This is a genomic window from Actinospineispora spinosispora DSM 44797 (genome assembly GCF_000429025.1).
In the GTDB taxonomy this organism is placed as follows: domain Bacteria; phylum Actinomycetota; class Actinomycetes; order Mycobacteriales; family Pseudonocardiaceae; genus Pseudonocardia; species Pseudonocardia spinosispora.
The window spans coordinates 57,672-115,342 of the sequence record NZ_AUBB01000020.1 but is presented as its reverse complement, the minus strand read 5'-3'; the positions used below and the strand labels follow the sequence as shown (position 1 = coordinate 115,342).

Genomic DNA, 57,671 nt, shown 5'->3' with positions numbered 1-57,671 from the left:
GTGCGTTGTCCGGGATCGTTCCCGGTCCGGCCAGCGTGCCGATGGTGTCGGCGATGACCGGTGAGCACCTGGCTGGCCCGGAGGCTGACGCCGAGTACTGGTACGCGAGCCTGCGCAACTCCGTCCAGTTCGACCGCGCCGTCAGGGGCCTGCGCCAGGGCGGGTACGGACTCTTCGTCGAGGTGTCGCCCCACCCGGTCCTGACCGCGGCCGTCGAAACCACCCTGGAGGGCATGGTCGGCACCGCGGGCGAAGCCCGAGCTGGTTCGGCACCCATCGTGGTCGGCACGCTGCGCCGTGACGACGGCGGCGTCCCTCGGCTGCTGGAATCCCTGGCCGAACTCCACGTACGCGGGGTGGTCGTCGACTGGCCAGGGGTGTTGGTCGGTGGTTCGCGGGTTGAGTTGCCGACGTATGCGTTCGAGCGTCAGCGGTTCTGGCCGGTGTCGTTGTCGGGCGGGGCGGGGGATGTGCGGTCGGCTGGTTTGGATTCGATCGGGCATCCGCTTCTGGGTGCGGCGGTGGAGTTGGCCGATGGTGATGCCCGGGTGGTGACGGGTCGGTTGTCGGTGCGGGCTCAGCCGTGGCTGGGTGAGCACGTGGTGGGTGGTTTTCCGTTCTTTCCGGGTACCGGGTATGTCGAGTTGGCGGTGGTGGCGGGGCATCTGGTGGGGTGCACCCGTGTCGAGGAGCTGACCCTGGCCGCTCCGCTGGTCCTGCCCCCGGACGCCGAGGTTCAGGTCCAGATCACCGTCGGCGGCCCGGGCCAGGACGGCCTGCGCGAGGTGGAGATCTACGCTCGCCCGCAGGATGCCGGCGCGGGCTGGGTGCGCTACGCGAGCGGGCAGATCGGTCCGTGCGGGTCCCCGGCCGAGCAGGACACGACCGACTTCACGGTGTGGCCACCGTCCGACGCGACCGCGACCGACATCGGCGGGCTGTACGAGGCGCTGGCGGAGGCCGGCCAGGACTACGGTCCGGCCTTCCAAGGGCTCAGCGCCGTCTGGGAACGGGGCGAGGACATCTTCGTCGAGGTGGCGTCCCCCGAGGACGTCGACACAGGCGCGGCCGCCTTCGGGATCCATCCGACCGTGCTGGACGCCACGTTGCACGCGGTGTGGATGAAGCTGCTGGACGAGGGCGCGCAGATGCCGTTCGTCTGGTCCGAGGTGTCGCTGTTCGCCTCGGGCGCCACATCCCTGCGAGCCCGGCTGCGGCGCGGACCCAACGGTGCGGTGTCGCTGCTCGCGGTCGACGGGGCGGGCGCACCGGTGATCTCGGTGGGTCGGCTGGCATTGCGGCCGGTGCCCTCGGCCGCACCGGCATCGGCCGATCAGCCGGCCGAAGAGGCCCTCTTCGGCGTGGAGTGGTCTGCCATCCCCGACACCGACTCGACAACCGCTCCGGTCGCCGAGACCGGGCCTTGGGTCGTGGTGGGCGCGGACTCCCTCGGCGTGGTCGAGGGCCTGGTCGCCGGGGGAGTGGAGCCGGAGGTCCATCCGGACCTGTCGGTGCTGGCCGATGCGGCCACTCCGGTGCCCGGGGTGCTGCTGACCGCCGTGGGTACCGGTGATGTGGACCGGACGGAAGACGGTGATCAAGGTCGGGCCGCACGCCGGCTGACCAACGAGATGGTCGCCCTGCTGCAGCAGTGGCTGAGCCTTGACTCGCTGGCCGACACCCGGCTGGTGGTGGTGACTCGGGGCGCGGTCGCGGTCCGGCCAGGGGAAGGCGTCGCCGACCTGGCCGCTGCGGGGGTCTGGGGCCTGGTGCGGTCGGCCCAGACCGAGAACCCCGGCCGCCTGTTGTTGGTGGACCTGCCCACCGACCCGGGCGCCGACCTGGTCGGTCTGCTCACCGAAGCGCTCTCGTCACCGGAGCCGGAGCTCGCCGTCCGCGACGGCCAGGCCTACGGACGCCGCCTGGTCCGCCCGACGGGCCTGGTGACCGACCCGGAGACCACCGACACCTCCGTCCCGGCCGAGGAATCCGGCGCCGCCGAGGAACCCGGTGCGGTGTTGGTGACCGGTGGTACGGGCACGTTGGGTGGGTTGACCGCGCGGCATCTGGCGGCGACGGGTCGGGCTCGGCATCTGTTGTTGGTCAGTCGTTCCGGTCCGATGGCGGCGAGTACGGGGGCTGGTCCGGCCGAGGTTGCCTCGGCGGTGGCCGAGGCCGGCGCCGATGTTCACATCGTGGCGGCGGACACCGGGGACCGTGTGGCGCTGAGCGGCGTGGTGGCTGGTCTGCCGGTCGGCTGTCCGTTGACCGGTGTCATTCACACCGCAGGGATCGTGGATGACGGTGTGGTGGGTTCGCTGACGCCTGAGCGGGTTGATGCGGTGATGCGGCCGAAGACCGATACGGCGTGGAACCTGCATGAGCTGACGGCGGGCCATCCGGTCGAACACTTCGTGATGTTCTCCTCGACGGCGGCTGTTTTCGGTGGTGGTGGTCAGGGCAACTACGCCGCGGGTAATGCGTTTCTCGACGGGTTGGCCGCGCATCGGCGTGCGGTGGGGTTGCCGGGGTTGTCGTTGGCGTGGGGTGCGTGGGTCGCCGAGATCGGGATCGGCCGCAACCTGAGTGCCAGCCAGTTGGCTCAGGTCAACTCCGGTGGCAACTTCGGCGCCGACGAGGGCCTTGCCGTGCTCGACCTGGCCCTGACCCGCGACGAAGCCCTGCTCGTACCCAGCCGGATCGACGTCGCGACGCTGCGTGTGGCCGCCTCTCGAGGACAGGCGCTGCCTCGGTTGCTGCACACACTGTCCGGTCCGATCCGCCCGGTCATCAGCTCGGCCGCCAACGCCGCCCCCGACACCTCCATCCTGCATCAGCAGCTGGCCGGGGCTCCCGAGTCCGAGCGCGACCGGATCCTGACCCAGCTCGTGCGGGCCCAGGCCGCCGCGGTGCTCGGGCACTCGTCGCCGGAGGCGATCGAGCCGGCACGGGCGTTCACCGAGCTCGGGTTTGACTCGCTCACTGCCGTGGACCTTCGGAACCGGCTCAACCAGGCCACCGGGCTGCGACTGCCCGCGACGCTGGTGTTCGACTACCCCAGCCCCGCCGCGCTGAGCCAGCACATCGGCAAGCAACTCAGCGGCGTCCTCGACGACGTCGTCCCCATCCCGGTAACCCCCATCGCGGCCACCACCGACGACCCCATCGTCATCGTCGGCATGGGCTGCCGGTTCCCCGGTGGCGTCAACAGCCCGGACGAGATGTGGCACCTGCTCAACTCGGGCACGGACGCGATCTCGGGATTTCCCGACAACCGGGGCTGGGACCTCTCCGGCAGCTACGACCCGGATCCCGGCAGCCCCGGCAGTTCCACGAGGGGAGGCGGATTCGTCGACGACGCCGCGGCGTTCGACCCCGGCTTCTTCCGGATCAGCCCGCGTGAGGCGCTGGCCATGGATCCACAGCAGCGGCTGCTCCTGGAAATCTGCTGGGAGGCGTTCGAGCACGCCGGCATCGACCCGACCTCGCTGCGCGAGTCGACGACCGGCGTCTTCGTCGGCGCCACCGCGTCCGGGTACTCGGATCTGGGAGTGACGGGCGACGGCGCCGCCGGGCACCTGCTCACCGGCAACATCGCCAGCGTGATCTCCGGACGGGTCTCCTACACGCTGGGGTTGGAGGGCCCGGCGGTCACGGTGGACACCGCCTGCTCCTCCTCACTGGTCGCGATGCACCTGGCCGCCTCGGCGCTGCGGGCAGGCGAATGCTCGCTGGCACTGGCCGGCGGTGTGATGCTCATGATCGATCAGGGCGGGTTCCTGAGCTTCGCCCAACAGGGAGCACTTGCCGCCGACGGCCGGTCCAAGCCGTTCTCGGCCGACGCCGACGGGATGGGGCTGGCCGAGGGCGCCGGAGTGGTCGTCCTGGAGCGGTTGTCGGATGCGCGGCGCAACGGTCATCCGGTGTTGGCGGTGGTTCGGGGTAGTGCGGTCAATCAGGATGGTGCGTCGAATGGTTTGACCGCGCCGAATGGTCCGTCGCAGCAGCGGGTGATTCGGGCGGCGTTGGCGAGTGCGGGGTTGGCCGCTGCTGATGTGGATGTGGTGGAGGCGCACGGGACCGGTACGTCGCTGGGCGATCCGATCGAGGCGCAGGCGGTGTTGGCGACCTACGGTCGTGACCGTCCCGCCGACCGGCCGCTGTGGCTCGGCTCGGTCAAGACCAACCTCGGCCACACGCAGAGCGCGGCCGGTGCGGCAGGCGTGATGAAGATGGTCCTCGCCCTGCAGCACCAGGAGCTGCCGGTGAGCCTGCACGCGGACGAGCCGGCGCACAACATCGACTGGTCGGCAGGCCATGTCGAGCTACTGGCCGAGGCCAGGCCGTGGCCGGTGAACGGGAGGCCTCGGCGGGCCGGCGTGTCGTCCTTCGGTATCAGTGGCACCAACGCACACCTCATCCTCGAGGAGCCGCCGCCTGTAGGTGCTCCGGAGCCGGAGGGTGCGAACGGTGCCGAGGGCCGACCGGCGGTGCTGCTCGACGCCCCACCGGCGTGGCCGCTCTCCGGCCGGACCGCGGGTGTGCTGGCCGCGCAGGCGGGTCGGCTGGTGGCGTGGGTGCGCGGCCGTGACGGTGTGGCCCCGGCCGACGTGGGCTGGTCGCTGGCCACGGCACGGTCGGCGTTCGAGCACCGCGCGGTGGTGCTGGGGTCCGACCTGACCGAGCTGCTGTCAGGAGCGACCGCGGTGGCCGAGGGCGAGTCGACGGCCACCGTGCTCACCGGGACGGTGCCGGCCGGCCGGCCGGCACGGGTCGGGTTCCTGTTCGCCGGCCAGGGGGCCCAACGGGCCGGAATGGGACGGCAGCTCTACACGGCCAGTCCGGTGTTCGCGGCGGCGTTCGATCGCGCCGCCGACCTGCTGGAGGCCGAGCTCGGGTTGCCCATCCGCGAGGTCGTGCTCGGTGCGCCCGAGGACGACCCGGGTGCGGTGCCGGACCACGGTGACGACCGGGAGGCAGGTCGGGCCGATCAGACGGTGTTCGCCCAGACCGGCCTGTTCGCGTTGGAGGTCGGGCTGGTCGCGGTGCTGGCCGAGGCCGGGATCGTGCCCGACGTGGTCGCCGGGCACTCGGTGGGCGAGATCGCGGCGGCGCACGCGGCCGGAGTGCTGAGCCTCGAGGACGCCTGTGCGCTCGTGGCGGCTCGGGCCCGGCTGATGCAGGATCTGCCGCCGGGTGGGGCGATGGCGGCCGTCGCGGCGAGCGAGGCCGAGGTCCTCGCCGAGCTCGAGGGCGTGCCCGGGGTGTCGCTCGCGGCCGTGAACGGGCCGCTCTCCGTCGTCGTCTCGGGTGAGGAGGTCGCGGTCGACGAGCTGGTTCGTCGGTGGCGGGAGCAGGGCCGGCGCGTGCGCCGGCTGCGCGTCAGCCATGCCTTCCACTCGGCCCTGATGGACCCGGCGCTGGCCGAGCTGGGAACGGCGGCCGCCGGTCTGGAACACCGCATGCCGGCGACGTCCTGGGTGGGTGCGCTGTCGGGTGCGCCCGTCGAGGCTCCCGACGCGGGGTACTGGACGGCCCAGGCCCGTCAGCCCGTGCGGTTCGCGGACGCGGTGAAGGCGATGGCCGAGCTGAGTGTGTCCGTCTTCATCGAGATCGGCCCGGACGGGACGCTCTCCGGGATGGCCTCCACGGCGCTCGGCGACGCCGATCCCGACGCCGGCGAGAGTGCGGAGGACTGTGCGGAGTTCATTCCACTGCTGCGCCCGAACACCCCGGCCGCGACCTCCGTGTACGCCGCGCTCGGCCGCGCGCATGTCCACGGAGTGAGCGTGGACTGGACCGCCCTGCTGCCGGTCGGACGGCGGGTCGATCTCCCGACCTATGCCTTCAGCAGGAGGCGTTTCTGGATCGGGACGGGGATGCCGGCCGAGCTGCCCACCGGGTCCCGGACCGGCACAACGGGGGAGGCACGGTTCTGGGCCGCTGTCGAGGGCGGCGACGTCCGGGCACTGGCCGACGAGCTGGCGGTGGAGGATCGGGAGCGGCTCGACGGGGTCCTGCCGATGCTGGCCTCCTGGCGACGCAGGGAGCGGGAGGACTCGGTCAGCGCCGCCTGGCGGTACGCGATCTCCTGGGCCCGGGTGCCCGATCCGGTGGCGGCGGTGCTGTCCGGTGTGTGGCTCGTGGTCGTCTACCGGGCCGAGCAGGCCGAGGACCACGTGCGTGCGCTGACCGTGCACGGAGCTGAGCCGGTGGTCGTGGAGGTGGCCCGCGGGCAGCTGGACCGGGCGTCGATCGCCGCCAGGGTCGGCCAGGCTCTCGACGACCTGCCCACCGTCACCGGGGTCGTCTCGCTGCTGGCGCTGGAGCCGGAGCCGCTGGAGCGCCACCCGGTGGTGGCCGCCGGCCTGGCCGCGACAGTGGGGCTGGTCCAGGCGCTGGGCGACCTGGGGGTCGCGGCACCGCTGTGGGTGCTGACCCGTGGAGCGGTGGCGGCCGTCGAGGGCGAGGTGCTGACCGCGCCGATGCTGGCTCAGGTGTGGGGCTTCGGCCGGGTGGTCGGTCTCGAACACCCGAACCGTTGGGGCGGTCTCATCGACCTGCCGGACGTACTCGACGGGCGGGCGGCGCAGCGCCTGTGCGCCGTGCTGGCCGGCGCCGGCCCGGGTTTCGAGGATCAGGTGGCCATCCGGGGCACCGGCATACTGGGACGCCGGCTGGTCCGAGCGGAACCCGCCAGGGGGCGCGATGCCCGGTGGACCCCGCGCGGCACGGTCCTGGTGACCGGCGGCAGCGGCGCTCTCGGCGGGCACGCGGCTCGCTGGGCCGCCGGCCGTGGCGCCGACCGGATCGCGGTGACCAGCCGATCGGGGGCGAACGCGCCCGGGGTGGCACGGCTGGCGGCGGACCTGGCCGAGTCCGGAGCCTCCGTGGCGGTGCTGGCCGGTGACGTCGGTGTTCGCGACGACGTCGCCGGACTGCTGAGGTGGGTCGCGGACAGCGGTCCCGGGTTGACTGCGGTGCTGCACGCCGCCGGTGTCGCCGAGACCACGCTGGTCGACCAGGCCGACCTGGCCGGACTGGCCGAGGTGATGGCGGCGAAGGTCGGTGGGGCGGTGTGGCTCGACCAGCTGACGGTCGAGCTGGATCTGGCGCAGTTCGTGGTGTTCTCATCGATCTCGTCGACCTGGGGCAGCGGAGCGCAGCCGGGCTACGCGGCCGGGAACGCCTTCCTCGACGCGTTGATCGAGAACCGGCGGGCTCGGGGCCTGGCCGGGGCGTCGGTGGCGTGGGGCCCGTGGGGCGGTGCCGGCATGGCCGGCAGCGAGGAGACGAGGACCGGGCTCAGCTCGCGAGGGTTGCGCTTCCTCGACGGCGACCGGGGGATCGGGGCACTGGCCTCGGTCGTGGACGGCGGTGGCGGGGCGGTCACGGTCGCCGACGTCGACTGGGCCCGGTTCGCCGAGGTGTTCACCCTGCTGCGGCCGAGCCCACTGATCGCGGACCTCCCGGAGGTCCGGGAGGTGTTCTCCCGCGCGGAGCCGGAACCGAACGCGCACGAGACCACCGCGCTGACCCACCAGCTGGCCGGCCGGTCGCCTGCCGAGCGGGACCGGATCGTCACCGGCCTGGTCCGGGCCGAGGTCGCGGCGGTGCTCGGACACGAATCGGCCGACGAGGTGGACCTGGTGCGCCCGTTCAGCGAGCTCGGGTTCGACTCGTTGACCGCGGTGGAGCTGCGCAACCGGCTCGGTTCCGCGAGCGGGCTGCGCCTGGCGAGCACGGTGGTGTTCGACTGCCCGACCGTCAGCGCGCTGGCCCAGCACCTGCTCCACCAGCTCGAACCGGCGAGCACCAGGGCGCCCGACACACATCGGTACGTTCTGTCGGCCCGCGTCGACCGTGACGCGGTGTCGACGCTCGCGCTCGGCGTCCTGTACCAGCAGGCCGCCGGAGCGGGCCGAGCCGACGAGGCCATGGCGCTGATGACCGGGCTGGCAGCGTTCCGGCCGAAGTTCTCCGCCATCGACGAGCTGGACAACATCCCGGCGCCGATGACGGTCGCGCGGGGACCGGCGACCTTCGGGATGGTCTGCCTGCCGTCGTTCTTCGGCCGTTCCGGTCCGCAGGAGTACGCCCGGCTGGCCGGGCGGTTCCAGGGCGTCCGCTCGATGTCGGTGCTCTCCGAGCCCGGCTTCCGCGAGGACGAGCCGCTGCCCGCGAGCCTGGCCGACCTCGTCCAGGTGCAGGTCGAGGCGCTGACCAGATCGCTCGGCGACGTGTCCGTGGTGCTGCTCGGCCATTCCAGCGGCGGGATGGTCGCCCACGCGGTCGCCAGGCACCTGGAGGACATCGGCCGGGCTCCGGCCGGGCTGGTGCTCCTCGACACCATGTCACCGCCGAAGAACGGGCTGACCGGGGTCAACTGGTCCGGCCTCCTCGACGGCGCGCTGGAGCACAACTCCCACGACGTCGAGGACACCGCCTGGTTGACCGCGATGGCGCACTACTACCGGTTCGACTGGCAGGAGGTCGGCACGTCGACCGTGCCGACGCTTCAGGTCTGGGCCAGCGACCCCATCCCGGGGGCGATGCAGATCACCACCCACCGGTCGACGTGGGCCTACTCCCGTCGCGCCGCGGCCGTCGAGGTGCCCGGTGACCACTTCTCGATGTTGGGCGAACACGTGGCGACAACCGCAGCCGCGATCGAGGAATGGCTGACCCAGCTGTGAACCGACACCGTCAAGGAGCAGAGACATGAGTACCGATCCACGCGATCACCGCCTGGCGGTCGTCGGCGGCGGGGTGATGGGTACGAACATCGCCGTGCTGGCCCTCGGCCACGGGGTTCCCGTTGTGCTCGTCGACGTCGGCGAACAGGAGCTGACGCAGGCGAAGGAGACGATCGCACTCAAGCTGCGGCACGCCCAGCTGATGGGCAAGCTGCCGGCCGACCGCGCACCTGCCGCGCTGACCACGAGTGTGTCGCTGGCCGACGCGGCCGACGCCACGACCGTGATCGAGGCCGTCACCGAGGTTCCGGAGACCAAGGCGAAGGTACTCGGCGAGGTCTCCCAGATCGTCCGGCCGGGCACCCTGCTGATCTCGAACACCTCGTGCATCCCGATCGACGAGATGGCGTCCTCGGTGGCCAGGGCCGAGGAGCTGGTCGGCGTCCACTTCATGAACCCCGCCTACCTGATCGCCATGGTCGAGGTGATCCGGGGCCCACGCACCAGCGACGCCAGCCTGACGGCGGTCACCGACCTGCTGGGGACGCTCGGGCGCACCGGTCTGGTCGTCGACGACGGCCCAGGGTTCGTGATCAACCGCGTCCTGCACCCGCTGATCAACAGCGCGGCACGGCTGGTCCAGGACGGCATCGCACCGGTCGAGGTGGTCGACGGCCTGCTCGAAGGCTGCCTCGGACATGCGACCGGGCCGCTGCGCACGGCCGACCTCATCGGCCTCGACAACCTCGTCGACTCGCTCAACGTGCTCTACACGCGCACCGGTGACACCAGTTGCCAGCCCTGTGAGTTCCTGCTCGACCTGGTACGGGCGGGCAAGTTCGGCCGGAAGACCGGCGAAGGCTTCTACGACTACGGAAAGGTGGCGTCGTGACCGACGGGACCGCCGCGGCGAACCCGCTGACGGCTGAGGCGATCGAAAGCACACTGACCAGCTATCTCATCGAGAAGACGAAGACCGAGCTCGGGCCGGACGACGACATTTTCGCCTCCGGCCTGGTCTCGTCGATGTTCGCCATGCAACTGGTCGTTCATCTCGAATCGACCTACGACATCGCCATCATCGGGTCCGAGCTGAAACTCGACAATTTTCGTACCGCCAAGGTGATGGCCGCACTGGTGCTGCGCCTCTCCGAGGGCGGCGTCACGGCCGATGTCTGAGCAGACCCAGCAACTGGACGACGGGCGAGCCCTGATCGGTGAGCTCATCGCCGATCACGCCGAGGACTGGGACCTCTCCGGTGAGCTGCCGATCGACCTGCTGCGCAAGCTCGGAGCATGGGGTCTGCTCTGCGCCGAGGTGCCCTCGGCCGCCGGCGGGCTCGGCCTCGACAGTGGCACGAGCGGCGAGCTCACCGCCTACGTCGGCAGCCTGTGCGGCTCAACCCGCAGCATCATGACCTCGCACGGGATGGCCGCCTGGATGGTGTCCCGCTTCGGTGACCGGACCCAGCGCCGGGACTATCTCGCCCAGCTGACCAGCGGACAGCTGGCCGCCGTCGGCTTCAGCGAACCCGAAGCCGGAAGTGACCTGGCCGCGATGCGGACCCGGATCCGCTTCGAGGGCGATACCGTCGTCGTCTCCGGTGAGAAGAAGTGGGTGACCGGCGCCCGGTACGCCGACCACCTGATGATTCTCGGCCGCCAGGACGACGGGGGCGCGGTCGTGGTCGTGCCGACATCGGCCCCCGGGGTCGCGCTGATCCCGATCCCCACACCCGCGCTCGGGTGCCGCGCGGCCGGGCACTGGCATGTCCGTCTCGACGACGTGCGGCTCCCGGCCGGCCATGTGCTGGGCGGTGGCGGTCAGGACCTGTCCATGCTCTTCACCACCGCCCTGTCGTACGGCCGGATCTCGATCGCCTGGGGCTGTGCCGGAATCGTCAGGGCCTGCCTGCGAGCGGCCACCGAGCACGCCAAGAACCGCGAGCAGTTCGGCAAGCCGATCGGTGAGCACCAGCTCGTCGGCCGGCACCTCGCGGAGCTCGTCGTCGCGGAACAGATCACGACCCGGGTCTGCGAGCACGCCAGCGCGGCCTGGCAGGCGTTCGCGCCGGACATGGCGGTCTCGACCGTGCTGGCCAAGCACGTCAGCGCCGGGCAGGCCGCCCACAGCGCCGCGACCGCCGTGCAGGTCCTCGGCTCGGCAGGAGCTATGGACGGACACGTCGTCGCCCGCGCCTATCGCGACGCCAAGCTGATGGAAATCATCGAGGGCAGCAACGAGATCTGCCAGCTGATCCTGGCCGACCACGCCCTTTCCCAAGCGTTCTGACCACATCCCGATTGCACCGACCACACAGAATCCGGTCTGTACGGAGGGCCCTTCCATGTCCGAAAACACCACGCTCGTCAAGTGCCTGGTCTGGGATCTCGACAACACCCTGTGGCAGGGCACCCTGTTGGAGGACACCGAGGTCCGCCTGTCCGACGAGGTGCGCGCCGTCATCGTCGAGCTCGACTCCCGAGGAATCCTGCAGTCGATCGCCAGCAAGAACGACCACGACCTGGCCTGGCGACGGCTGGAGGAGCTCGGCGTCGCCGAGTACTTCCTGGTGCCCCAGATCAGCTGGGGCCGCAAGTCCGACGCGGTGACCACCATCGCGAAGGAGCTGCAGTTCGCCCTCACCACGATCGCGTTCATCGACGACACACCGACCGAGCGGGCCGAGGTCACCTACCACGTCCCGGAGGTGCGCTGTTACACCGAGCAGGACGTCCTCTCGCTGGTCGACCGGCCCGAGTTCAGCCCGGCCGTCGTGACCGTCGATGCCAGCCGCCGTCGCGAGATGTACCAGGCCAACACCCGGCGCACGGTGGAGAAGGAGTCCTTCGACGGCCCTGACGAGGACTTCCTGCGTTCCCTGGACCTGGTGATGGCGATCAAGCGCGCCGACCAGGAGGACCTGTCCCGGGTCGAGGAACTCACGCTGCGGACCAGCCAGATGAACGCCACCGGGGTGCACTACTCCGACCCGGTCCTGCGCGGCCTGCTGGTCGACCCCGACCACGAGGTCCTCACGATCACCCTCACCGACAGGTTCGGCCCGCACGGTGCCGTCGGTGTCCTGCTGCTGGCCCGCCACCCCGGCGTCTGGCACCTCAAGCTGCTCGCCACGTCGTGCCGGGTCGTGACCTTCGGTGCCGGCACGGTGCTGCTGAACTGGCTGGTCGACCAGGCCGCCCAGGCCGGCGTGCACCTGGCCGCCGACTTCCGGCCGACCGACCGCAACCGCATGATGGAGATCGCCTACCGCTTCGCGGGTTTCACCCAGGACTCGGGTGAGTGCCTGAGCGGAGTCCAGCGCACCGCCGCCGACGCCGACATCCAGTGTCTGCACCTGGTCCCCGCCCGTCGGGAGGGCCCGACGACCATGCGGCTCGTCGCGCCCGACCTGACCGTGGCCATTCCCTCGCCGCGCTCGGTTCGCTCGGGCGACCGGTCGGTAGCTGCACCGGCCTGATCGGGGTGACCGGGTGAGCGGCCGGTCACCCGCCGCCACCGTCTCGGCTACGGAATGTGGAGCACACCATGAGCGAGTCCGAGCACCTGCCGCTGGCCGTCGTCGGCATGAGCTGCCGCTACCCGGGCGGAGTCCGGTCGCCGGAGGACCTGTGGCAGGTGGCGGTCACCGGACGGGAGGTCCTCTCGGCGTTCCCCCGGGACCGGGGGTGGGACCTCGACGCCCTGCTCGGCAACGACGAAGGCGGGCCAGGGACGGTCTTCGTCGACCGGGGCGGTTTCCTGGCCGACGCCGCCGGGTTCGACCCGGGCTTCTTCGGCATCTCGGTGCGCGAGGCCACCGCGATGGACCCGCAACAGCGGCTGCTGCTCGAGGTCGCCTGGGAGGCACTGGAACGGTCCGGACTCGACCCGGCGAGTGTGCGGGGCAGCCGCACCGGCGTCTTCGTCGGGGGTGAGCCGAGGGAGTACGGCCCCCGGCTGTACGAGGCACCCGACGGCATCGAGGCGCACCTGCTGACCGGTACCACGACCAGCGTGATGTCCGGGCGGATCGCCTACTCCCTCGGGCTGCGGGGCCCGGCACTGACCGTGGACACCTCCGCCTCCAGCTCACTGGTCGCCCTGCATCTCGCCGCCCAGGCCCTCCGCAACGACGAGTGCTCACTGGCGCTGGCCGGTGGGGTGTCCGTGATGGCCACCCCGGGCAACTTCGTGGCCTTCAGCCGGCTGCGGGGCCTGGCTCCGGACGGGCGCTGCAAGGTCTTCTCCGCCGACGCCGACGGAACCGTCTGGTCCGAGGGCGTCGGCCTGCTGGTGCTCGAACGGCTGTCGGACGCGGTACGTCGCGGTCACCGCGTCCTCGCCGTCGTCCGCGGTACCGCGATCAACTCCGACGGGGCCAGCGACGGCCTCACCGCCCCGAACGGTCAGGCCCAGGAGGCCGTCATCACGCAGGCCCTGGCCAACGCCGGGCTGACCACCGACGACATCGACGCGGTCGAGGCACACGGCACCGGCACCCCACTCGGGGACCGGACCGAGGCCGGCGCGTTGGCGGCCACCTACGGCCGGGGACGGGACGGGCGACGTCCGCTGCTGATCGGGTCGCTGAAGTCGAACATCGGGCACACGCAGGCCGCCGCGGGGGTGGCCGGTGTCATCAAGACGGTCATGGCCCTGCGGCACGGCGTGCTGCCCGCGTCGCTCAACATCGGGGCACCCAACCCGCATGTCGACTGGCCCTCTTCCGGCCTGCGGCTGCTCACCGAAGCCCAGCCGTGGCCCGACGGCGACCGCGTCCGCCGGGCCGGAGTGTCGTCGTTCGGGCTCAGCGGCACCAATGCCCACGCCATCCTCGAGCAGGCTCCGCGCCCCGCCGAAGGTACCGGCGACGGGGACACCGGGGCGGTACCGCCCGTCCGTGCGAGTGGCCCCACGGCGTGGCTGGTCTCCGCACGGTCCGAGACGGCGCTGAGCGGCCAGGCCGGGCGCCTCGCCGAGCTCGTCGCCTCCGCCTCACCTGGCGGAGACACCGAGACCCCCTCCCGGCCCGACCCGGCGGACGTCGCGTGGTCGCTGGCGACCAGCCGGGCGGCGTTCGACCACCGGGCGGTGATCATCGGTAACGACGCCGACCAGCTGGTGGCCGGCCTGGACGCACTCTCCGCCGACCGCCCGGCACCCGCGCTGGTCACCGGTGTGGCAGAAGCCGGCGAGAAGCGCCGGGTGGTGTTCGTGTTGCCCGGCCAGGGGCCGCAGTGGCTGGGCATGGGGCGCGAGCTGGTGGAGACCTCGCCCGTCTTCGCCGCTCGGTTCGCCGAGTGCGAGCGGGCGCTGGCCCCGTACCTGGACTGGAACCTGTACGACGTGCTTGCCGGCGCCGGGGGTGCCCCCTCCCTCGACCGCGACGACGTCGTGCAGCCCGCGTCGTTCGCGGTGATGATCGCACTGGCCGCCGTGTGGCAGGCCGCGGGCGTGACCCCGGACGCGGTGCTCGGCCACAGCCAGGGCGAGATCACGGCCGCGTGTGTGGCCGGCATCCTCTCGCTGAAGGATGCGGCGAAGGTGACCGCGCTGCGCAGCCGGCTCGTCCGACCCCTGGTCGGACGGGGCGGCATGCTGGCGATCGCCGAACCCCTCGGGGCGGTCACGACCCGGCTGGAGCCGTACTCCGGTCGGGCCTCGGTCGGTGTCGTGAACAGCCCGGAATCGACCGTCATCACGGGCGACCTCGACGTGCTGGGCGAGATTGCCGCCGGCTGCGAGCGGGACGGCGTCCGGACCCGAGCCGTCCCGATCGGCTACGCCTCGCACAGCCGGCACATCGACGAGATCGGCGACGAGTTCCTCGCCGCACTCGACGGGGTCGTTCCCCGGCACGGGACGGCCGCCATGGTCTCGGCGGTCACCGGGGAGTTCCTGAACCCCGCGACGGCCGGAGCCCCGTACTGGCACGCGAACCTGCGCCGGCCGGTGCTGTTCTCGACGGCTGTCGAGACCCTGGACCGGGCCGGGTACGACGTGTTCATCGAGGTGTCCCCGCATCCGGTACTGACCGGCGCGATCAGCGCGACCCTCGAACAGCTCCGGCGGCGGGCCGAGGCCGAGCCCGAGGTCGGCGACTCCATCGCCGAGGCGGGGGCCCTGCTGCGCCCGGCCCCGGTCATCGGCGGGACCCTGCGCCGTGACGACGGCGGCCAGGACCGGATTCTGGCCGCGCTTGCCGAGGTCTACGTGCGCGGCATCCCGGTCGACTGGCCGGCGGTGCTGCCCAGGGCCCGGCAGATCGACCTGCCCACGTACGCATTCGACCACCGGCGCTTCTGGCTCGACGCAGGTGGGGCCCCGGGCAGCACGACCGCGTCGCCGCCACCGGAGGCAACCGTCGCCACCACCGGTGGCGGACTGCTCGGCAAGATCGCCGGGCGCCCGGCTGGCGAGCAGGTACAGGTCCTGCTCGAGCTGATCCAGGCGCACGCCGCCGCCGTGCTCGCGGCGCCGACGCCGGAGGCGGTCCAACCCGGCCGCACCTTCAAGGAGATCGGGTTCGACTCGCTGGCCGGGGTCGAACTGCGCACCAGGCTGAACGCCGCCACCGGGCTGCAGCTACCGACCACGCTGATCTTCGACTACCCGACCCCGGCCGCCCTGACCGGGTTCGTCCGGGCCCAGCTGCTCGGCGGAACCGTCACCCGGGCGACCGCGCCCCCGGCCGCCGCGGCGGCCTCCGACGATCAGCCGATCGCGATCGTGGCCATGAGCTGCCGGTTCCCCGGCGGTGTGCAGGACCCGGAGAGCCTGTGGGAGCTGCTCGTCGCCGGCGGCGACGCGATCGGGAACGCACCCACCGACCGGGGCTGGCAGCTCGACGAGCTGCGCGACCCCGATCTCGGGCCGGCAATGCGCGGCGGCTACCTGCCCGACGCGGCCGGCTTCGATCCGGCCTTCTTCGGGATCAGCCCCCGCGAGGCACTGGCCATGGACCCGCAGCAGCGGCTGATGCTCGAGACGTCGTGGGAGGCACTGGAACGCGCCGGCATCGACATCCCGGGGCTGCGTGGATCGAACACCGGCGTCTTCGTCGGCGCCGCTTCCTCCGGTTACGGCGAGGACGGCCCCTCCGAGCTGGAGGGACACCTGCGGACCGGCAGCGCGACCAGCGTGCTGTCCGGCCGGGTCGCCTACACCTTCGGTCTGGAAGGGCCGGCACTGACGGTGGACACGGCGTGCTCGTCGTCGCTGGTGGCCCTGCATCTGGCGGTGCGGGCGCTGCGGTCGGGGGAGTGCACCCTGGCACTGGCCGGCGGCGTGACCGTGCACGCCACCCCGTCCTGGCTCACCTGGTTCACCCGTCAGCACGGGCTGGCCTCGGACGGCCGGTGCAAGGCGTTCTCCGCCGCGGCCGACGGCATGGGCATGGCCGAAGGCGCCGGCGTGGTGCTGCTGGAACGGCTGTCCGACGCCCGCCGCCACGGCCACCGGGTGCTGGCCGTGGTGGCCGGCACGGCGGTGAACTCCGATGGCGCGTCCAACGGGCTGACCGCTCCGAACGGCCCGTCCCAGCAACGTGTCATCCGGGCCGCACTGACCAACGCCCGGCTGACCGCGGACGACGTCGACGCCGTCGAGGCCCACGGGACGGGCACCATGCTCGGCGACCCCATCGAGGCACAGGCCCTGCTGGCCACGTACGGACAGGACCGGGACGCCGGGCGGCCACTGCGGCTGGGCACGGTGAAGTCGAACATCGGCCACACCCAGTGGGCGGCCGGCGCGGCCGGGATCCTCAAGATGGTGCTGGCGCTGCAACACGCTCAGCTCCCGCGCACCCTGCACGCCGATGCCCCGTCCCCGCACGTGGACTGGACGTCCGGAGCAGTGCGGCTGCTGACCGAGCCGGAGGACTGGCCGGACCTGGGGCGGCCGAGGCGCGCCGGTGTGTCGGCGTTCGGCATCAGCGGCACCAACGCGCACGTCATCCTCGAGCAGGCCCCCGCCGATGCCACCGGCGCCGAACCCGAGCGCCGCCGGAGCGGGCTGCCGGCGATCCCGTGGGTGCTCTCCGCACACGGACGCGCCGGTCTGGCCGCTCAGGCCGCGCGGCTGCGGGAGTACGTGCTGGCCCGGCCAGAGCTCGATTCCGTCGACGTCGGTTGGTCGCTGGCGACGAGCCGGACCGGGCTCCCGGAGCGGGCCGTCGTGGTCGGCGCGGACCGGGACGAGCTGCTCTCCCGGCTGGCCGAGGTGGCCGCGACCTCGGCCGGTGAGCCGATGGGCGGATCCGGACCGGTCGGCTTCGTGTTCACCGGGCAGGGCGCGCAGCGGGTCGGGATGGGGCGCCGGTTGGCCGCGGCGTATCCGGTGTTCGCCGATGCGTTCGACACGGTGTGCGCGGGCTTGGACGAGCACCTGGACCAGGCAGGGCTCTCGGTCGACGCCGTGATCGGCGGGGCCGGTCGGGTGGACGACACGGTGTGGGCGCAGGCCGGCCTGTTCGCGGTCGAGGTGGCCCTGTTCCGGCTGTTGGAGTCGTGGGGTGTTGCTCCCTCGGCGCTGGCCGGACATTCGATCGGCGAGCTGGCCGCCGCGCACGTGGCCGGGGTGTGGTCGCTCGCCGATGCGTGCGCGGTCGTGGCGGCACGGGGTCGGTTGATGCAGGCATTGCCCCCGGGTGGGGCGATGCTGTCGGTCCGGGCGGCGGAGGACGACGTTCGCGCGGTGGTCGCCGCGTTCGACGGGGTGGGCATCGCGGCGGTCAACGGCCCGGACGCGGTGGTGGTCTCCGGTCCGGAACGGTCGGTTGCGGCGGCGGAGGCCGAGTTCTCCTCCCGAGGGATCCGGGCGCGGCGGTTGCGGGTGTCGCACGCATTCCATTCGTCGTTGATGGAGCCGATGCTGGCGGAGTTCGCCACCGTGGTGGCTTCGGTGTCCTCCGCGCGCCCCCGCATCCCGCTGGTCTCGACGTTGACCGGCCGGCCGGTGGTCGACGAGGTGCTGGACCCGGGGTACTGGGTGCGGCAGGTCCGGGAACCGGTCCGGTTCGCCGATGCACTCACCGCGATGCGGGACAGCGGGGTCCGCACGTTCGTCGAGATCGGCCCGGACGCGGTGCTCACCGCCCTGGGGGCACAGACCACACCCGGGGAGAGCGGCGAGGCCTGGCTGCCGACGGTGCGCCGCGACCGCGACGAGGCGCACACCCTGGTCTCGGCGGTCGGGCAGCTCGGTGGTGCTGTCGACTGGTCGCGGTTCTTCGCCGGCACCGGCGCCCGGCTGGTGGACCTGCCCACCTACGCCTTCTCCCGGCAGCGGTACTGGCTGACCTCACCGGTGGGCGGGCGGCCCCGAGACCTCGGGCTGACCGCGTCCGGGCACCCGTTGCTCGGCACGGTGGTGGAGCTGCCGGCGAGCGACGGCCTGGTGCTGACCGGGCGGCTGGCACTGGCCGCGCAGCCGTGGCTGGCCGATCACGTCGTCGCCGGCCAAGTCGTGGTGCCAGGGGCCGCGCTGGTCGAGATGGCCATTCGGGCCGGTGACGAGACCGGGTCCGCCCGGCTGGCCGAACTGGTCATCCACCTGCCGCTGGTACTGCCCGACCGGGGCGGGATCCAGGTGCGGATCACGCTCGGCGAGCCCGACGAGCGGGGAGCGCGGGCGCTGGAAATCCACTCCCGGCCCGAGGACGAGTCCGGCACCTGGACCAGCCACGCCACCGGAGTCCTCGCCCCGGCCGACGATCAGCCCGGCGCCGAGGCCGCCCGGTCCCTCCTGGCCTGGCCACCGCCGGGCTCGGTCGCGGAGGACCTGACCGGTCTCTACCCGGCATTGGCCGGCAACGGCCTGCCCTACGGTCCCGCGTTCCAGGGCGTCCGCCGGGCCTGGCGGCGTGGCGAGGAGATCTTCGTCGAGGTGGCGGTCGGTGAGGGCACCGACGTCGCCGGGTTCGGCCTCCACCCGGTACTGCTCGATGCGGCGCTGCACCTTCTCGCCCGGCCGTCCGAGGACGGCGAGGCGGGGCCGCTGCTGCCCTTCGCCTGGACCGACACCGTCGTGCACGCCACCGGCGCCACCACCGCGAGGGTCCGGATCGCTCCCTCCGCCACCGGCGAGGGCGTTGCGTTGACGCTCGCCGACGAGAGCGGTGGCCTCGTCGCGACCGTCGGAGGGCTGGTCCTGCGCCCACTGCCGGCGTCGACCGGCACCGTGGCCGCGCAGGCCCTGTTCGAACTGGACTGGCTCCCGGCCGAGACGACAGCGGTGGCCCTGGACCCGGATCGTTGGGCGGTGCTCGGCCCCCGCCGCGACCCCGCCCTGCCCGGGGCGGCCGTCTATCACGACGTGGCCGACCTGCTCGCCGCCGTCGATGCGGGCGCGGCCGTGCCCGATCTCGTCCTCTGCCGTGCCCACGGCCCGCTCGAACAAGGTACGCCGTCCGATGCCGGTGATCGGGTGTCCGACGTGGCCACGCTCGCGCGGCGAGTGACCATCGACGCGCTGCCGGTCATCCAGCGGTTCCTGCTCGCCGACTCGCTGAGCGCCTCGCGGCTGCTGGTCCTCACCGAGAGGGCGGTGGATGCGGGGGAGGCCGACGTCGACGCGACCGGTGCCGGTCTGTGGGGCCTGGTCCGGGTGGCCCAGTCCGAGCATCCGAACCGGATCGTCCTCGTCGACCTCGACGGCGCCGCGACCACGGAGTCGCTGGTCGCGGCCCTGTCCGCGGGCGAACCACAGGTCGCGGTGCGGGCCGGCCGCCCGCTCGTACCCCGGCTCGCCCGGGTGGGCGCCGGCCTGCCGCTCCCGGCCGGGCACCGGTCACGGGACGGCGGCTGGCGACTGGCGTGCACCGAGCGCGGCACGGTGGAGAACCTCGTCCTGATCGCTGACGGGTCCGGCGAACGACCGCTCGGGCGGGGCGAGGTACGGGTCGGGCTGCGCGCGGCCGGCGTGAACTTCCGCGACGTGCTGAACGTGCTCGGCATGTATCCGGGTGACCCGGGACTGCTCGGCCTCGAGGGCGCCGGTGTGGTGCTCGACGTCGGCCCGGATGTCGCCGACCTGCGCCAGGGCGACCTGGTGATGGGCCTGTTCTCCGGGGCGTTCGGCCCGCTGGCGATCACGGATGCCCGGTTGCTCGCGCGGGTGCCACCCGGCTGGACACTGGCCGAGGCCGCCGCCGCCCCGATCGTCTACCTCACCGCATGGCATGCCCTGGTCGAGCTGGCCGGGCTGCGCGCCGGTGAGTCCGTGCTCATCCACGCCGCCGCCGGTGGTGTGGGTACGGCCGCAGTGCGGGTGGCCCAGCACCTGGGGGCCGAGGTGTTCGGCACCGCCAGCCCGGCCAAGTGGGACCAGCTGCGCCAGGCCGGGCTGGACGACGCGCACCTGGCCTCGTCGCGCACGGTCGAGTTCGAGACCCACTTCGCCGAGGCCCGCCGAGGGGCCGGGATCGACGTCGTACTGGACTCGCTGGCGGGGGAGTTCGTGGACGCGTCGCTGCGGCTGGCGGCAGGCGGGCGGTTCGTCGAGATCGGCAAGACCGACATCCGGGACGCCGAGCAGGTCGCCCGCGACCACGCAGACCTTGCCTATCACGCGTTCGACCTGCTCGAACTGGCACCGGAGCGGATCGCGCGGATGTTCGCCGACCTCTCCGACCTGTTCGCCCGGCGCGTACTCGGGCCGCTTCCGGTTACCGGCTGGGACATCCGTCGGGCTCCGGCGGCGTTCCGCTACCTGAGCCAGGCCCGCAACGTCGGCAAGGTCGTGCTGACCATGCCGGGTCCCTCGGCGGCCGGCGCGGGAACCACACTGGTGACCGGGATCTCCGGCGCCCTCGGCGGCCTGGTCGCGCGTCACCTGGCCACAGGTCCCGGGCATCGGGGCGCGGAGAACCTGCTGCTGCTGTCCCGGCGCGGCCCTCGCGCCCCTGGCGCGGCCGCGCTGGCCGCCGACCTGGCCGGACTCGGCGCCGGCGTACGACTGCTCGCCGCCGACGTGGCCGACCACGACCAGCTGGCCGCCGTTCTGGCGGCCGTGCCTGCCGGAGCCCCGCTGCGTGCCGTCGTGCACGCCGCCGGGGTGCTCGACGACGGCGTACTCGAGGCCTTGACCCCGGCCAGGGTCGACGCCGTGTTGCGGCCCAAGGTCGATGGCGCCTGGCACCTCCACCGGCTCACCCGGAATCTCGACCTGGACCGGTTCGTGCTGTTCTCCTCGGTGTCGGGGCTCTGGGGCAATCCCGGACAGGCCGGGTACGCCGCCGCGAACACCTTCCTGGACGCACTGGCCGCGTCGCGCCGCCGTGCCGGCCTTCCGGCGACCTCCTTGGCCTGGGGGCCGTGGCAGGTCGGCCCGATGACGACCGAGGATGCGGCGGGGAACGGGGGAATGGCCTCGACCCTCACCGAGGGCGACTGGCAGCGGATGGCCCGCCAGGGTCTGGCCCCGCACACCGGTGCCGACGGCCTGAGCCTGCTGGACGCCACCGCCACCCTCGGCCATGCCCTGCTCGTCGCGGCCCGGCTGGACCTGCGTGCCGGCGGCGACCGGCCCGCGCTGATGTCCGGGCTGACCGCCGCGGCCACGGGCGGACGGGTCCGTCGGGCCGTCGGCTCGGCCCCGTCGGGCGGCTGGGCCGAGCGTCTGGCCGGGCTGTCCGAGGCCGACCGTGACGAGGTCGTGCGCGACCTGGTCCGGGCACAGTCCGCGCTGGTGCTGGGTATGCCCGGCCCTGAGGCGGTCGAGACGACCCGATCCTTCCGCGAGCTCGGGATCGACTCGCTGACCGCGGTCGAGCTGCGCAACCGACTGAACACGGTCACCGGCCTTCGACTGCCTGCCGGTGTCGTCTTCGACTACCCGACCCCGGCCCTGCTCGCGGGGTTCCTCGGCCCGAACCTGCTGGGGGAGCCGAGCGGCGGGGTCCCGGCGAAGGCCGGGTCGGCGGCGCGCCCGGTGGACACCGACCAGGTGGTGATCGTCGGTATCGGATGCCGGTTCGCGGGCGGGATCGGCTCCGCCGAGCAGTTCTGGGACCTGGTGTCCGCCGGGACGGATGCCGTCTCGGCGTTCCCCGGCGACCGCGGCGCGCTGTGGGACGACGTCTTCGACCGGGAGCCGGCCGCGCGACCGCAGGCGAGTGCGGGTGCGTTCCTCCACGACGCCGGTGATTTCGACGCCCAGTTCTTCGGGATCTCGCCGCGCGAGGCACTGGCGATGGACCCCCAGCAGCGGCTGCTGCTGGAGACCTCGTGGGAGGCGTTGGAGGACGCCGGAATCGACCCGGGCTCACTGCAGGGCAGCTCGACGGGCGTGTTCGCGGGGCTGATCTACCACGACTACGGTGCCGGCGCGGTGCTGCCAGAGGAGGTCCACGGATACCTGAGCACGGGCGGTTCCGGTGGGGTCGCGTCCGGCCGCGTGGCCTACGCGCTCGGCCTGGAGGGGCCCGCGGTCACGGTGGACACGGCCTGCTCGTCGTCACTGGTCGCCCTGCATCTCGCCGCCTCGGCGCTGAGATCGGGCGAGTGCGACCTCGCGCTGGCCGGCGGCGTGACGGTGATGGCGACGCCCAGCACGTTCCTGGAGTTCGCCCGCCAGCGCGGGCTGGCGGCGGACGGCCGGTGCAAGGCGTACGCACGGTCGGCCGACGGCACCGGCTGGGGTGAGGGCGTCGGGGTCCTGGTCGTCGAGCGGCTCTCCGACGCCCGCCGCAACGGCCACCGGGTGCTCGCGGTGCTGGCCGGCACGGCGGTGAACCAGGACGGCGCATCCAACGGCCTGACCGCGCCCAACGGGCCCGCACAGCAGCGGGTGATCCGTACCGCATTGGAGACCGCGGGGCTGACCCCGGCCGATGTGGACGTGATCGAGGGCCACGGAACGGGCACCCGGCTCGGTGACCCGATCGAGGCCGAGGCGCTCATCGCGACCTACGGTCAGGGACGGGACGCCGACAACCCCGTGCTGCTGGGCTCGGTGAAGTCGAACCTCGGCCACACCCAGGCGGCGGCCGGCGTTGCCGGGGTCATCAAGATGGTCACGGCGATGGCCCACGGTCTCGTCCCGGCCACGTTGCACGTGGACGAGCCGTCGGCGCACGTGGACTGGGCCGAGGGCTCGGTCCGGCTGGTGACCGAGCCGACGGCGTGGCCGGAGACGGACCACCCCCGTCGGGCCGCGGTGTCCTCGTTCGGCTTCTCCGGCACCAACGCGCACGTCATCCTCGAGCAGCCGTCGATCACCTCGACACCGCGGGAAGGACGCGACCGGCCGCCGGTACTCGCGTGGCCGATCTCGGCGCGGCACACCGAAGGACTGGTTGCCCAGGCGGATCGGTTGCGGGAGTTCGTGCTGGGCCGCCCCGAGCTGGACCCGGTCGACGTCGGCTGGTCGCTGGCGACCACCAGGGCGCACCTGGGGGCCAGAGCGGTGGTGCTGGGCTCGGACCGGGACGAGCTGCTCACGCGGCTCGCCGGGCTGGCGGCGGACCCGGCCGGTGAGCCGCCGGGCGCGGTGACCGGCGGCGCGCAGTCCGTCGGCAAGGTCGGCTTCGTGTTCACCGGGCAGGGTGCCCAGCGGATCGGCATGGGCCGGCTGCTGTACGCGGCCTACCCGGTGTTCGAGCAGGCGTTCGACGCGGTCTGTGCCGGGCTGGAGGAGCACCTGGACGGATCGGTGCGCGCGGTCGTACACGGTTCGGATGCCGATGCCCTCGACCGGACGATGTGGACACAGGCCGGTCTGTTCGCGGTCGAGGTCGCGCTGTTCCGCCTGCTCGAGTCGTGGGGGGTGACCCCGGCGGTGGTGGCCGGGCACTCGATCGGTGAGCTGGCCGCCGCGCACGTCGCCGGGGTCTGGTCGCTGACCGACGCCTGTGCGGTGGTGGCCGCCAGGGGCCGGCTGATGCAGGCGCTGCCCGCCGGCGGGGCGATGCTCTCGGTCCGGGCGAGCGAGGCCGAGACCGGTGAGGTGCTGGCCGCGGTCGGGGGCGTGGACATCGCGGCCGTGAACGGCCCGCACACGGTGGTGGTCTCCGGCCCGGTGGATGCGGTGTCGGCGATGGAGCGAGAGTTCGCGGCGCGTGGGGTACGGACCCGGCGGCTGCGGGTGTCGCACGCGTTCCACTCGTCTCTGATGGAGCCCATGCTGGCCGAGTTCGCCTCGGTGACGGAATCGGCGTCGTATGCGCGGCCCCGGATTCCGATCGTCTCGACGTTGACCGGTCAGCCGGTCGGCGACGAGGTGCTGGAACCGTCCTACTGGGTGCGCCAGGTACGCCGGCCGGTTCGGTTCGCCTATGCGGTCACCGCGCTGCGGGACGCCGGTGTGCGCACGTTCATCGAGGTCGGCCCGGACCCGGTCCTGACCGCACTCGGTAGCGCGACGAAGGACGACGCCGTCGACGAGGTGTGGGTCCCGACGCTGCGCCGCACCCAGGAGGAGCCGCTCACCGTGGCGTCGGTGGTGGCACAGGTCCACGCCCGAGGTGGGGCCGTGGACTGGTCGCGCTACTACGAGGGCGCACGGCGTGTGGACCTGCCGACCTATGCATTCGCCCGGCAGCGGTACTGGCTCGACGCCGCCGCCGGTTCGGTTGATCCGGCAACCCTCGGCCAGGCCGGCGCCGCGCACCCCCTGCTCGGCGCGAGCATGACCGTGGCCGGCGGCGGCCAGCTGCTGACCGGCCGGCTCTCGGTGCGGTCGCAGCCGTGGCTGGGCGACCACGTGGTGGCCGGTCGGGTCGTGGTGCCCGGTACCGCGCTGGTCGAGATGGCCATCCGGGCCGGCGACGAGACGGGCCGCACCCGGCTCGCGGAGCTGGTGATCGAGACGCCGTTGACGCTGCCGGCCGACGGCGGCACCCGGATCCAGGTCAGCCTCGACCCGGCCGACGAGGACGGCCGCGCCGCCGTCAGCATCTACTCCCAGGCCGAAGGGCCCGCACCGGCCGGCCCGACGGCGTGGACGCGCCACGCCACGGGTGCCCTCGCGGCCGAGGAGGACCACTCGGCGGACAGCCGTGACCCGAGTGTCGACCTGGCCCAGTGGCCGCCGGCCGGGGCGGTCGAGCAGGATCTGCACGGCCTGTACCCGGCGCTCGACCGGTCCGGGCTCAGCTACGGGCCGGTGTTCCGCGCGGTCCGCCGGGGATGGCGGCGCGGTGCCGAGACCTTCGCCGAGGTCGCGCTCGACGAGGGAACGCCGGTGGCCGGGTTCGGCATCCATCCGGCGCTCCTCGACGCCTGCCTGCACCTCATCGGCCTGCCCGCACACGATGGCCCGCACAGCGGTGCCGAGGAGTCAGGAACCGGCCCGCTGCTCCCGTTCGTCTGGACCGACGTCGTGGTGCACGCCACCCACGCCGACACGGTCCGGGTCCGGCTGGCGCCGGTCGAGCACGGTGACGGCTTCTCGGTGACCCTGACCGACGAGACCGGCGGCCTGGTCGCCTCGGCGCGCTCGATCGTCCTGCGGCCGCTGCCGGCCGCCGGGCTCGGTGACGGCGGCACCGATAGCCAGGAGGCGATGTTCGAGGTCGCCTGGGTGCCGGCACGCCTCGACACGGGCCCCGGCGAGGCGCACGACACCCCGCCGGCCGGCTGGGCAGTGCTGGCTCCCGGTGCCCGGGACGACACTGCCCTCGATCTCGATCTCGATCTCGATCTCGATCTCGACCTGGCCGGGGTGGCCCGCTACGCCGGGGTCGCCGAGCTGGTGGCGGCTCTCGCGGCCGGCGCACGGGTCCCCGAGATCGTCGTACTGCCCTGCCTGATCGACAGCGGCGGCACCGACCCCGCACACCACCGGCCAGGTGCCGATCCGGCGGCCACCGCGCGCACGCTGGTCACCACCGTGCTCGGCTCGATCCAGGCCTGGCTGGCGGCCGAGCGCCTCGCCGGGGGGCGGTTGCTGGTCGTCACCCGGCGGGCCGTGGACGCCGGCACCGGTGTGGCGCCGGACCCTGCCTCGGCCACGGTGCAGGGTCTGCTCCGCGTGGCGATGGCGGAGAACCCGGATCGCTTCGTTCTGGCCGACATCCACGACGCGACCGGGCTCCGGCCGCTCCTGGCCGCCGGGGTGAGCCTCGGGGAGCCGGAGTTCGCCGTCCGGCAGCGAGAGGTGCGCCTGCCTCGACTCGGCCGCCCGGCCGCCGCTCTGGCGGTGCCCGACGACACCGAGGCGTGGCGGCTCGACTTCACCGAGCGCGGCACCTTGGACAACCTGGTGCTGACCCCCACCGACGGCGAGAAGCCGGTCGGGCCCGGCCAGGTCCGGGTCGGGTTGCGCGCCGCCGGCGTGAACTTCCGGGACGTCCTGAACGTACTCGGCATGTACCCGGGCGAGGCGGGCCAGCTGGGCCTGGAGGGCGCCGGCATCGTGCTGGAGACCGGGCCCGGAGTGACCGGCCTGAACCCGGGGGACCAGGTGATGGGCCTGTTCACCGCCGCTTTCGGACCGGTGGCGGTCACGGATGCGCGGTTGCTGGTCCCGGTGCCGGCCGGGTGGACCATGACCGAGGCGGCGGCGGCTCCGGTGGTCTTCCTCACCGCCTACCACGCACTGGTGGACCTGGCCGGGCTCGACAGCGGCGAGACCATCCTGATCCATGCCGCCGCCGGTGGCGTAGGGATCGCCGCGGTCCAGCTGGCCCGCTGCCTCGGCGCCGAGGTGTTCGGCACCGCGAGCCCCTCGAAATGGTCGGTGCTGCGGGAGCTCGGACTGCCGGAGACCCACCTGGCCTCGTCCCGCACGCTCGACTTCGAGGACGCCTTCCGGGCAGTGACCGGAGGCGCGGGGATCGACGTCGTCCTGGACTCACTGGCCGGGGACTTCGTCGACGCCTCGGCCCGGCTGGCAGCAGGCCCCGGCGGTCGCTTCATCGAGATGGGCAAGACCGACGTGCGCGACCCGAGCAGGATCGCCGCCGACCACGACGGCCTCGTCTACCGCGCATTCGACCTGCTGGACACGAGCCCGGACCGGATCGCGGAGATGTTCGCGGCCCTGTCCGAGCTGTTCGCCAGCGGCGTGCTCACCCCGCCGCCGGTGGCCTGCTGGGACGTGCGCAGGGCGCCGGAGGCGTTCCGCCACCTCAGTCAGGCCCGCAACGTCGGCAAGGTCGTCCTGACCATCCCCGCTCGCCCCGAGCCGACCGGGACCGTGCTGGTCACCGGCGCGTCCGGGTCACTCGGCGCACTGGTCGCCCGACACCTGGCCGATCGCCGGGGCACCAGGTCGCTCGCGCTGCTCTCCCGGCGGGGACCGCACGCGCCCGGCGCGGCCACCCTGGCCGCCGACCTTGCCGATCGGGGAGCGACGGTCCGGATCCTCGCCGGTGACGTCGCCGACCGGGATCAGTTGGGCACGATACTGGCGAGGCTGCCGGAGTCGGCGCCGCTGCGCGGAGTGGTGCATGCGGCCGGACTCCTGGACGACGGTGTGGTCGGTGCGCTCACCCCGGCGAGGGTCGACGCGGTGCTGCGACCCAAGGTGGACGGCGCATGGTGGCTGCACGAGCTGACCCGGCACCTGGACCTGGACCTGTTCGTGCTGTTCTCCTCGATCGCCGGAGTCTGGGGCAACCCGGGGCAGGCCAACTACGCGGCGGCGAACACCTTCCTTGACGCGCTGGCCGCCCACCGGCGGGCCCAGGGATTGGCGGCGGTCTCGCTCGCCTGGGGTCCCTGGCGGCAGCGGGACGGGATGACCTCGGCGCTCGGCCGGGCCGACTGGGAACGGCTGAGCCGGTCCGGCACGCTGGCGCTGACCGAGAGCGAGGGCCTCGCCCTGTTCGACGCCGCCGGTGCGACCGGCGGGTCCATGCTGGTTCCGGTCCGCCTCGACCAGGCGGCACTGGCGGCGGCCGGCGACGTCGCTCCGCTGCTGTCGGCCCTGGTCCGCCGCACGTCCCGACGTCGGGTCGGCACGGCCGAGCAGCACACCGACAACGCTCTGGCCGAGCTGCTCGAGACGATGCCGGAGGCCGAGCAGGACGCGGCGCTGCTGGACCTGATCTACGCCCAGACGGCGGCGGTACTCGGCCTGCCCGGCTCCGGGTCGATCACCGAGCGGGACACGTTCAAGGACCTGGGCATCGACTCGCTCACCGCGTTGGAGCTGCGCAACCGGCTCACCAAGGTCAGCGGGCTGCCCCTGCCGGCCACGGTCGTCTTCGACTACCCGACGCCGACCACGCTGGCCGAGCACATGCGGGCCGAGCTGGTCGGCGTCGGCACCGGTGCGGCCGCACCACAGACGTTCTCCAAGGTCGCCTCGACCGAGGACGAGCTGGTGATCGTCGGCATGGGCTGCCGCTTCCCCGGCGACGTCGGGTCGGCCTCGCAGTTCTGGCAGCTGCTCGTCGACGGCACCGACACGGTGGCCGGGTTCCCGCACGACCGAGGCCCTCGGTGGACGAACGTCGTCGACCCCGACCCCGAGGCCACCGGGAAGAGCTACGCGTCCGAGGGTGCCTTCCTGCGTGGCGCCGCAGACTTCGACGCCCAGTTCTTCGGGATCTCGCCGCGCGAGGCGCTGGCGATGGACCCGCAGCAGCGGCTGCTCCTCGAGACGTCCTGGGAGGCGCTGGAGGACGCCGGTATCGACCCGCTCTCACTGCACGGCAGCGAGACCGGCGTGTTCGCCGGGCTGATCTATCACGACTACGGGGTCGGTGGCGGGACGCCCGGCGAGGTGGAGGGGTACGTCAGCACCGGGACCTCCGGGGGTGTGGCCTCCGGCCGGGTGGCGTACGCGCTCGGTCTGGCCGGGCCCGCGGTGACCGTCGACACCGCGTGCTCGTCCTCCCTGGTGGCGCTGCACCTGGCCGCGCAGGCGCTGCGGTCCGGCGAGTGCACCCTGGCACTGGCCAGCGGTGTCACGGTGATGGCGACCCCTGGCACGTTCGTCGAGTTCTCCCGGCAGCGCGGGCTGGCCGCCGACGGCCGGTGCAAGGCGTACGCCGAGGCGGCCGACGGAACCGGCTGGGGTGAGGGCGTCGGTGTCCTGGTTCTGGAGAAGCTCACCGACGCGCGCCGCAACGGGCACCGTGTCCTCGCCGTGGTCCGGGGCAGCGCGATGAACCAGGACGGCGCGTCGAACGGGCTGACGGCGCCCAACGGACCTTCGCAGCAACGCGTGATCCGGGCCGCGCTGGCCAACGCCGGTCTGCGGCCCGGCGACATCGACGTCGTCGAGGGCCACGGCACAGGCACGCGCCTCGGCGACCCCATCGAGGCGCAGGCACTGCTGGCCACCTACGGGCAGGAACGGGATGCCGACCGGCCCGTGCTGCTGGGCTCGGTGAAGTCGAACATCGGCCACACCCAGGCCGCGGCAGGGGTGGCCGGAGTGATCAAGATGGTGCAGGCGATGGCCAACGGCGTCGTCCCGGCAACTCTGCACGTGGCGCAACCGTCGTCGCACGTGGACTGGACCACGGGCGCCGTCCGGCTCGTCACCGAGGCGACGGCGTGGCCGACGACCGGCAGGCCCCGCAGGGCGGGGGTGTCGTCCTTCGGCTTCTCCGGGACGAACGCGCACGTCATCCTGGAACAGGCGCCGGAGGAACCGGTGGCCGTCGGCGACGCCCCCTCGACCGGGGACGGCCCGGATGTCGAGTCCCGTCGAGGACTGCCCGTCGTGCCATGGCTCGTCTCGGCCAGAGGCAGGGCAGGCCTGGCCGCCCAGGCAGCCCGGCTGGCCGAGTTCGTCGCGGACCGGCCCGACCCGCTCGACCTCGCCGCCTCGGTGGACATCGGCTGGTCACTGGCGACCACCCGGCCGGACCTGCCCCACCGGGCCGTCGTCGTCGGCAGCGGCCCGGACGAGCTGCGCACCGCGCTGACCGGCCTCGCCGAGGCACTCTCCAACGAGACGGACCCGGCGGGGGTGGTGACCGGGACCGAGGGCACCGTCGGCAAGGTCGCGTTCGTCTTCACCGGCCAGGGCGCGCAGCGGGTCGGCATGGGACAGGGCCTGTACGCCGCCTACCCGGTGTTCGCGAGCGCGTTCGACGCCGTCGTCGCCGGGCTGGAGGAACACCTCGGCCAGCCGGGCCACTCGCTGCGCGAGGTGATCCGGGGCGAACCCGGTCTGCTCGACGAGACGGTCTGGGCGCAGGCGGGCCTCTTCGCGATCGAGGTGGCGCTGTTCCGGCTGCTGGAGTCCTGGGAGGTGACTCCGGCGGTGGTGGCAGGCCACTCGATCGGTGAGCTCGCGGCCGCCCACGTGGCCGGGGTGTGGTCGCTGGGGGACGCCTGCGCGGTGGTGGCAGCCCGTGGCCGCCTGATGCAGGCGCTGCCGGCTGGTGGCGCGATGCTCGCGGTGGCGGCCGGTGAGCAAGACGTGTCGGCCGCCGTTGCCGGGTTCGCCGGTGTCGGGATCGCCGCGGTCAACGGCCCGGAGGCGGTGGTGGTGTCGGGGCCGGAGGTCGCCGTCGACGCGCTCGCCGAGCAGCTGTCGGCCGTGGGGCGGCGGGTCCGGCGCCTGCGGGTGTCGCACGCGTTCCACTCCTCGCTGATGGAGCCGATGCTTGCCGACTTCGCGGCGGTGACCAGGTCCGTCTCGTACGCGGTACCTCGGATTCCGCTCGTGTCCACCCTCACCGGCGCGGCGGTGACCGGAGAGGTCCTCGACCCGGAGTACTGGGTACGGCAGGTGCGCGAGCCGGTCCGGTTCGCCGATGCCGTCACCACGCTGCGCGACAGCGGCGTCCGGACCTACCTCGAGATCGGCCCGGACGGGGTTCTGTCGGCGCTGGGCTCGCCGCCGGAGGCGGCAGCGGGCCCGGCCGGAGGCGAGATGTGGGTGCCGGTGCTGCGTCGGACCCGCGACGAGGCGGCGAGCCTGGTCTCGGCCGCCGGCCAGGTCCATGTGCGAGGTGGTGTCGTCGACTGGACCCGGGTGTACGCCGACAGTGGCGCCAGGCGGGTCGAGCTTCCGACCTACGCCTTCACCCGGCAGAGATACTGGCTCAACCCCGGGAGTGCCGGGACGGACGCCGCCGGGCTCGGGTTCGAGTCCGCCGACCACCCGCTGCTGGGCGCCGCGCTGGAGCTGTCCTCAGGAGACGGTCTCGTCCTGACCGGGCGGGTGTCGGTCGATGCCCAGCCGTGGCTGGCCGAGCACGTGGTGGCCGGCCAGGTGGTGGTGCCGGGCGCCGCGCTGGTGGAGATGGCGGTCCGGGCCGGCGACGAGGCCGGCTGCGCCGGCATCGGCGAGCTGGTGATCCGGACGCCCCTGGTGCTCACCGGGCACGACGCGGTGCAGGTCCAGGTCACGGTGGCCGCACCGGGGCCGGACGGCGACCGGGAGGTCACCATCCACTCCCGCCGCGAGGACGCCGGCGGGGCGTGGACGCGGCACGCCGAGGGCGTGCTCGCCACCGGGCGGGGCCACGCCGTCGACGAGACGGACTGGGCGCAGTGGCCGCCGAACGGCGCCGTCGAGGAGGAGTTGGACGGTTTCTACCCGGCACTGGCCGAGTCGGGGCTGGTCTACGGGCCGCTGTTCCGCGGCGTGCGGGCGGCCTGGCGCCGAGGGGAGGAGATCTTCGCCGAGGTGGCGCTGGGCGAGGACCTGCCCGTGGCCGGGTTCGGCCTGCACCCGGTTCTGCTCGATGCCGCACTGCACCTGATGGGAAGGGCGTACCCGGACCAGCTGGGGCCGTTGCTGCCGTTCGCCTGGACCGGCGTCGAGGTGCACTCCACCGGCGCCACTTCGGCCAGGGTGCGGCTGGCACCGTCCGGTTCGGGCGAGGGGCTGTCGGTCACCCTGGCCGATGAGACCGGGGCCCTCATCGCCACGGTCGGATCGCTGGTGCTGCGCGCTCTACCTGTCGGGGAGGACACCGGCGGCGTCCGGTTGGGCAAGGAGGCGCTGTTCGAACTGGACTGGGTCCCGGCCGGTGCCGCCGGCTCGCGACCTGGGGCCGACCTCGGCGGCTGGGCGGTCATCGGCACCGCGGTCGACCTGCCCGACGTGGCCCGGTACCGGGACATCGAGGCCCTGGTCGCGGACCGCGCCTCGGCCGTGACCACCGTGATCGTGCCGTGCGGCTTCGGCGGAGTCGCGGACGCCGGTGGCGACGTCCCCGACGCCGTTCTCACGACGACGTCGGAGGTGTTGGCCCACGTGCAGGCGTGGCTGGCCTCGGACGCCATGGCCGGCTCGCGGCTGGTGCTGCTCACCCGGCACGCCGTCGACGCCGGAGGCAGCGAGGTCGACGTCACCGGGGCCGGAGCGTGGGGGCTCGGTCGCGTCGCCGCCGCCGAGAACCCCGACCGTATCGTCCTGGTCGACCTGGACGAGCGCGCCGATGTGCTGGACGCGCTGACGGCGGCACTCGCGGTCGATGAGGCCCAGGTCGCCGTCCGGGCCGGGCAGGTACTGGTCCCCCGACTCACCGGTGCGACCACCGGTCTGGCGCTCCCGGCCGACGCGGGCGGGGCAGGGGAGACGCCGACGGCGTGGCGACTGGAGTGCACCGGCCGGGGCACGCTGGAGAACCTGGCCCTGGTGCCGGGCGACGCCGTGACGAGGGCGTTGGCTGCCGGCGAGGTCCGGGTCGGGCTGCGGGCGGCCGGGGTGAACTTCCGGGACGTGCTGAACGTGCTGGGGATGTACCCGGGAGAGGCTGGGCTGCTGGGCCTCGAAGGCTCCGGCGTCGTGCTCGAGGTGGCGCCCGGCGTGACCGGCTTCCGGCCCGGCGACCGGGTGATGGGCCTGTTCTCGGGTGCCTTCGGCCCGGTGGCGGTCACCGATGCCCGCCTGCTGGCTCCGGTGCCCGTCGGCTGGACGATGGCCGAGGCGGCCGCCGCTCCGGTCGTGTACCTCACCGCCTGGTACTCGCTGGTGGAGCTTGCCGAACTGGGGCGGGGCGAGTCGGTGCTGATCCACGCCGCCGCCGGTGGGGTCGGGATCGCCGCCGTGCAGCTGGCCCGACACCTCGGCGCGGACGTGTTCGGCACGGCGAGCCCGGCCAAGTGGCCGGTGCTGCACGGCCTGGGGCTGCGGGCGTCCCGGATCGCGTCCTCCCGGACGGTCGAGTTCGAGGATGCGTTCCGGGTGGCGACCGGTGGCTCCGGGGTCGACGTGGTGCTCGACTCCCTCGCCGGTGAGTTCGTGGACGCCTCGCTGCGGCTGGCCGCCGGTCCTGGCCGCCGGTTCGTGGAGATGGGCAAGACCGACATCCGTGACCCACAGCGGGTCGAGGGCGACCACGGCGGGCTGACCTATCGGTCGTTCGACCTGCTCGACTGCGCCCCGGACCTGATCGCGCGCATGTTCGCAGCCCTCTCGGAGCTGTTCGCGCGGAAGGTGTTGCTGCCGCTACCGGTCGCGGCGTGGGACGTCCGGCGCGCGCCCGAGGCGTTCCGCTACCTGAGCCAGGCCCGCCACGTCGGCAAGGTCGTGCTCACCATGCCGCCCGCGCCGGGGCGCGGGGCCGTGCTGGTGACGGGCGCGTCGGGTGCGCTGGGTGCGCTGGTGGCCCGGCACCTGGCCGGCTCCGGCCGTGCCGGGTCCCTGGTGCTGCTCTCGCGGAGAGGCCCGGCCGCGCCCGGGGCGGCCCGGCTGGTGGCCGATCTCGCCGAGTCGGGCGTCCGGGTCCGGGTCGTGGCCGGCGACGCCGCCGACCGGGCAGAGCTGGGCGCGGTGATCGCGGCCATCGGCGCGCCGGCACCCCTGCGGGGTGTCGTGCACGCCGCCGGAGTTCTGGACGACGCCGTGCTCGGCTCGCTGACCCCGGACCTGGTCGAGTCGGTCCTGCGGCCGAAGGTGGACGGCGCCTGGCACCTGCACGAGCTGACCCGGCACATGGAGCTGGAGCTGTTCGTGCTGTTCTCCTCGGTCGCCGGCATCTGGGGAAACCCGGGGCAGGGCAACTACGCCTCGGCCAACACCGCGCTCGACGCGCTGGCCGCCGCGCGCCGCCGCGCCGGGCTGGTCGCCACCTCGCTGGCCTGGGGCCCGTGGGAGCTCGAAGCGACCGGCACCGCCGCCGGCATGACAGGGACCTTGTCGGAAGCCGACCGCCGGCGGCTGGCCCGGCAGGGCTTCGCGCCGCTGACCGCCGCCGAAGGGCTCACCCTGCTGGACATCGCGACCGGCTGGGCTGACGAGGCCGGTGCCGCCCCGGGCGCAGGGCGGGCGCTGCTGGTCCCGGTCCGCCTCGACCGGGCAGCCCTGCGCGGTGGCGCGGACGCCTCCGCCGCGCTGCCGCCGGTGGCGGCCGGCCTGGTGGCGAGGCGGTCTGCCGCCCCGGTGCGGCGGACGACCGGCTCGAGTGTCGGTGGACACGACGACGTCGCCGCGCGGCTGACGGCTCTCGGGCCGGACGAGCGGGAGAAGGCGATCCGCGAGATGGTCGTCGCGCAGGCGGCTCTCGTGCTCGGGTTGCCCGGAGCGGACACTGTCGAGGTCGGCACGTCGTTCCGCGAGCTCGGGTTCGACTCGCTGACGGCGGTCGAGCTGCGCAACCGGCTCGGCACGGCAACCGGGCTGAGGCTGGGTGCGGCCGTCGTCTTCGATCACCCCACGCCCGACGCGCTGAGCGCCCACATCAACCGGCAGCTCGGCGGGACCACCGAGGAGAACGGCGTTCTGCAGGCCTTCTCCGGGCTGGAGAAGGTCGAGTCCGCCCTGGCGGGGCTCCTCTCCGACGACGCGGCCCGGACGAGGGTGACGGCGCGGGTTCAGGAGCTGCTCGCCGCCCTGCGCGCGGTCGAGGCGACCGAGCAGGCCTCGGTCGCGGACCGGATCGAGGCCGCCGAGGACAACGACATCTTCGACTTCATCGACAACGAGCTCGGTGTCTAGTGCACGGCACCGGGACGGGCGAAGCACATGCGTGGCTGACGGAAAGGGTCGTCGAGTGACGAACGAAGAGAAGCTTCGTGACTACCTCAAGCGGGTCACCACCGACCTGCACCAGACCCGCGAGCGGCTGCGCAGGATGGAGGACGACCGGGTCGAGCCGATGGCTGTCGTGGGGATGGCCTGCCGCTTCCCGGGCGGGGTGGCGTCACCGGACGACTTCTGGACCCTGTTGACCACGGACACGGACGCGGTCACGCCGTTCCCCGAGGACCGAGGCCCCGAGTGGGGCAGCGTGTTCGACCGTGATCCGGCCGCGGTGGGCAAGAGTTATGCGCGAGAGGGCGCGTTCCTCGGCGACGCGGCCGACTTCGATGCGCGGTTCTTCGGAATCTCACCCCGAGAGGCCCTGGCGATGGATCCGCAGCAGCGACTGCTGCTGGAGTCGTCGTGGGAGGCGCTCGAAGACGCCGGGATCGACCCGACCTCGCTGCACGGCACGGCCACCGGGGTGTTCGCCGGGCTGATCTACCACGACTACGCGGCCGGTGGGGTCGGCGACGTCGAGGGGTACGTCAGCACCGGGATCTCGGGAGGGGTCGCCTCCGGCCGGGTGGCCTACACACTCGGACTGGAGGGCCCGGCGGTGACCGTGGACACCGCGTGCTCGTCCTCGCTTGTCGCGATACACCTGGCCGCGGCCGCGCTGCGTTCGGGGGAGTGCACGCTCGCGCTGGCCGGCGGCGTGACGGTGATGGCCCGGCCCGGCACCTTCGTGGAGTTCTCCCGGCAGCGGGGGCTGGCGGCCGACGGCCGGTGCAAGGCCTTCGCCGAGGCGGCTGACGGCACCGGCTGGGGGGAGGGCGTCGGGGTACTGGTCCTGGAGAAGCTGTCCGATGCCCGCAGGCACGGTCGCCGGGTGCTGGCCGTGGTCCGGGGCAGCGCGGTGAACCAGGACGGCGCCTCGAACGGACTGACCGCCCCCAACGGGCCGTCCCAGCAGCGGGTGATCCAGTCCGCTCTCGCCGGCGCGGGTCTGTCGGCCGGTGAGGTCGATGTGGTCGAGGGCCACGGCACCGGCACCCGGCTGGGCGACCCGATCGAGGCAGAGGCCTTGCTGGCCACCTACGGTCAGGACCGCGATGCGGGTGGCCCGGTGCTGCTGGGCTCGGTGAAGTCGAACATCGGTCACACCCAGGCCGCGGCGGGAGTGGCCGGTGTGATCAAGATGATCAAGGCGATGGCGCACGGTGTCGTCCCGGCGACCCTGCACGTGGACGCGCCGTCCTCGCACGTCGACTGGAGCTCCGGCGCGGTCGAGCTGGTGACCGAGGCGACCCCGTGGCCGAGCACCGGGCGCCCCCGCCGCGCCGGGGTGTCGTCGTTCGGTTTCTCCGGCACGAACGCCCACGTCATCCTCGAACAGGCCCCGGTCGAGGAGGGCGCCCCGGCCGACGAGGTGATGCCAGGCTCGCTGCCGGTGGTGCCCTGGCTGATCTCGTCCAGGAGCCCGGCGGGGCTCGCCGCGCAGGCCCAGCGGCTCGGTACGTTCGTCCGGTCCCGTCCGGAACTGGAGCCGGCCGATCTCGGTTGGTCGCTTGCCACGACCCGGGCGAGCCTGCCGCACCGGGCGGTCGTCGTGGGAGCCGACCGGGACGAGCTGCTGCTCGGCGTGGAGGCGCTGGCGGCGGCGCCCGACTCAGGCGCGTGTGTGGTCGGTGCGACCGGCAGCCTCGGGCGGGTCGGGTTCGTGTTCACCGGGCAGGGCTCACAGCGGCTGGCGATGGGACAGAGCCTGTACGCGGCCCACCCGGTGTTCGCGCGCGCGTTCGACGCCGCCTGTGCCGGCCTGGAGGAGAACCTCGGTCAGCCGGGCAGGTCGCTGGCCGCCGTCATCCGGGACGACGCCGAGCTGCTGGACCAGACGATGTGGGCCCAGGCGGGGCTGTTCGCGGTCGAGGTCGCGTTGTTCCGGCTGCTGGAGTCGTGGGGCGTGCACCCGGACGCGGTGGCCGGGCACTCCATCGGCGAGCTGGCCGCCGCGCACGTGGCCGGGGTCTGGTCGCTGGCGGACGCGTGTGCGGTCGTCGCGGCACGGGGCCGCCTGATGCAGGCACTCCCGGCCGGCGGGGCGATGCTGGCCGTCCAGGCTTCCGAGGACGACGTCAGCCCACTGCTCGCCGACCACACCGGAGTCGGGCTCGCCGCCGTGAACGGCCCGACCGCCGTGGTGGTCTCCGGTCCGGGCAGCGCGGTGAGCGCGCTGCGGCGGCGGTTCGAGGCTGAGCAGGTGCGGGTACGGGAGCTGCGCGTCTCGCACGCCTTCCACTCGTCGTTGATGGAACCGATGCTTGCCGAGTTCGCCAAGGTCACGGCCTCCGTCGGGTACTCGCGTCCGGACATCGCCCTGGTGTCCACCGTGACCGGCCTACCGGTGACGGACGAGGTCATGGATCCCCGGTACTGGGTGCGCCAGGTGCGGGAACCGGTCCGGTTCGCCGACGCCGTGACCGCTCTGCGCCGGCAGGACGTGCGGACCTTCGTCGAGATCGGACCGGACGGCGTGCTGTCCGCGCTCGGGCCGGCGACCGCCACCCCGGCGTCCGATGCCCCGTCGCCTGCCGGCGAGGCCTGGGTGCCCACGCTGCGGCGCGATCGGGACGACGCCGCGACGCTGATGTCCGCGGTGGGACAGCTGTACACACGCGGTGCCCAGGTGCAGTGGGCGGAGTGCTACGCCGGCAGCGGCGCCCGCCGGGTGCAGCTGCCGACCTACGCCTTCGCCCGGGAGCGTTTCTGGCTCGATCCGAGCGCTGGCAGCGCTGACCTGGTCGGCCTGGGCCAGTCGGTGGCCGGTCATCCGCTGCTCGGCGCCACCGTCAGCCTCGCGTCCAGCGGCGGGCTGCTGCTCACCGGGCGGCTCGGCGTGCGTTCGCAGCCGTGGCTGGCCGAGCACGTCATCGCCGGGCGGGTGTTCGTGCCAGGGGCGGCGCTGGTCGAGATGGCGATCAGGGCGGGCGACGAGATCGGGGCGGCCCGGCTGGCCGAGCTGGTCATGGAAGCCCCGTTGGTACTGCCCGCCGGGGCGTCCGGCGTCCGGGTACAGGTTGCCGTGTCACCGCCGGAGGGCGGCAGGGCGGAAGTATCGATCTACTCGCGGGCCGAGGACGACGACGTCGCCGGTGCCTGGGTCAGGCACGCCGTCGGTGTCCTCGAGCCCGGTGGAAGCGAGCCTGCCGGCGCCGTGGCCGAGCTGGCGACCTGGCCACCGGCGGGAGCCGTGGAGACATCGCTGGCCGGTTTCTATCCCGCGCTGGCCGACGCCGGACTGGCCTACGGCCCGGTGTTCCAGGGCGTGCGCGCGCTGTGGCAGCGGGGCGAGGAGATCTTCGCCGAGGTCACGCTGGACGAGGGCGTCGACGTCGCCCGGTTCGGGCTGCACCCGGCCCTGCTCGACGCGGCCCTGCACGGCATCGCGGTCAGGCGGACGGAGTCGTCGTCGCCGTCGGTGCCCTTCGCCTGGAGCGACGTCGTCATCCACGCCACCGCCGCGTCGACCGCCCGGGTGCGGATCGCCCCGGCCACGAAGGGCGACGGGTTTGCGCTGACCCTGGCCGACGGGGCCGGCCACCCGATCGCCTCGGTGGGCTCGCTGGTCCTGCAGGCACTGCCCACCCACGACCCGGCGCGGGACGCGACGGTGGTGCGCGAGGCCCTGTTCGGACTGGACTGGGTGGCGGCCGCCCCGGCGCGGGTAGGCACGGAGACGCCGTGGGCCGTGGTCGGTGGCCACGGGCTCCCCGCTCTCCCGGCCGCCACACACTACGTCGACCTGGCCGACCTGGGTTCGGCCGTCCAGGGCGGTGCCCCGGTGCCCAGCACCGTGGTGCTTCGCTGCGGCTCAGGGATCGAAGAGGGCGAGAGCACGGTGCCCGCGGCGGCAAGGACGCTCGCGGTCGACGTGCTGGGTGCCATCCAGGAGTGGCTGGCCATGGAGAACATGGCCGGCTCGACGCTTCTGGTCCTCACCGAGTACGCGGTCGATACCGGCACGCGGGTTCGGCCGGTCTGCTCGTCGGTGGCCGGGCTGGTGCGGGCCGTCTCGGCCGAGCACCCCGGCCGGCTGGTCATGGCGGACGTCGACGACCTGGCAGCCGACCCCGGCCAGCTCGGCTCGCTACTGCGTGCCGGAGTGGCCACGGACGAGCCGGAGTTCGCGGTCCGCGACGGGCACGTCCTGGTACCGCGCCTCGTCCGACCGGGCAGGGCGCTGACCGTGCCCGACGGCCGGACCGCCACCGCCGGCTGGCGCCTCGACTTCACCGAGCGCGGCACCCCCGACAACCTGGTACTGGCACCCGCCGACAGCGGTCTGCCCCTGGGGCCCGGGCAGGTGCGCGTGGCCGTGCGTGCCGCCGGTGTGAACTTCCGGGACGTGCTGAACGTGCTCGGCATGTACCCGGGGGACGCCGGCAGCCTCGGTCTCGAAGGTGCCGGCGTGGTGCTGGAGGTGGCGCCGGGAGTGACCGGTCTCGAGCCCGGCGACCCCGTGATGGGCCTGTTCCCGGGTGCATTCGGGCCGGAGGCGGTCACCGACCATCGGTTGCTGGCGCCGGTGCCGTCGGGCTGGACACTCGCGGAGGCAGCGGCCGCCCCGGTGGTCTTCCTGACGGCGTACCACGCGCTGGTCGAGCTGGCCGATCTGCGGCCGGGGGAGTCGGTACTGATCCATGCGGCCGCCGGGGGCGTCGGCATCGCCGCCGTGCAGCTCGCTCAGCATCTGGGCGCGGTGGTGTTCGGGACCGCGAGCCCGTCGAAGTGGCCGGTGCTACGCGGACTGGGCGTGCCGGCCGCGCACACGGCCTCGTCGCGGACGGTCGAGTTCGAGGCCGCGTTCCGGGCCGTGACCGGACACGTCGACGTGGTGCTCGACTCGTTGGCCGGGGAGTTCGTCGACGCCTCGCTGCGCTTGGCGGCGGGCCCCCGTGGCCGGTTCGTGGAGATGGGCAAGACCGACATCCGGGACCCCGATCAGGTGGCGACCGAGCACGACGGCCTCCGCTACCAGGCGTTCGACCTGCTCGAGCTCGATCCGGAGCGGCTCGGTGGGATGCTCCGCGCGCTGAGCAAGCTGTTCGCGGCCGGTGTTCTCGCGCCGCTGCCGGTGGCCGGCTGGGACGTGCGTCGGGCGCCGGACGCCTTCCGGTACCTCGGTCAGGCCCGCCACATCGGCAAGGTCGTCCTGACCCTGCCGACGCCCGAGCTCAGCGGCACGGTCCTGGTGACCGGTGCGTCCGGTGCGCTCGGTGGGCTCGTCGCCCGGCAGCTGGCCACCCGCCCGGGAGTGGCGAACCTGGTGCTGCTGTCCAGACGGGGGCCGCACGCTCCGGGGATGGGTCCGCTGGCCGCCGAGCTCGCCTCGCGGGGGGTCCGGGTCCAGCTGTACGCCGCCGACGTCGCCGACCGTGACCAGCTGGCCACCCTGCTCGCCGGTCTGCCTGCCGAGGCGCCGCTGCGCGGTGTGGTGCACGCGGCAGGCGTGCTCGACGACGGCGCGGTCGGGTCGCTCACCCCGGCCCGGATGCACTCGGTCATGCGGGTGAAGGTCGACGGAGCCTGGCACCTGCACGAGCTGACCAGACACCGTGACCTGAGCCTGTTCGCCGTGTTCTCCTCGATCGCCGGGCTGTGGGGGAGCCCGGGCCAGGGTAACTACGCGGCCGCGAACACGTTCCTGGATGCACTGGCCGCGCATCGACGCCACCAGGGGCTGCCGGCGGTGTCCCTGGCCTGGGGGCCGTGGCAGCTCGACGCGACGCGTGCCCGGGGGATGACCGGGCACCTCGGCCCGGCCGACTGGCAGCGGATGGCCGCCCAGGGTCTCCAACCGCTCAGCGGCGCCGACGGTCTCGCCCTGCTCGGCGCGGTGACCGGCGGCGAGCCGGAGAACCCGGTGCCGGACGGTTCCCGGGCCCTGCTGGTCCCGGCCCGGCTGGACCGTTCGACGCTGGGCCGCCTCGGGGGCAGCACGCCCCCGCTGCTGAGTGGTCTCCTTTCCGGCACGAGACGTGCGGTCGCGCGGGTGAACGCCGCCGCCGGCGGCGGCCTCGCCGGTCGGCTGGCCGGCCTGCCCGCGAGCGATCGCCAGGACACCGTCCGCGAGCTGGTGCTCGGCAACGCCGCGGCGGTGCTCGGGCTGGCGGGGCTGGCCGAGGTGGACGCCGGCCGGTCGTTCCGCGAGCTGGGTTTCGACTCGCTGACCGCCGTCGAGCTGCGCAACCGGCTGGGTGAGGCGACCGGCCTGCGGCTGCCTGCCACCCTGGTCTTCGACTACCCGACGCCGTCGGCGCTGGTCACGTTCGTCCTCACCGAGCTGCTGGGTGCCGCCTCGGCGGTCCCCACCGCCGCCCGCGCCGACGCCGCGCACGGTGACGACCCGGTGGTGATCGTCGGCATGGGCTGCCGCTTCCCCGGCGGTGCCGGTTCGCCCGGCGAGTTCTGGGACCTGCTGGCCTCGGAGACCGACGCCGTGACCGGGTTTCCTCTCGATCGGGGTCCGGCCTGGGACGGTGTCGTCGACCCGGACCCGGCCGCGCCGGGGAAGAGCTACACGTCCGAAGGTGCATTCCTCCCCGACGCCGGTGACTTCGACGCCCAGTTCTTCGGCATCTCACCGAGGGAAGCGCTGGCGATGGACCCGCAGCAGCGGCTGCTGCTGGAGACCTCGTGGGCGGCACTGGAGGACGCCGGAATCGATCCGGTCTCACTGCACGGGAGTGCGACCGGCGTGTTCACCGGGTTGATCTACCACGACTACAGCACCGGCAGCTCGGTCCCGGAGGAGGTCGGGGGCTACGTCAGCACCGGGAACTCCGGCGGGGTCGCGTCCGGGCGGGTCTCGTACGCGTTCGGGCTGGAGGGCCCGGCGATGACGATCGACACCGCCTGCTCGTCGTCGTTGGTGGCGCTGCACCTGGCGGTCCAAGCCCTGAGGTCGGGGGAGTGTGGCCTCGCGCTGGCCGGTGGCGCGACGGTCATGGCGACCCCGGGCACCTTCGTGGAGTTCTCCCGGCAACGTGGCCTGGCCGAGGACGGCCGGTGCAAGCCCTACGCGGACGCGGCCGACGGCACCGGCTGGGGTGAGGGCGCCGGGGTCCTGGTGGTCGAGCGCCTCTCGGACGCTCGCCGCAACGGACACCGGGTGCTGGCCGTCGTCCGGGGCACGGCCGTCAACTCGGACGGGGCCTCGAACGGGCTCACCGCGCCGAACGGTCCTTCGCAGCAGCGGGTGATCCAGTCCGCGCTGGCCAACGCCGGTCTGTCGGCCGGTGAGGTCGATGTGATCGAGGGGCACGGCACCGGTACCCGGCTCGGCGACCCGATCGAGGCTCAGGCGCTGCTGGCCACCTACGGCCAGGATCGGGATGCCGACCGGCCGGTGCTGCTGGGCTCGGTGAAGTCGAACATCGGTCACACCCAGGCGGCCGCCGGGGTGGCCGGGATCATCAAGATGGTGCAGGCGATGGCGCACGGGCTCGTCCCGGCGACCCTGCACGTGGACGCGCCGTCCTCGCACGTCGACTGGAGCTCCGGCGCGGTCGAGCTGGTGACCGGCGCGACCGACTGGCCGAGCACCGGCCGTCCGCGCAGGGCCGGGGTCTCATCATTCGGCTTCTCCGGCACGAACGCCCACGTGATCCTCGAACAGGCCCCCGACACCCCGACGGACGCGGCCGAGGCCGGTACCGGGTCGCTGCCGGTGGTGCCCTGGGTGATCTCCGCCCGGAGTGGATCCGGGCTGGCGCTGCAGGCACAGCGACTGCGCGAGCACCTGGTCTCCCGGCCGGAGCTGCGTCCGGCCGACGTCGCATGGTCCCTCGCGACCACGCGGTCGGCGCTGCCCGAACGGGCCGTGGTGCTCGGAGCGGACCGGACGGAGCTGCTGGCCGGGCTCGACCGGCTCGCGTCCGGTCAGCCGTCGCCTTCGGTGCTGACCGGTTCGGCCGGAGCGGTGGGCAAGGTCGGGTTCGTGTTCACCGGCCAGGGAGCACAGCGGGTCGGGATGGGGCAGCGCCTCTACGCCGAGCATCCCGTGTTCGCCCGGGCCTTCGATGCCGTCTGCGCCGGGCTGGAGGAGCACGTCGACCAGCCGGGTCCGAACCTGAGAGCGGTCATCCGAGGCGACGGCGGCGAGGACCGAGCCCTGGACCGGACGGTGTGGGCCCAGGCCGGCCTGTTCGCGGTCGAGGTGGCACTGTTCCGGCTGCTGGCGGACTGGGGTGTGCGCCCGGCGTTCCTGGCGGGCCACTCGATCGGTGAGCTCGCCGCCGCGCACGTGGCCGGGATCTGGTCCCTGCCGGACGCGTGCGCCGTGGTCGGCGCCCGGGGCCGGTTGATGCAGGCCCTGCCGGCCGGCGGTGCCATGCTCGCCGTCCAGGCCGGTGAGGCCGAGGTCCTCGAGGTCCTCTCCGGCCGCACCGGGGTCGGTGTCGCGGCCGTCAACGGCCCGACCGCTGTGGTGGTGTCGGGAACGGAGCAGGTCGTGGCGTCGGTGGCCGAGGAGCTCACCGGCCGGGACGTCCGGGTGCGGGCCCTGCGGGTGTCACACGCGTTCCATTCGCCGCTGATGGAGCCGATGCTCGAGAAGTTCGCCGGTGTGACGGCCTCGGTGAGCTACCGGCGGCCGCAGATCCCGATCGTGTCCACCGTGACCGGTCGGCTAGCGACGGACGAGATGACGGACCCGGCGTACTGGGTCCGCCAGGTCCGCGAGCCGGTCCGGTTCGCCGACGCCGTCACCACCCTGCGGCAGCTCGGCGCGCGAACCTTCGTCGAGATCGGCCCGGACGCCGTGCTCGCCGCCCTCGGCCCGGAGACGTCCACCGGCGCCGAGGAAACCGCCGAGGGCCAGGAGGCCTGGATTCCCACCCTCCGCCGAGATCGAGACGAACCCGCGAGTCTGGTTGCGGCCCTCGGCAGGTTGCACGCCCTCGGCGGCGCCGTCGACTGGTCGCGCTGGTACGCGGACACCGGGGCTCGGCGCGTCGACCTTCCGACCTACGCCTTCGCCAGGGAGCGGTACTGGCTGACCAACTTGCCCGTCCGGGCGGACGCGGCTGACCTGGGGCAGTCCGTTGCCGGCCACCCGCTGCTCGGCGCGGCGGTCGACCGGCCCGACGACGGTGGCCTGGTCCTGACCGGCCGGCTGTCGCTGAGCACGCAGCCGTGGCTCGCCGACCACGGGACGCCCGGCCTGATCGTCGTCCCGGCGACGGCGCTGGTCGAGATGGCGGTGCGGGCGGGCGACGAGACCGGGCATACCCGGCTGCGTGAGCTCACGGTGCACCGCCCACCTGTCGTGCCCGGCTCCGGCGCGCTCCAGGTCCAGGTCGTGCTGAAGCCGGCCGACCCCACTGACGAGGACCTGCGTGACCTGGCCATCTACTGCCGTCCGGAGACCGAGGCGCCGTACGGCACCTGGACCCGCCACGCCTCCGGTCGGCTCGCCACTGCCGCCCGGGATCGCGCCGAGCCGGTGACCGATCGCGCCGAGGCCGAGTGGCCCCCGGCCGGCGCGCGGCCCCTGCCGCGGCCGACGGACCGGTACATCCGGGCCGTGTGGCGCCGAGGTGCGGAACTGTTCGCCGAGCTCTCCCTCGACGAGACCGTGGACGTCGATGGCTTCGGCGTGCATCCCACCCTGCTGGACTCGGTCCTGTCGCTGGCCGGCCCGGTCGATGGTGCGCCCATGCTTGCCGACACCTGGGCCGACGTGGCCGTGTACACCGCCGGCGCGTCGACCGTACGAGCCCGGCTGGCACCGCTGCCCGGAGCCGAGACGACGTCGGTGACCCTGTCCGACCACGCCGGGCGGCCGGTGGCCTCGGTCGGGGCGGTGACCCGACGCCCACTGTCGCCCGGCGAACTGCCGGCGACGGCATCCGACTCACTGTTCGAGGTGGAGTGGTCACCGGCAGGGCCTGGCTCCGCGCCGGACCCGGGAACAGTGGCCTTCGTCGGGCCCACCCCCGACGACCCCCACCCACTCCGGTCCGACGCACCCCGGTGCTATCCGACGATGGCCGACCTGGTGGCGGCGGTCGCCTCGGGCACGCCGGTGCCGGACGTGATCGTCCTGCGCGACCGGCCGGCCGAGACGCCGGCCGACAGTGTCGCCGGCGCGGCCTTGGCGTCGGTCCTCGCCACCCTGGCGTCGCTGCGGGACTGGCAGGCGACCCAGGACCTCGCGGGGACCCGCCTGGTTGCGCTCACCCACCGGGCCGTCGCGGCCGGAGCAGTGCCGGTCGACGTCAGCGGTGCCTCGGTCTGGGGTCTCGTGCGGGTCGCCCAGTCCGAGTACCCCGGCCGGATCATGCTGCTCGACGTGGACTCGCCAGATGCCGTCGACCAGGCACTCCCCGCCGCGCTGAGGTCGGGAGAGGCACAGCTGGCCGCGCGCGCCGGCACGCTGCTGGTGCCGAGGTTGGTCCCGGCGGCGCTGGCGACGGTGACCCCGGAAGGAGACGCGGCCGGGGACGGTCGCGGGACGCTGTTGGTCACCGGGGCGTCCGGGGCTCTCGGTGGGCTGGTGGCGCGTCGCCTGGTCAGCGCGCGGCGGGCCGGGCGGGTGGAGCTGCTGTCCCGGCGCGGGCCCCAGGCACCCGGACTCGGCACGCTGGCGGCCGACCTCGCCGAGCTGGGAACGACCGCGCACGTGACCGCGTGCGACGCGGCTGACCGCGACGGTCTCGCCTCAGTCCTCGCGGTGATCCCGGCCGAGGAGCCGCTGCGGGCGGTGGTCCACGCTGCCGGCGTCCTGGACGACGGGATCATCGAGTCGCTGACCCCGGCCAGGGTCGAGGCCGTGCTGCGACCGAAGGTCGACGGGGCATGGCACCTGCACGAGCTGACCAAGCACCGGGAGCTGGACAACTTCGTGCTGTTCTCCTCGATGGCCGGCATCTGGGGCAACGCCGGCCAGGGCAACTACGCCGCGGCCAATACCTTCCTGGACGCACTGGCCGCCCATCGGCGGGACGAAGGGCTGCCGGCCACCTCCCTGGCCTGGGGACCGTGGCAGCTGGAAGGGTCCGGTCTTCCCTCGGGCGCGGTCGGCGGCATGGCCGGGGACCTCGACGCAGCTGACCGGCAGCGCATGGCGCGGCATGGCCTGCGACCGCTCGGCGGGGCCGATGGCCTGGCCCGGCTGGACGCGGTGCTCGAGCGGAACCGGCGCGAGCCGGGCTCGGTGCCGGCGTTGCTGGTGCCGGTCGATCTCGACCTCGGTGTCCTCCGCCGCCACAGCGGGGTGGGACTGCCACCGCTGCTGTCCGGGCTGCTCGGTGGTGCCGGAACCGGCCGAGGTCGCTCGGCTCGTCGGGTGGTGGACGCGGTCGAGTCGCCAGAGAGCAACGGGCTGGTCGCGCGGCTGGCCGGGCTCGCCCCTGACGCCCGCGAGCGCGCGGTGCACGACCTGGTCCGGGCTCAGTGCGCCCAGGTACTCGGCCTGCCCGGCCCGGACGCGGTCGGCGCCCACCGGTCCTTCCTCGAGCTGGGGCTGACGTCGGTGACGGCGCTGGAGCTGCGGAACCTGCTCACCGGCGCCAGTGGGCTGCCCTTGCCAGCCAGCGTGATCTTCGACTACCCGACTCCGGGCGAGCTGGCCGGGCATCTGTGCGCGAACGTCGTGCCCGCCGAGACGGCGTTGCCGGTTCTCGACGATCTGGACCGGCTCGCCGCACTGCTCGCCTCGGTGGACGAGCACAGCGAGCGGCGGCCGGAGATCCTCACCCGCCTCGAGGGCCTCACCGCCGACTTCCGGAGCCGGACCTCGGACAATGCGACAGCCTTCCGGGAGCTGTCGGTGGCGAGCGACGCCGAGATGTTCGACCTGATCGACCGGGAGCTCGGCGGCTGACGGGCCCGTGATGATCAACTGCTCGCGGTCGAGGGCCGCGCGGCCACGCCGGCGAAGAGTGCACGGACCTTCCTGCCGTTGACGTTCACGACGACGCCGAGCAGGAGCAGGCCGCAGAGCGCCTGTTCCAGCTTCATCCACCCGGGCAGCAGACCGGGCAGCACCACCAGCACCACGACGGCCACCAGTGAGCCCGCCGCGAGCAGGCGCAGGTTCCGATGGGCCTGGGTGAAGCCTCGGGACGCCCGGACCGCGTAGAGCATCGCCAACACCGAGTCGGCCAGTACGAGGAACGACCGCGTCCACACCGTGGAATTGACCAGCGCCGGTGCGTAATGGTTCAGGAAGAAGGTGGCAATGCACGTCGCGGCGCTCAGGACGATGAAAGCGACAATGAGGTTTCGGGTGGTTCGCAGCGCGCGCCGAATGGCCGAGTGGGATGCATCGCTCGTGGTCTCTGGGGTGACATTGGCGGACTTCATGGGAATCCTTCCCTTCGGTGTGGGTACCTGGGCGAACGTCGGTGCGGCCGTGACGCGCAGCGTTCGGTCGCCGGGCCTACTGGAAGCGCAGGGCCTCGATCGGGCGTAGCCGGGAGGCCCGCAGCGCGGGATAACCACCGGCGCTCAGGCCGATGAACAGGCTGAACGCCATCGAGATGACGCCGGCCGGCACAGAGATCGTGGGCTGGCCGAACGCCGGTGCGATCGCGGTGATCAGCTTGCCGGCGGCCAGGGTGGACGAGATTCCGAAGAACTCGCCGAGCACCCCGCCGACTCCGGCGAGCACGATCGCCTCGATGAGGAACTGTTTCATGATGGCACCGCGCCGGGCCCCCAACGCCTTGCGGATGCCGATCTCCCGGGTTCGCTCGGTGACCGAGACCAGCATGATGTTGGTGACTCCGATGCCACCGACGAGCAGTGAGATGCCGGCGATGAACACGGTGAAGTAGGTCATGTACTTGATCGTCTGGTTCATCTTGTCGATCTGGCTCTGGAACGCCTGCAGGCTGTAGTCGCGGTGGCTCGGATCCTGGATGGCGTGCTCCCGGTCGAGAACGGTCCGAATCTGGTCCTCGACGGCGTCCAACCGTTGGGGATCGTCAGCGCGGACCACGATGGTGGCCAGCTGGTCTCCGCCGACCAGGTACCGGCGCGCCGCGCCGAGCGGCATCATCGCGGCGTTGTCGCTCTGCCCGTCCGGGGCCAGGATGCCGATCACCCGGAAGTTCGTGCGCTGGATACGAACGGTCTTGCCCAGTGCGGAGGTCTGGTCGCCGAACAGTGCCCCGGCGATCTCCGGCCCGAGCAGGGTGACCCGCTCGCTGGCCTTGTACTGGGCCTGGTCGAACATCGAGCCGAGCTGCACCGTGCGGTTGGCGACCGCCAGGATGTCGGTCGTCGAGCCGGTCACGGTGCCCTGGTACTTGCGCTGCCCGTAGCTGACCGTGGCCGGGCCGCCGACCACCGGGGTGACGCTGGCGATGTCGGGTGCGGCCGAGGGGTCGCGCAGTGCCCGTACATCGGAGTCGGTGAGGTTGCGGGAGTCCGAGCCGAGCTCGCCACCGGTGGTCCTCGAGATGTTGATCTGGGAGGCGAAGGCCCCGAAGGTCTCGTTGAAGCCGGCTTTGACGGCGTTGCCGAGTCCGACCAGCAGGATGACCGCGGCCACCCCGATCACGATGCCCACCGTGGTCAGCAGGGATCGGAGCCGGTTGTTCCGCAGGCTCTGGAACGCCATGGTCATCGCCTCGCGCAGATACATGACAGTGGGTGCCTCTCCGCTGGGTGATGCGCTGGCCGAAGCATGCGCGCACGCGGCCGACCGCCACATCGGTCGCGGAGTGGAACTTGCCGGCCGGTCGGTCTGCACCCCAGGGTGTAGGCCCTGCACTCCTGGGGGCAGGTGGTGTTCGACGGGCGGTGTTCAGCTCCGCGATCAGTGCCCGTGGCCGGGGTTGCTCTGTATCGTTCGGCGAGTGACCGTCGACTCGACGACGTCGCTGGTGCTGGGCCGGCTGCGCCAGGTGCGTGGCCATCACGACGCCGTGGTGCGCTGCCTCACCCTGCTCGCCCCGTTGCTGTTGGTGATCTTTCTGGTGTACGCCTTCGCGGCCGAGCCACGCCCCGGCCTCACCGGCCGGTCCCTGGGGCTGACGGTTGCGGTGCTGGCTTTCCCGGTCGCCGTGCTGGGGCGCGATCTCACCAGCACCCGGCTGCGCGGCGCACAGATCGGTTTCGTGGCCATGGCACTGGCCAGCTCGGCCGCGCTGACGTGGTTGCAGCCGACGGGGCCGGGGGACGCGGCGATGCTGGTCAGCGTTCTGTTCCTGGCCGGGCTGTTGCCCCGCACGGCAGTGGCTCCCTTCCTGGTCGTCGCGTTCGTCACCATCGAGACGATCGCGTGGCTGACCGGTCAGGGCGCGGCACTCACCGTCCTCGCCGGGCTGTACGGGCTGTTGCTGCTCGCGTTCCGGTTGAACGAGGTGAACAAGGAGGCCGAGAACCTGCTGGCCGAGCTGAGGCGCAGCCAGGAGGCACAGGCCAGGGCTGCCGGCCTGAGCGAGCGCCAGCGGCTGGCACGCGAGATGCACGACGTCCTCGCCCACTCGCTGTCGGGTCTGCTGCTGCAACTGGAGGGAGCGCGCATGCTCGCCGTCGACAACCCCCGCGACCCCCGGCTGCCCCAGATCATCGAGCGTGCGCACCACCTCGGCCGTTCCGGCCTGGCGGAGGCGCGTCAGGCGATCGGGGCGCTGCGAGGTGACGAGCTGCCCGGACCGGAACGGCTGGCGGGCCTGGCGGAGGCGTTCGAGCGCGACCGTGCGGTGCCGTGCCGGTTCACCGTCTCCGGGCGTGCTCGTGAGCTGGGGTCGGAAGCCCAGCTCGCCCTCTACCGCGTGGCGCAGGAGGCACTGACCAACATCGCCAAGCACGCCGCCCCCGACCGGGTGGAGCTGCACCTGACCTACGAGCTGGGGCAGACCAGGCTGGTGGTGGAGGACTTCGCGGGCGACGGTCCGGCCACCCCGACGGTCGGGCGCACCGCCATGGCCGGTGCGACAGGTGGGTACGGGTTGGCCGGAATGCGGGAACGCGCGGAGCTACTAGGGGGCAGGTTGGCCGCCACGACCACCGGCAGTGGGTTCCGGGTCGAGCTGGGGCTGCCGACGTGAGCCGACGGATCCGGGTGCTCATCGTCGACGACCAGCGAGTCGTCCGCGAAGGGCTGGCGATGGTGTTGGGCCTGATGGCGGACGTCGAGGTGGCGGGCGTCGCCTCGGACGGCGCCGAGGCACTCGAGCTGACCGGTGGGGCGCATCCCGACGTCGTGCTGATGGACCTGCGGATGCCGCGCTGTGATGGGGTCGAGGCGACCAGGTTGATCCGCGAGCGGCACCCAGATGTCAAGATCGTCATCCTGACCACGTACTCGGACGACCGGTCGGTGATCGACGCGTTGCGCGCCGGCGCCCACGGGTACCTGACCAAGGACGCGGGCGGTGCGGAGATCCGCCAGGCACTGGGACACGTGCTGGACGGCCACGCCATGATCGACCCGGCCGTGCAGCACCATCTCGTCGAGGCCCTCACCGCGGGCCCCGCGCCCGCCGACCCCCGGGACCCGTCGCCGCGCCCCCGGATCCCCGACGAGCTGACGCCTCGGGAAGCCGAGGTCCTCTCGCTCATCGCCGGCGGGCTGTCCAACTCCGAGATCGCCGGCCGGCTGGTCATCAGCGAGGGCACGGTCAAGAGCCACATCAACCGTCTGCTGGCCAAGATCAAGGTGCGCAGCCGCGCACAGGCGGTCGTCTACGCCTACCAGCACGGCCTGAACCCGTGAGTGATTTGGGCTGCCAGGGCAACCCAAATCACTCACGGGTTCTTCGTCAGGCGCGGTCGCAGGTCACCACGGCGTCGCGGAGCTCGTAGCCCATCAGTACGTCGGTCCAGCAGAGGTCCGGCTCGCGATGCAGCCGGATGCCCGGCACGCGCAGGAGACGGTCGAGAAAGACCCGGGTCTCGTTGAGAGCCACCTGCGCACCGGGGCAGCGGTGGCTGCCGTCGCCGAAACTCAGGTAGGAGCCGGTCGTCTTCGCCCGTCGAGCACGATCCGGATCCAGAGCGTGGGGGCACGCGCCGACGCCGGCCTCGTCGAGATTCGCCGCACGGATGTCGAACACGAGTTTCTCGCCGGCGGTGGCCGAACCGGAGCTGGTCATCGTGTCGGCGGTGACCCGGCGGCTGATGATGTTCACCACCGGGTCCAGCCGCATGATCTCCTCCAGGATCATGATCTGGTCGGCCTCCGTGCTGGACAGGTAACGCTCGCGCAGCGCGTCGTTCCCCAGCAGGTGCCAGGCCGCCATGACGATGAACTCCCGGGTGGTGATCATTCCCGCGACCGCATAGGTCATGCACTCGACGAGGATCGCCCGGTCCGGGTAACCCTCGTCGAGCAGGTGTGAGATCACGTCTTCCCGGCGCTGCGCGCGGCGCGCCTTGATCGCCGGCTGCACGTCGCACAGCATGAACCGCAACCCGCTCAGGGTTGCCTGCAGCTGTCCGAGTGGGCGCCGCCAGCGGCTCATCCCGGGTACCCGCAGGCCGATCAGGGTGGCTTGGATGCGCTTTGCCATCGCGGCCTGGTCGCTCTCGGTCAGCCCGACGATCGTGGCGGCGACGGTCACCGCGAGCTCGAAGCTCATCTGGTCCAGCCGGCCACGGCCCTGGGCCCGCAACCGGCCGAGCAGAGTCTCGGCTGCCTGTTCCATCACCTCGCGGTACCGGGTGCTGATCACCTTGGGCGTGAAGAACCGGGCGATCGCCTGCCGCTTGCGCTTGTGCGGCTCACCGTCCAGGAAGAAGACCGAGGTGAAGGCCGGATCGCCGACGAACTCCTCACCGGCCTGCTTGGTCGCGGTGCCGCGCAACAGTTCACGGGCGAAGGCCAGGCTGCTCACCACGCGTGACTCGGGAGCCACCGTGAGCCGCTCGGCAGCGAGTGCCGCCGACTTCCGGTCATCTCGGGTGGTGTCCCAGTGAATCGAGTCGACCATTACCGACTCGGCCCTGACGCACCCGCCGGATCCGGCAGCGGGTTGGCCGGACACTTCAGATCCGCCGTGTCACCGGCCGCCCGGGGCGGCAACGTGCCGTCCAGCAGGTAGCTGACGATGGCCGCGCCGGGGGAGCAGGAGCTGTCCGCCTCCGAGCCGGCCGGGGTGGCACCACTGTGGACCAGCACCGCATTCGGGAACAGCTTCCGAACCGCCAGGCTGCCCTCGTAGGTCGTGAGCGGCTCGAGCGTCGAGTCGAGCACCATCAGTGACGCCGGGGCGTGCGACCCGTCGATGACGGCCGGCTTGTGCGCCGGTGTGCTCCAGGACTGACAGCCGGCGACGAACCAGGTGTCCGCCCAGCTGGAGAACGGCGCTTTCTCGTAGCTGGCCTGCGTGTCGTTGCGCCAGGTCTCCCAATCCTTCGGGACGGAGGCGTCGGTGCACTCGACCGCGAGCGACATCGCGGCGAGGTTGTCCTCGTTGGGCGGGTAGTTCTCGTCGAGCAGCGATTTCATCGGGCCGATGTCACCCTGGTTGACGTAGGCCGAGAACGCCTTCGCCACCGCCACCCAGTTCATCGTGTGGTAGTCCAGCAGGACGACGTCGGTCAGGACGGTCGGCCCGATCGGCCCGACCGGCTCCTGGGTGAGCTTCGCCAGCGCCGCGTCGTAGTGCTGCTTGACCGCCGCCTCGGTGGTGCCGAGGTGATAGACGTCGTCGTGGCTCGCCGCCCAGGCGCTGAACGCCGAGAAGTTCTGGTCGGTCGCCGGGTTCTGGTTGAGGTTGAAGCGGTACCACGCCTGGCTCGGGTCGATACTGCTGTCGAAGATCATCCGCCGTACGCGCCCCGGGTACATCGTGCTGTAGACCTCGCCGAGGTATGCGCCGTACCAGTAGCCGTAGTAGTTGATCTGCCCTTGGCCGAGGGCTTTGCGCAGGCTGTCCAGATCCTGGGCCGTATCGGTGGTGGTGACGTGATCGAGTAGCGGGCTGTTGGTTCGCGCGCACGCGGCGGTGTAGGCCTGCACCCGACTCAGCCACACCTGCTGCTGCTCCGGCGTGGTCGTCAGGTACGACGGGCGGCTGTAGCCCATGAAGGTCCGGTCACAGGTGAGCGCGGGCTGACTCGAGCCGACGCCCCTAGGGTCGAAACCGACCCAGTCGTAGACCGTCCTGACCGAGTCGGGCAGGTACTTGCTGAACGAGGGATGGGCCAGCCCGGTGCTGCCGGGGGAGGTGAGGTTCACCGCCACGACGCCCTGGTAATCGTCGGAACTCGACGTATGAGGGATCCTGGACACCGCCAGCTTGATCTTCGTGCCGTCGGCATGTGAATAGTCCAGTGGCACCACGAGGAATCCGCACTCGGCGCCGGAGTCCCTCAAGTTGTTCGTACACTTCGACCACTCGATCGGCGGCGGTGTGTACGACGTCTCGGGTCCGCTGCCGACAATGGGTCCGCCACGCGGCGCCCCACAACCGGCCACGACGCCGATTACGGCAGCGACCAGGGCTACGGTTGTCGCAATTCTCTTCATACGATGTCCCACTCATTCTGCCGCGCCCTGGGGCGGCGTCCCGGTCCGTCTCGGAGTGGTGGCTCAGTTCGCAAAATGCTGGTCGAGAATCTTGATGACGTCGTCGGCCTGGTCGCTGAGGAAGAAGTGCCCGCCGGGGAACACTTTCACCTCGAACGAGCTAGAGGTGGTGTGTCGGGCCCAGGCGTGTGCATCGTCCAGCGAGGTCTTCGGGTCGCGGTCACCGGTCAGCACGGTGATCGGGCAGCTGACGGTGGCATCGGGCGCACTCCGGTAGAGCTCGGCCGCCTGGTAGTCGGCACGCAAAGCCGGAAGCGCGGCACGCATGAGCTCGTCGTCGTCGAGCACCAATGACGACGTTCCGTTCAAGCGGCGGATCTCGGCGAGGAGCCCCGCGTCATCCATGCGATGCACGGTCTCCTCTCGGAAGACCGACGGTGCTCGTCTCCCGGACGCGAACAGCCCCACGACGTCCTGGTTCTCGGCCTCCAGCCGACGGATCACCTCGAAGGCCAGCGACGCGCCCATGCTGTGGCCGAAGAAGGTCAGCGGCAGCTCGGGCTGATGGCGCAGGACCGCGTGCACCTGGTCGGCGAGCAGAGCCAGGTCGGTGAAGGGTTTCTCGTTGCGCCGGTCCTGCCGGCCCGGGTACTGGATGGACACGACGTCGACGCGGGGTGCGAACGCCGAGGACATCGGCAGGAAGAAGGACGCCGAGCCGCCGGCGTGCGGAAGGCACACCAGCCGAGCGGTTGCGGTGCTGCTGGGCCGGTATCGCCGGCACCAGAGGTCATTGTCGGGAGAGAACTGAGACATGCCGCTCCAGGGGAGTCATCGTCGATTGATAAAAACATCGCGCGGTGTTATTCGGCGTCGAAACGCTAACAAGCGAATAAAGAGAATGACAAGGTGAGCGCGGTCGAGCTGTTCAACCGCGGTATTTGCGCGGTTGAACAGCTGGCCGGTACCGGCTCCGGGTCGGGTGCGGGCAATAGCGCCGAAGGCTGCTGCCGGATTCGCGGAACTTTCCGGAGAACTATTGCTGAACAATTGTCGTGCCGCCGGCCGGAAAGCCGGAACGCGATCAGAGCGGGATGTTGGTGTGCTGCCCCCGCGCCGGCGGTGCGGCGGCCAGCGCCCTGGCCAGCCGGACCCGGGTCTCGGCCGGCGCGATGATCTCGTCCACCACCTCGAGCGCGAGCGCCCGCTCCACCCCGCCGGCGGTGCGGCGTTGACGTTCGACCAGCTCGGCGTGCAGACCGTCCCGCTCGTCCTCGGGGCTGGCCGCCAGCTGCCGCCGGTGCAGGATGCCGACGGCCGCCTCCGGGCCCATCACGGCGACCTCGGCGTCCGGCCAGGACAGCACGGCGGTTGCGCCGAGCGCCCGCGAGTTCATCGCGATGTAGGCGCCGCCGTAGGCCTTGCGGGTGATCAGCGTGACGCGCGGCACCACGGACTCGGCGAACGCGTGCAGCAGCTTGGCGCCCCTGCGGACCACCCCGTCCCACTCCTCCGAGATACCGGGCAGGTATCCGGGCACGTCGACCAACACGATGAGCGGTACACCGAGGGAGTCACACATCCGGACGAACCGCGCCGCCTTCTCCGCCGAGAGCGCGTCGAGGCAACCGCCCTTGCGGAACGGGTTGTTGGCGATGACCCCGACGGTCCTGCCGGCCAACCGGCCGATCCCCACGATGATGTTGCGGGCCCAGTCGGCCTGGAACTCCTCGAAGATCGCGGTGCCCGTGCGGCTCCGGTCGTCGTCCGGGTCCAGCATGGCGTGCACCAGGATGTGGGCGTCGTAGGCCCGGCGCGTCGAGCTGGGCAGCAGGGCGCGCAGGTCCGACCCTGGTCCCTCCGCCTCCACCGAGGCCAGGTCGTAAGTGCCGGGGCGGGCGAAGAGGCTGACGATCCGGCGCGCGCGGGTGTAGGCCTCGGCCTCGGAGCCGGTGGTCACGTGGGCTACTCCCGACCTGCGCCCGTGCGCGACCGGACCACCCAGCCTGTCCATGTCGATCACCTCGCCGGTGACACTGCGCAGCACCTCGGGGCCGGTGACGAACACTCGGGCCGAGTCGGACATCACGATCACGTCGGTCAGCGCCGGACCGTAGGCGGCGGCCCCAGCGGCGGGACCCAGCACCACCGAGATCTGCGGGATTCGTCCCGAGGCCCTGGTCATCGCGGCGAACATGCGCCCGACCCCGTCCATGGACTCGACGCCGTCGTTGAGCTTCGCCCCGCCCGAATGCCAGAGGCCCACCACCGGACAGCGCCGGCGCTCGGCCTCGGCGATGGCCCGGATGATGTGTTCGGATCCGGCGGCCCCGAGCGCACCGCCCATGGAGGTGGCGTCGGTGCAGTAGGCGATCACCTCGGCCCCGTCGATGTGGCCGGCGACGGCGGTGACCCCGCTGGTGTCCCTCTGGTGCAGGGGGGTCGACACACCGGGGTCGAGCAGCCGGGCCAGCCGGGCGGCCGGGGCCCGCCGGTCCGAGGCGGACTGTGCGGGAATGGTGACGACGGGATGAGCCGCCGCGGTGTCAGGCGGGGTCATGGGCACTGTGCTCCTCTGTCGGCGCGCCGTCCGGCAGGCTGGCGGCCACGATGTCGCCCGTCCGGACCGTCCAGCCCTCGGCGACCGCGATCCTGGTGACCGTTCCAGCGGATTCCGCGATCACCGGAATCTCCATCTTCATCGACTCGAGCAGGGCGACGACGCCTCCGGTGGGCACCCGGTCTCCGACCGTGACGGTCACCTCGAGCACCGTCCCCGGAATCTCGGCCCTGATCAGGTCTTCCTCGGGTCTGGTGGTCCCGTCGGTCCGGGTCGTCGAGCCGGCCGGATCCGGTGTCAGTGCGTTCACGGTCGTCGTCATCGCGTGGACCTCCTGTCTCTGGTTGCGTTCACGGATGGCTCTCCGACCAGGCGTCGGGCATCAGGCCGTGCCGGTCGGCCGGGGTGGTTCGCCGGGTCCGTCGTGCAGGTAGCCGGCGCGGTCGTCCAGCTCACGGGTGAACTTCAGCCAGGCCGCAACGTGCTGCCGAACCAGGTCGGCAACCATCTCCGAGCAGTGGGAGGGGACCGCTGAGGCAAGCCCGGGCACGTCCTGGGGCCCGACCGCGACGTGCTGCAGCAGGCGGAGCAGTTTTCGCCCGTCCTCGCGCATGCGTAACGACGGGTCCCTCAGCAGGCTCTCCAGCTGGGCGGCGGGCTCCGGCGTTGCCGGCCGGGGGCGGTTGAGTGACTGCCGTCGCAGCTGCTGGATGGTCGCGGTGGAACTCTGGTGGCCTTCGTCGGCGCCGGTAGGTGACGAGGCGGGCGCCGGTACCGGCAGGTCGCCGGACGCGAGTCGCTTACGGACGTCGAGCACCGTGGCGGGGGAGATGCCGGCCTCGCGGGCGACTTCCCGCAACGAGGCCTCGGGGTGCCGCACGATCAGCTCGGCGGCCCGGCGGCGGCCATCGGCGTTGTTCACCGGACGGACCTTCCCGTCCCTGCCGACCCGGGAGGTCAGGGTCGACGCGGTGCCGGCGGTCCGCTGCCGGATGGCGGCCACCGACTTCGCGCTCAGCCCCGAAGCCCGCGCGATCGCCCGGTCGGACAGGTGAGGGTGCGAGGCGACGATGCGCACGGCGGCGGTTCGCCGGTCCTCCCGCGAGAGCGGCAGACCGTGCGACACATTGGCTTCGACAGAACGGAGGAATGCCTCGTCAGCCGAACCTTCGAAGAACTCGACCTCGATCGTCGAGTGACCTCGGAGTGCCGCCGCCGCAAGGCGGTGCATCCCGTCGATCACCCGCATGCTCCGGCGGTCGACGAGGATAGGGGGGAGTTGGTCGTCGAGCTCCGCGAGGCGCGCGACGTGTGTGGCGTCCTCACCCGACGACCGAGGTGAGTCACCGCGCACCAGCGCCGAGATCGGAACCGAGGCACACGGTCGAACGTGCGGATGCTCGGCCCTCTTGGACGGATTCAGACCGATCACCGTCGCCTGTGACGGGGGTTCGAGGTCGTACGCGCGTGGTTGGCTCAACGTCGACTCGCTTCTCGTGAGTGGGTGTGTGGCGCCGGTGTGCCGCAAGCCGGCCGCGAGGAACCCACGGGTGGTGGCGCGGGGAGTGCCCGCCATTTCGGTCCAGTGGTCGGTCCCACTGCAAAGTACGGTTCAGGTCGGCCCTGCGGAACTGCGCGACCCGCGTTTTTATTGAGCCCTAGCTGCCGTTGGTCGCGCTAGCTCCGCTCTTTTTACGGACTTTCGCGCGGCTTCGACCCGATCGGCAGCGGCGGGCCTCTCCCCAGGATCGAAAGGCTCCACGGGTCGACGTTCAACCGCAGCAGGTGCAGCGGTTGAACAGATTATCCGGAGCGGCCGGTGAGGGACTGCTTCGTCAGGTTCGGTAGTGGATTAACTGTGATTAATATTTCTTTTCTTCATTGCTGAGAAATTTATAAGGTTGGCGCATGTTTGAGTGGACAGTTGCTCTTTGTCGTGTTAACGACATGGGTGGGATCAAGTATTCGAGTTTGCCTCCATATATTGCGTGCACCCCGCTAAATGCAGTGGTGCGCATAGGTGCTTCGAAGTCCGGAAGCGACTGCGGCTCAGCGTGCCGACTGCCCTTCGGAGTTGTTCTCGGCCGGTATAGC

Annotated in this window: 16 protein-coding genes and 1 pseudogene (1 of these 17 only partly in view); 9 read left to right on the top strand and 8 right to left on the bottom strand. The window is 72.5% G+C overall.

Annotation, left to right across the window (positions count from 1 at the left end):
- The 7 genes and pseudogenes from G406_RS58135 to G406_RS0108040 form a co-directional block, all read left to right on the top strand.
- On the top strand, positions 1 to 8,696 hold the 3' portion of the coding sequence (locus G406_RS58135; protein WP_037075673.1) for a type I polyketide synthase. It extends 2,380 nt beyond the left edge of the window; 8,696 of the gene's 11,076 nt are visible here — the last part of the coding sequence; the start codon falls outside the window, past its left edge; the stop codon is at positions 8,694 to 8,696.
- 25 nt (positions 8,697 to 8,721) lie between these two features.
- Positions 8,722 to 9,588, top strand: coding sequence for a 3-hydroxyacyl-CoA dehydrogenase family protein (locus G406_RS0108065; RefSeq protein ID WP_028933452.1), 867 nt, complete (start codon positions 8,722 to 8,724; stop codon positions 9,586 to 9,588).
- Positions 9,585 to 9,875 carry an acyl carrier protein gene (locus G406_RS0108060; protein ID WP_028933451.1) on the top strand — a complete coding sequence of 97 codons (291 nt, stop codon included), beginning with the start codon at positions 9,585 to 9,587 and terminating at the stop codon, positions 9,873 to 9,875. Before G406_RS0108065 ends, G406_RS0108060 begins: the two co-directional genes overlap by 4 nt.
- Positions 9,868 to 10,989, top strand: a complete 1,122-nt coding sequence (locus G406_RS0108055) for an acyl-CoA dehydrogenase family protein (RefSeq protein ID WP_051341807.1) — start codon at positions 9,868 to 9,870, stop codon at positions 10,987 to 10,989. Before G406_RS0108060 ends, G406_RS0108055 begins: the two co-directional genes overlap by 8 nt.
- A gap of 55 nt (positions 10,990 to 11,044) precedes the next feature.
- On the top strand, positions 11,045 to 12,178 hold the full coding sequence (locus tag G406_RS0108050; RefSeq protein ID WP_028933449.1) for an HAD-IIIC family phosphatase: 1,134 nt from the start codon (positions 11,045 to 11,047) through the stop codon (positions 12,176 to 12,178).
- Between the two features lie 89 nt (positions 12,179 to 12,267).
- Positions 12,268 to 34,500: pseudogene (locus G406_RS58700) on the top strand (SDR family NAD(P)-dependent oxidoreductase); the annotation flags it as partial.
- Positions 34,501 to 34,555: 55 nt separating this feature from the next.
- Positions 34,556 to 46,414: a type I polyketide synthase gene (locus tag G406_RS0108040; RefSeq protein WP_028933448.1), complete on the top strand. Its 11,859-nt coding sequence runs from the start codon at positions 34,556 to 34,558 to the stop codon at positions 46,412 to 46,414.
- Between the two features lie 14 nt (positions 46,415 to 46,428).
- On the opposite strand, the gene G406_RS45330 is transcribed toward G406_RS0108040, so the two are convergent.
- Together G406_RS45330 and G406_RS0108030 are read right to left on the bottom strand one after the other, a co-directional pair.
- On the bottom strand, positions 46,429 to 46,896 hold the full coding sequence (locus tag G406_RS45330; protein ID WP_051341805.1) for a hypothetical protein: 468 nt from the start codon (positions 46,894 to 46,896) through the stop codon (positions 46,429 to 46,431).
- A 76-nt stretch (positions 46,897 to 46,972) separates the two neighbouring features.
- Positions 46,973 to 48,181: an ABC transporter permease gene (locus G406_RS0108030; RefSeq protein ID WP_028933447.1), complete on the bottom strand. Its 1,209-nt coding sequence runs from the start codon at positions 48,179 to 48,181 to the stop codon at positions 46,973 to 46,975.
- Between the two features lie 214 nt (positions 48,182 to 48,395).
- Between G406_RS0108030 and G406_RS0108025 the strand changes: the two genes are divergently transcribed.
- Positions 48,396 to 49,592 carry a sensor histidine kinase gene (locus tag G406_RS0108025; protein ID WP_037075667.1) on the top strand — a complete coding sequence of 399 codons (1,197 nt, stop codon included), beginning with the start codon at positions 48,396 to 48,398 and terminating at the stop codon, positions 49,590 to 49,592.
- The gene (locus G406_RS0108020) at positions 49,589 to 50,260 is read left to right on the top strand and encodes a response regulator (protein WP_028933445.1); all 672 of its coding nucleotides are present in this window, start codon (positions 49,589 to 49,591) and stop codon (positions 50,258 to 50,260) included. The genes G406_RS0108025 and G406_RS0108020 overlap by 4 nt, the downstream gene beginning before the upstream one ends.
- Before the next feature lie 46 nt (positions 50,261 to 50,306).
- On the opposite strand, the gene G406_RS0108015 is transcribed toward G406_RS0108020, so the two are convergent.
- The 6 genes from G406_RS0108015 to G406_RS45315 form a co-directional block, all read right to left on the bottom strand.
- Positions 50,307 to 51,476, bottom strand: coding sequence for a cytochrome P450 (locus G406_RS0108015; RefSeq protein ID WP_028933444.1), 1,170 nt, complete (start codon positions 51,474 to 51,476; stop codon positions 50,307 to 50,309).
- On the bottom strand, positions 51,476 to 52,828 hold the full coding sequence (locus G406_RS45325) for an alpha/beta fold hydrolase (protein ID WP_169736641.1): 1,353 nt from the start codon (positions 52,826 to 52,828) through the stop codon (positions 51,476 to 51,478). Before G406_RS45325 ends, G406_RS0108015 begins: the two co-directional genes overlap by 1 nt.
- A gap of 252 nt (positions 52,829 to 53,080) precedes the next feature.
- On the bottom strand, positions 53,081 to 53,833 hold the full coding sequence (locus G406_RS0108005; RefSeq protein WP_028933443.1) for a thioesterase II family protein: 753 nt from the start codon (positions 53,831 to 53,833) through the stop codon (positions 53,081 to 53,083).
- 268 nt (positions 53,834 to 54,101) lie between these two features.
- On the bottom strand, positions 54,102 to 55,577 hold the full coding sequence (locus G406_RS0108000) for an acyl-CoA carboxylase subunit beta (RefSeq protein ID WP_051341803.1): 1,476 nt from the start codon (positions 55,575 to 55,577) through the stop codon (positions 54,102 to 54,104).
- Positions 55,564 to 55,899, bottom strand: coding sequence for a biotin/lipoyl-binding carrier protein (locus G406_RS53730; RefSeq protein ID WP_084215861.1), 336 nt, complete (start codon positions 55,897 to 55,899; stop codon positions 55,564 to 55,566). Before G406_RS53730 ends, G406_RS0108000 begins: the two co-directional genes overlap by 14 nt.
- A 60-nt stretch (positions 55,900 to 55,959) precedes the next feature.
- Entirely contained in the window at positions 55,960 to 57,057 is a 1,098-nt protein-coding gene (locus G406_RS45315) for a ParB/RepB/Spo0J family partition protein (protein WP_245607050.1), read from the bottom strand.
- Between the last annotated feature and the right edge of the window lie 614 nt (positions 57,058 to 57,671).

Excerpts from the sequence above, each read along its gene's own strand:
- G406_RS0108065 (WP_028933452.1), top strand. The coding sequence starts at position 8,722 with ATGAGTACCGATCCACGCGATCACCGCCTGGCGGTCGTCGGCGGCGGG.
- G406_RS0108055 (WP_051341807.1), top strand. The coding sequence starts at position 9,868 with ATGTCTGAGCAGACCCAGCAACTGGACGACGGGCGAGCCCTGATCGGT.
- G406_RS0108050 (WP_028933449.1), top strand. The coding sequence starts at position 11,045 with ATGTCCGAAAACACCACGCTCGTCAAGTGCCTGGTCTGGGATCTCGAC.
- G406_RS45330 (WP_051341805.1), bottom strand. The coding sequence starts at position 46,896 with ATGAAGTCCGCCAATGTCACCCCAGAGACCACGAGCGATGCATCCCAC.
- G406_RS0108030 (WP_028933447.1), bottom strand. The coding sequence starts at position 48,181 with ATGTATCTGCGCGAGGCGATGACCATGGCGTTCCAGAGCCTGCGGAAC.
- G406_RS0108015 (WP_028933444.1), bottom strand. The coding sequence starts at position 51,476 with ATGGTCGACTCGATTCACTGGGACACCACCCGAGATGACCGGAAGTCG.
- G406_RS0108005 (WP_028933443.1), bottom strand. The coding sequence starts at position 53,833 with ATGTCTCAGTTCTCTCCCGACAATGACCTCTGGTGCCGGCGATACCGG.
- G406_RS0108000 (WP_051341803.1), bottom strand. The coding sequence starts at position 55,577 with ATGACCCCGCCTGACACCGCGGCGGCTCATCCCGTCGTCACCATTCCC.
- G406_RS53730 (WP_084215861.1), bottom strand. The coding sequence starts at position 55,899 with ATGACGACGACCGTGAACGCACTGACACCGGATCCGGCCGGCTCGACG.